Source organism: Pseudooceanicola onchidii (assembly GCF_004959925.1).
Classification (GTDB): Bacteria; Pseudomonadota; Alphaproteobacteria; order Rhodobacterales; family Rhodobacteraceae; genus Pseudooceanicola; species Pseudooceanicola onchidii.
Window position 1 is genome coordinate 112,077 of the sequence record NZ_SPUW01000004.1, and the last position, 45,629, is coordinate 157,705.

At 64.8% G+C, this 45,629-nt stretch carries 37 protein-coding genes and 4 pseudogenes; 20 read left to right on the plus strand and 21 right to left on the minus strand.

The annotated features are described in order from the left end of the window. Positions 1-14 precede the first annotated feature (14 nt). The 11 genes from E4S58_RS17305 (at position 15) to E4S58_RS17355 (ending at position 11,453) form a co-directional block, all read left to right on the plus strand. Positions 15-1,034, plus strand: a complete 1,020-nt coding sequence (locus tag E4S58_RS17305; RefSeq protein WP_169052721.1) for an amidohydrolase family protein — start codon at positions 15-17, stop codon at positions 1,032-1,034. Continuing rightward, entirely contained in the window at positions 1,034-1,774 is a 741-nt protein-coding gene (locus tag E4S58_RS17310; protein ID WP_136637723.1) for a GntR family transcriptional regulator, read from the plus strand. Before E4S58_RS17305 ends, E4S58_RS17310 begins: the two co-directional genes overlap by 1 nt. Before the next feature lie 107 nt (positions 1,775-1,881). Next, on the plus strand, positions 1,882-2,835 hold the full coding sequence (locus E4S58_RS17315) for a tripartite tricarboxylate transporter substrate-binding protein (protein WP_136637724.1): 954 nt from the start codon (positions 1,882-1,884) through the stop codon (positions 2,833-2,835). Beyond that, on the plus strand, positions 2,835-3,371 hold the full coding sequence (locus E4S58_RS17320; protein WP_136637725.1) for a tripartite tricarboxylate transporter TctB family protein: 537 nt from the start codon (positions 2,835-2,837) through the stop codon (positions 3,369-3,371). The genes E4S58_RS17315 and E4S58_RS17320 overlap by 1 nt, the downstream gene beginning before the upstream one ends. Before the next feature lie 3 nt (positions 3,372-3,374). Beyond that, positions 3,375-4,895 carry a tripartite tricarboxylate transporter permease gene (locus E4S58_RS17325; protein WP_136637726.1) on the plus strand — a complete coding sequence of 507 codons (1,521 nt, stop codon included), beginning with the start codon at positions 3,375-3,377 and terminating at the stop codon, positions 4,893-4,895. Then, positions 4,892-6,286 carry an NAD-dependent succinate-semialdehyde dehydrogenase gene (locus tag E4S58_RS17330; RefSeq protein WP_136637727.1) on the plus strand — a complete coding sequence of 465 codons (1,395 nt, stop codon included), beginning with the start codon at positions 4,892-4,894 and terminating at the stop codon, positions 6,284-6,286. Before E4S58_RS17325 ends, E4S58_RS17330 begins: the two co-directional genes overlap by 4 nt. 21 nt (positions 6,287-6,307) lie before the next feature. After that, complete coding sequence (locus E4S58_RS17335; protein ID WP_136637728.1) at positions 6,308-7,378, plus strand: Ldh family oxidoreductase; 1,071 nt, start codon at positions 6,308-6,310, stop codon at positions 7,376-7,378. Beyond that, positions 7,375-7,791: a cupin domain-containing protein gene (locus E4S58_RS17340; RefSeq protein ID WP_136637729.1), complete on the plus strand. Its 417-nt coding sequence runs from the start codon at positions 7,375-7,377 to the stop codon at positions 7,789-7,791. The genes E4S58_RS17335 and E4S58_RS17340 overlap by 4 nt, the downstream gene beginning before the upstream one ends. After that, the gene (locus tag E4S58_RS17345) at positions 7,788-8,249 is read left to right on the plus strand and encodes a (2Fe-2S)-binding protein (protein WP_136637730.1); all 462 of its coding nucleotides are present in this window, start codon (positions 7,788-7,790) and stop codon (positions 8,247-8,249) included. The genes E4S58_RS17340 and E4S58_RS17345 overlap by 4 nt, the downstream gene beginning before the upstream one ends. Positions 8,250-8,254: 5 nt before the next feature. Beyond that, entirely contained in the window at positions 8,255-10,264 is a 2,010-nt protein-coding gene (locus tag E4S58_RS17350) for a molybdopterin cofactor-binding domain-containing protein (RefSeq protein WP_169052722.1), read from the plus strand. 1 nt (position 10,265) lies between these two features. Further along, positions 10,266-11,453 carry an MFS transporter gene (locus E4S58_RS17355; protein WP_136637732.1) on the plus strand — a complete coding sequence of 396 codons (1,188 nt, stop codon included), beginning with the start codon at positions 10,266-10,268 and terminating at the stop codon, positions 11,451-11,453. A gap of 197 nt (positions 11,454-11,650) precedes the next feature. Here the strand turns inward: E4S58_RS17355 and E4S58_RS18165 are convergent. The 4 pseudogenes from E4S58_RS18165 to E4S58_RS17380 all read right to left on the minus strand — a co-directional run. Beyond that, positions 11,651-11,815, minus strand: a pseudogene (locus E4S58_RS18165) (aldehyde dehydrogenase family protein); the annotation flags it as partial. 404 nt (positions 11,816-12,219) lie between these two features. Continuing rightward, positions 12,220-13,571, minus strand: a pseudogene (locus tag E4S58_RS17365) (ISNCY family transposase). Positions 13,572-13,678: 107 nt separating this feature from the next. Continuing rightward, positions 13,679-14,671 (minus strand): annotated as a pseudogene (locus tag E4S58_RS17370) (IS30 family transposase). Positions 14,672-15,467: 796 nt separating this feature from the next. After that, positions 15,468-15,698: pseudogene (locus E4S58_RS17380) on the minus strand (transposase); the annotation flags it as partial. Positions 15,699-16,253: 555 nt separating this feature from the next. On the opposite strand from E4S58_RS17380, the gene nadA reads away from it, so the two are divergent. From nadA to nadC, 3 genes are read left to right on the plus strand one after another with little or no spacing between them, the layout of a single operon-like run. Beyond that, positions 16,254-17,306: a quinolinate synthase NadA gene (gene nadA / locus E4S58_RS17385; protein WP_136637734.1), complete on the plus strand. Its 1,053-nt coding sequence runs from the start codon at positions 16,254-16,256 to the stop codon at positions 17,304-17,306. A 4-nt stretch (positions 17,307-17,310) separates the two neighbouring features. Continuing rightward, positions 17,311-18,882: an L-aspartate oxidase gene (locus E4S58_RS17390; protein WP_136637735.1), complete on the plus strand. Its 1,572-nt coding sequence runs from the start codon at positions 17,311-17,313 to the stop codon at positions 18,880-18,882. Beyond that, positions 18,879-19,739 carry a carboxylating nicotinate-nucleotide diphosphorylase gene (gene nadC / locus E4S58_RS17395; protein ID WP_240789603.1) on the plus strand — a complete coding sequence of 287 codons (861 nt, stop codon included), beginning with the start codon at positions 18,879-18,881 and terminating at the stop codon, positions 19,737-19,739. The genes E4S58_RS17390 and nadC overlap by 4 nt, the downstream gene beginning before the upstream one ends. A gap of 60 nt (positions 19,740-19,799) precedes the next feature. On the opposite strand, the gene E4S58_RS17400 is transcribed toward nadC, so the two are convergent. The 12 genes from E4S58_RS17400 to E4S58_RS17455 form a co-directional block, all read right to left on the minus strand. Further along, entirely contained in the window at positions 19,800-20,843 is a 1,044-nt protein-coding gene (locus E4S58_RS17400; protein WP_136637736.1) for a ketopantoate reductase family protein, read from the minus strand. Continuing rightward, positions 20,840-21,625: an SDR family NAD(P)-dependent oxidoreductase gene (locus tag E4S58_RS17405; RefSeq protein ID WP_136637737.1), complete on the minus strand. Its 786-nt coding sequence runs from the start codon at positions 21,623-21,625 to the stop codon at positions 20,840-20,842. The genes E4S58_RS17400 and E4S58_RS17405 overlap by 4 nt, the downstream gene beginning before the upstream one ends. Next, the gene (locus E4S58_RS17410) at positions 21,615-22,493 is read right to left on the minus strand and encodes an intradiol ring-cleavage dioxygenase (protein ID WP_136637738.1); all 879 of its coding nucleotides are present in this window, start codon (positions 22,491-22,493) and stop codon (positions 21,615-21,617) included. The genes E4S58_RS17405 and E4S58_RS17410 overlap by 11 nt, the downstream gene beginning before the upstream one ends. A gap of 30 nt (positions 22,494-22,523) precedes the next feature. Next, positions 22,524-23,588 (minus strand): maleylacetate reductase, encoded by a 1,065-nt coding sequence (locus tag E4S58_RS17415; RefSeq protein ID WP_136637739.1) that lies wholly within the window; start codon positions 23,586-23,588, stop codon positions 22,524-22,526. Between the two features lie 59 nt (positions 23,589-23,647). Continuing rightward, positions 23,648-26,170 (minus strand): ATP-binding cassette domain-containing protein, encoded by a 2,523-nt coding sequence (locus E4S58_RS17420; protein ID WP_205965417.1) that lies wholly within the window; start codon positions 26,168-26,170, stop codon positions 23,648-23,650. An 80-nt stretch (positions 26,171-26,250) separates the two neighbouring features. Next, complete coding sequence (locus tag E4S58_RS17425; protein WP_136637741.1) at positions 26,251-27,318, minus strand: substrate-binding domain-containing protein; 1,068 nt, start codon at positions 27,316-27,318, stop codon at positions 26,251-26,253. Continuing rightward, complete coding sequence (locus E4S58_RS17430; protein WP_205965418.1) at positions 27,299-28,333, minus strand: ABC transporter permease; 1,035 nt, start codon at positions 28,331-28,333, stop codon at positions 27,299-27,301. The genes E4S58_RS17425 and E4S58_RS17430 overlap by 20 nt, the downstream gene beginning before the upstream one ends. Before the next feature lie 28 nt (positions 28,334-28,361). Then, positions 28,362-29,342 (minus strand): zinc-dependent alcohol dehydrogenase, encoded by a 981-nt coding sequence (locus E4S58_RS17435; protein WP_136637742.1) that lies wholly within the window; start codon positions 29,340-29,342, stop codon positions 28,362-28,364. Between the two features lies 1 nt (position 29,343). Beyond that, positions 29,344-30,378, minus strand: a complete 1,035-nt coding sequence (locus E4S58_RS17440) for a Gfo/Idh/MocA family protein (RefSeq protein WP_136637743.1) — start codon at positions 30,376-30,378, stop codon at positions 29,344-29,346. After that, positions 30,378-30,662 carry a YciI family protein gene (locus tag E4S58_RS17445; protein WP_136637744.1) on the minus strand — a complete coding sequence of 95 codons (285 nt, stop codon included), beginning with the start codon at positions 30,660-30,662 and terminating at the stop codon, positions 30,378-30,380. Before E4S58_RS17445 ends, E4S58_RS17440 begins: the two co-directional genes overlap by 1 nt. 13 nt (positions 30,663-30,675) lie before the next feature. After that, positions 30,676-31,746 (minus strand): SDR family oxidoreductase, encoded by a 1,071-nt coding sequence (locus E4S58_RS17450; protein ID WP_136637745.1) that lies wholly within the window; start codon positions 31,744-31,746, stop codon positions 30,676-30,678. Positions 31,747-31,775: 29 nt separating this feature from the next. Continuing rightward, positions 31,776-32,843 (minus strand): 2,3-butanediol dehydrogenase, encoded by a 1,068-nt coding sequence (locus E4S58_RS17455; RefSeq protein WP_136637746.1) that lies wholly within the window; start codon positions 32,841-32,843, stop codon positions 31,776-31,778. Positions 32,844-33,043: 200 nt separating this feature from the next. On the opposite strand from E4S58_RS17455, the gene E4S58_RS17460 reads away from it, so the two are divergent. Together E4S58_RS17460 and E4S58_RS17465 are read left to right on the plus strand one after the other, a co-directional pair. Continuing rightward, positions 33,044-33,961, plus strand: coding sequence for an NAD(P)-dependent oxidoreductase (locus E4S58_RS17460; protein WP_169052723.1), 918 nt, complete (start codon positions 33,044-33,046; stop codon positions 33,959-33,961). Next, positions 33,934-35,694, plus strand: coding sequence for an extracellular solute-binding protein (locus tag E4S58_RS17465; RefSeq protein WP_136637748.1), 1,761 nt, complete (start codon positions 33,934-33,936; stop codon positions 35,692-35,694). Before E4S58_RS17460 ends, E4S58_RS17465 begins: the two co-directional genes overlap by 28 nt. A 75-nt stretch (positions 35,695-35,769) precedes the next feature. Here E4S58_RS17465 and E4S58_RS17470 read toward each other — a convergent pair whose 3' ends face one another. The 4 genes from E4S58_RS17470 to E4S58_RS17485 are packed head-to-tail and all read right to left on the minus strand — an operon-like array spanning position 35,770 to position 40,237. Next, complete coding sequence (locus E4S58_RS17470; RefSeq protein ID WP_136637749.1) at positions 35,770-36,081, minus strand: AtuA-related protein; 312 nt, start codon at positions 36,079-36,081, stop codon at positions 35,770-35,772. Beyond that, complete coding sequence (locus tag E4S58_RS17475; protein ID WP_136637750.1) at positions 36,068-37,408, minus strand: acyclic terpene utilization AtuA family protein; 1,341 nt, start codon at positions 37,406-37,408, stop codon at positions 36,068-36,070. Before E4S58_RS17475 ends, E4S58_RS17470 begins: the two co-directional genes overlap by 14 nt. Further along, on the minus strand, positions 37,405-39,264 hold the full coding sequence (locus E4S58_RS17480) for a TRAP transporter permease (protein ID WP_136637751.1): 1,860 nt from the start codon (positions 39,262-39,264) through the stop codon (positions 37,405-37,407). Before E4S58_RS17480 ends, E4S58_RS17475 begins: the two co-directional genes overlap by 4 nt. Positions 39,265-39,274: 10 nt before the next feature. Continuing rightward, positions 39,275-40,237, minus strand: coding sequence for a TAXI family TRAP transporter solute-binding subunit (locus E4S58_RS17485; protein WP_136637752.1), 963 nt, complete (start codon positions 40,235-40,237; stop codon positions 39,275-39,277). Positions 40,238-40,329: 92 nt separating this feature from the next. On the opposite strand from E4S58_RS17485, the gene E4S58_RS17490 reads away from it, so the two are divergent. Together E4S58_RS17490 and E4S58_RS17495 are read left to right on the plus strand one after the other, a co-directional pair. Beyond that, entirely contained in the window at positions 40,330-41,241 is a 912-nt protein-coding gene (locus E4S58_RS17490; RefSeq protein ID WP_205965419.1) for a LysR family transcriptional regulator, read from the plus strand. Positions 41,242-41,410: 169 nt separating this feature from the next. Further along, on the plus strand, positions 41,411-42,190 hold the full coding sequence (locus E4S58_RS17495) for an MHYT domain-containing protein (RefSeq protein ID WP_136637754.1): 780 nt from the start codon (positions 41,411-41,413) through the stop codon (positions 42,188-42,190). A 29-nt stretch (positions 42,191-42,219) separates the two neighbouring features. On the opposite strand, the gene E4S58_RS17500 is transcribed toward E4S58_RS17495, so the two are convergent. Next, the gene (locus tag E4S58_RS17500; protein ID WP_136637755.1) at positions 42,220-42,684 is read right to left on the minus strand and encodes an Lrp/AsnC family transcriptional regulator; all 465 of its coding nucleotides are present in this window, start codon (positions 42,682-42,684) and stop codon (positions 42,220-42,222) included. A 96-nt stretch (positions 42,685-42,780) separates the two neighbouring features. Here E4S58_RS17500 and E4S58_RS17505 point away from each other — a divergent pair, with 96 nt between their 5' ends. Both E4S58_RS17505 and repA read left to right on the plus strand, forming a co-directional pair. Then, on the plus strand, positions 42,781-44,238 hold the full coding sequence (locus E4S58_RS17505) for an aminotransferase class V-fold PLP-dependent enzyme (protein ID WP_169052725.1): 1,458 nt from the start codon (positions 42,781-42,783) through the stop codon (positions 44,236-44,238). Between the two features lie 391 nt (positions 44,239-44,629). Beyond that, positions 44,630-45,629 (plus strand): plasmid partitioning protein RepA (gene repA / locus E4S58_RS17510; protein ID WP_136637757.1); only part of this gene is annotated, 1,000 nt, incomplete at its 3' end.

A 45,629-nucleotide genomic window follows, 5' to 3' on the forward strand; every position in this document is an offset into this window, starting at 1 on the left:
CCAACGGAGAACCCATGCCGAACACTGTTGTCACCGATGCCCATTCCCATGTCCTGTCGTCTGAAACCGTCGCAATCCTGCAACGCGAAGTGCCTGAGCTTGCGCCGAAACTGACGCCGATCGACGATGAGGGCGCGATCCTGGAAATGGGCGACGTGGTCCAGAATCCCTTCCCGCGGGGCGCTTGGGATCTGGAGCGGCGGCTGGCGGACATGGCGCGCATGAAGATCGACCGCCAGGTGGTCGCCGTCTGTCCGCAAACACTTCTCTACGGGTCCGATCCGGACGGCACGCTGGCCATTTCCCGCATCCAGAACGATCAGATTTCCAAGATGTGCGCTAACGATCCCAACCGTTTCGCCGGGCTGGCCACCGCGCCGATGCAGGCGCCCGACCTTGCCGCCGCCGAGCTGACCCGCGCCATGCGCGAAAAGGGATTGGGTGGGGCGATGATCGGCACCAACATCGGCGGCAAGAACCTGGACGACCCCGCGCTTGATCCCTTCTGGGCCGCGGCGGACAAACTGAGCGCCTTCATCCTGGTGCATCCGATCCACGTGGCGGGCATCGACCGGCAGCGCGACTACTACATGAAGAACATCATCGGCAATCCACTGGACACCACGATTGCGGCCGCCTGTCTTGTCTTCGGCGGGGTTATCGAGAGGTTCCCCAACATCACCTTCTTCATGTCCCATGGCGGTGGCTTCACGCCCTATCAGGCGGGTCGGTTCGTGCACGGCTGGAACGTCCGGGACGAGCCCAGGAAACGATTGAAGGGTCACCCGCAGGCGTCACTGGACAAGCTGACCTATGACACTATCCTCCACGCGCCCGAACCGCTGCGGTTCCTGCTGGACACCGTGGGCGAGGACCGGGTGTTGATGGGCACGGATTATCCGTTCGACATGGGGCAATATGACATGGTGCCAGTTGTGGACAGTCTGGGGCTTGCCCCTGCGGTACGGGCTGCGGTCATGACCGATACGATCGAACGTTTTTTGCCCGGCGCGTTCGGAAAGGTGCCCGCGTAGTGGCCCGCCAGGCCGCCCGCCGGTCGCGTTCTCCGCGCGATGTACCGCTTTACGAGATGGTCGACAGCATCGTCCGCAAACGGCTGGTCGAAAACGTCTATCCCCCGGGTGCCATGCTGCCGAGCGAAATGCAGCTGGCCAAGGAACTGGGCGTAAGCCAGGGCACCGTGCGCCGGGCGCTTGACGGGCTTGTCGCCGAGGGGCTGGTCGTCCGGCGCCAGGGCCTTGGGACCTTCGTTTCCGAGATGGAAGACCGGCGGTCCCTGTTCCTGTTCTTCAACATGGTGGCCCATGACGGTCGGCAGGAAATGCCCGCCGCGCGCCTGATCGAGGCCGTCGACGGGCAGGCGACAGACATCGAAGCGCGCAAACTGGCGATTACCGTGGGCTCTCCGGTCCGGCGTCTGACGCGCCTGCGCCTGTTCCGGGAACGTCCGACGATTGTCGAACGACTTGTCGTTTCCGAGGCCGTGCTTCCCGGACTGGCCCGGCACGCGCCGCCTCCTGACCACCTGTTTCGGTACTATGAGACAGAGTATCGCGTCACCGTCGTCGAAGCGGACGAAAGCTTGCGGGCCGCGTCCGTGACAGAAGAGGAAGCGGACCTTCTCGACATGCCTGTAGGTGCTCCATTGCTTGAGATTGACCGGGTTGCGTACGCGATGAACCGGCGGCCCGTCGAATGGCGAGTCAGTCTCTGCGACACATCGGGCCACGATTACCGCATTGATCGCGGATGATATTATAAGCCACTGATTTCAAGTAAACATTTTTCGTTGTTCTATAGGTCATATATCTCTTATATAAGAGTTATAAGAGAGGCCGGTGACCGGCCGTGGGAGGAAAGATGAAACTACATATTACAATGGCGGCAACCGCCGTCGCGGCGTTGGCCACATCCGCAGCAGTCGCGGCGGATTGCGGCAGTTTCCCCGAACGTCCGATCGAAGTCGTCGTGCCCTATGGTGCGGGTGGAGCGGTCGATGTCAGTTCGCGCACCCTGGCCGAAGCGGTCAAGGCCGTCGCGGGCTGGGACCTGCGGGTGGCGAACCGCACCGGCGCGGGCACTGTGACAGGTCAGGACTACCTGGCGTCCCAGGCGCCCACTGACGGCTATACGATCGGGGTCATGCCGCTGATGGCAGCCGTGCTGAACGATCAGGACGAACGCAATTCGCTCGAGCCCGGTTCGCTCGAAGTGGTCGAGACAATCGCCTTCGATCCGTGGCTGTTCGTGGCCAAAAAGGGTGAAACCCTGGAAAGCCTGACCGAAAAGGGCAAGGCGGGAAAACTGCGCTACGCGTTCAGTCCGGGTTCAGAGCAGGGCCTGATGGGCGACAAGCTGCAGGCAAAGGACGGCTATGAAATGGCGCGCGTGCCTCTGTCGGGTGGCGTCAACCGGCTCGGCGGCCTGCTCAACGGGTCCGTTGATATCGCGCCCAGCTTCTATGGCGAGGCCAAGCAGTATTTCGACGGTGACGTGATGGTGCCGATCGGATTTGCAAACAACGTTCCCTACTGGGCAGACGGGTCCATTCCCGCGCTTGGTGCGGAAGGCTACGATTTCCCGACCAACGTTTGGGGGTCCTATCGTGTGGTGCTGGTCCCCTCGGCCGTGCCGGACGACATCAAGAGCTGTATCGCCGACACCATGACCGAGGTCATGGAAAGCGAGAAGGGCAAGGAGATCTTCCTTGAAAAGACGATCCGCGTCGATCCCGTCGGTCACGAGGCCGCCAAGGCCAAGTACGGTGAGTTCGAGGCGATTGTGAAAGACCTGCTCGCGGCGGCGAAGGGCTGATGGCCGACCGGACGGACATACCGGACGGTGCGTCCGTCCCGTCCGCAGCCGCCCGGATCGTGAGGATTGCGGCCCATGTCGCAATCCTCGCCCTTGCCGGGGTGCTGCTGAAAGACATTCTTGCCACGGAAGGGGTGCGAAGATGGCCCGATCAGGGCTTCCCGCTTCTGGTCGTCGCGTTCGCCGCGTTGACTGCGGGGCCTGCCCTGATCCGGTCAGTCAAAATGCCGTCACCGGACTGGGGCGAAAACCTCGCCGGATCGCTCAGCCGGTCGAACAAGATGCGGCTGGGGCTGTTCGCGGCGACTTGGCTGGTCTTCGGGCTTGTCCTTCCGCTGGTCGGGTTCCTGGTCTCCGCCACGCTGGCGATGACAGTTTCGGCGGTCGCGCTTGCACGTGCGCGCCCCTGGCTGACGTTTCCCATTGCCGCGATCATCGCGGTGCTGATCTTCATCTTCTTCCAGAGGGTGCTCTATGTCGGCCTGCCACTTGGTCCGCTGGACCGGCTGGTCATCCAGAGCATTCCGAAAGGCTGACCTATGGGCGGTTTCGAGCATCTCATTGATGGCCTGGCCGTCGCGCTGCGTCCGGATTGCCTTCTGGCGGCAGTGGGCGGCGTGATCGTCGGCATCATCTTCGGCGCCATTCCGGGCCTCAACGCAACACTCGCCATTGCGCTTTTCCTGCCCGTGACATTCCTGATGCCGCCCGACGCGGCGCTGATCCTTCTCAGCGCGCTTTACGTGGCTGGCATTTACGGGGGGTCAATATCGGCCGTGGTTCTGGGCATTCCCGGCACTGCCGCCTCTGTCATGACAGCGGTCGAGGGCTACGGGATGGCCCGGCAGGGCCAGGCGAACCGGGCACTGCAGATTTCTGCCTTTGCGTCGGGACTGGGCGGTCTGCTCTCGGCCATCGCGCTTGTGACGATGACGCCTGCACTGGCGCGCGTGGCGCTCAGTTTTGGCCCTTCCGAATTCTCGCTGCTGATCGTTTTCAGCCTGCTGCTTGTCATCCTGATGTCACCGCAGAACCTCTTCGCCGGATTCGGCGCGACGGCGCTTGGGCTGATGTTCGCGATGGTGGGCTACGACCCCGTCGCCGTGGGAGAGCGCCTGACATTCGGTATCGCCGAATTGCGGGGCGGGTTGCCGCTGGTGCCTGTCCTTCTGGCCTTCTTCGCTGCGCCGCAGGTCATTCGCCTGGCCGTCGATGCGTTGCACGGCACCCGGACGGCAGTTGAGACGACCGATCACCTCAGCTTTTTCGGAACCGCTGCCGCGACGTTCCGGCACAAGTGGTCCGTCCTGCGGGCCTCGACCCTGGGGCTGGGGATCGGCATCCTGCCGGCCGTCGGGGTCGAAACCTCGCCAATCCTGGCGCATACGATGGAAAAACGGTTCAGCAAGGATCCGAAGTTCGGCGGGGGCAGTGAACATGGGCTGATCGCGGCAGAAAGCGCCAACAACGCAACTGTGGGCGGATCGCTGATCCCACTGATCGGCCTGGGCATTCCGGGCAGCGCACCGGCTGCCGTGATGCTGGGCGCGCTGACCATGCACAACGTGGCCCCCGGCCCCCTGATCTTCATCACCAACGGCGAAGTCATCTATGCGCTTTTCGCAGGGTTCATCGTGATCAACGTGTTGATGATGATCGTCGGCGTGCTGCTGGCCCGTCAGTTCGCACTGACACTCAAGCTTCCCAAGGGCCTGATCGCCACATTCGTTACGGCTGCCGCGATCTTCGGAAGCTATGCCAGCGGGACCAGTCTGACCTCTGTATTCGTTCTTCTGGGTGGGACTGGCGTTGTCACCGTGATGCTTCTGGCCGGTATCCCGATCCTGCCCTGCGCACTGGCCTTCGTGCTGGGCCGGACGCTCGAAAACCAGCTCGCCGTCTCCTTCGCTTCGATGTCCGGGATCGGCGACCTGCTGAGCCGCCCTGCCTCGGTCGTGCTGATAATCCTGACGCTTGTCGCCGTGGTCATCCTGATGCGCATGCGACGGGCGGAACAGGCCAATTCCACCTCGGCGAACCTTGAGGAACCCGTATCATGAACACACGCACCACGCCGCCGATCCTGTCGATCAATCCCGCGACCGGAGAGACGCTGGCCGAATTCTCGTCCGACAGCGCCTCGGTCATCGAGGCAAAGCTTGCCGCCACCGCTGCTGCACAGTCTGACTGGGCGCGGCTGACGATCGAAGAGCGCTGCGGATTGCTTGACAGGATGGCCAAGGCGTTGCGCTCCGGTGCGGCGGACTACGCATGTCTGATCACGCTGGAAATGGGCAAACCGATCGCCGAGGCCGAGGCTGAAATCGAGAAATGCGCCTGGTGCTGCGAGCATTACCGTGACCAAGCCGCGGCCTATCTGAAAGGCGAGGTCATTGCCTCGGGGGCAAGCCACTCCGAGGTCGTGTTCGATCCTCTCGGATCGGTTCTTGCGGTCATGCCCTGGAACTATCCGTTCTGGCAGTTCTTCCGCTTTGCCGCACCGGCCCTTGCTGCGGGGAATGCAACCCTGCTGAAACATGCCAGCAACGTGCCGCAATGTGCCCTGGCGATTGCCGATGTCATGGCCGCTGCCGGGGCCCCCGAGGGCTTGACGGCCACGCTCATGATAGGGTCGGGGGCTGTGCGCGGTGTTCTGGCTGATCCTCGCGTCGCAGCGGTGACCCTCACCGGATCTACCGAAGTTGGTGCGCAGGTCGCCGCCCAGGCCGGGGGTCTGCTGAAGAAACAGGTGCTTGAGCTGGGTGGTTCGGATCCGTTCATCGTTCTTGAGGATGCCGATATCGATGCCGCCGTCGCCGTTGCCGTCAAATCCCGGTTTCAGAACACGGGGCAAAGCTGCATCGCGGCCAAGCGCTTTATCGTCGTCGATGCCATCGCCGACCGTTTCGCCGATGCATTCACCGCGGGCGCCGCGGCGCTGAAAGTCGGTGATCCCTTCGACCGCTCGAACACCCAGGGGTCGATGGCCCGCGCCAACCTGCGTGACGAACTTCACGACCAGGTTACCCGCGCCCTGACCGACGGCGCGACGCTGCGCACCGGCGGCGCGCCGCTGGACGGGCCAGGTGCCTTCTATCAGCCGACCGTTCTAGATCATGTCACCCCGGACAACCCGGTTTTTCGCGAAGAAACTTTCGGACCCGTCGCGGCCATTGTCCGCGTGCCCGATGCGGACACCGCCGTGGCGCAGGCGAACGCGACGGAATTCGGTTTGGGGGCCGGGCTGTGGACCGCAGACCTCGACCGGGCCCGGACGCTGGCCCGCCGGATCGAGGCAGGGGCGGTCTTTGTCAACGGCCTGGTCGCCTCGGATCCGCGGCTGCCCTTCGGTGGAATAAAACAGTCGGGCTACGGCCGCGAACTAGGCGCCTGGGGTATCCGCGAATTCACCAACACCAAGACCCTATGGGTCGGCCCTGCAAGTTCCTGAGACGACGAAAAGGACGAACCCATGGACGCCACGACGCCCCTTACGATTGCCCCCGATACGCTGCGCGCCTTCGTTCGCGACGTCTTTGTTGCCCATGGAATGCCCGAGGGGGACGCAGCGATCGTCGGCGAAGCCATGGTCGAGGCGGACCTTCATGGCAGTGACGCGCACGGCCTGTTCCGGCTGGCCCGTTACATCGACCGGCTCAAGGCCGGCGGCTTCAACCTCAATCCCGACATCCGGGTCGACAAGCGAAAGGGCGGGCTGGCCCGGATCGACGGCGACGACGGCATGGGTCACCTGGTCGTCCGCCGCTGCACTGATGAAGCCATCTCGCTGGCCCGCGACCACGGGGTCGCCTGGGTCGGCTGCCACAATTCGAACCACGCCGGCGCGGCGGGCGTCTGGGCCATGCGGGCCGTGGCACAGGACATGATCGGCATCTACATGGCCGTCGGCAGCGCCAATCACATGGCGCCATGGGGCGGGGCGGATCTTCTTCTGTCCACGAACCCGATCGCCATCGGCGTTCCCGGCGGTGAGGGCGGGCCGGTCCTCCTCGACATGGCGACGACCAATGTGGCCTACGGCAAGGTCAAGATGGCCGCCGCCCAAGGCCGCGACATGCCCGAGGACTGGATGATCGACGCGGATGGCAACCCGCTGACCGACCCAAAGCAGTCGTCCGGCGGATCCCTTCTGCCGATCGGCGGGGCCAAAGGCTATGGGCTGGCCCTGATGATCGGGCTTCTGGCAGGCACGCTCAACACCGCCGCCATGGGCAAGGCGGTCGTCGATTTCAACGCCGATGACGAAACACCGACCAACACCGGGCAATCGATCCTTGTCATTGACCTCAAAGCGCTTGGCGATCCCGCGTCGTTCAAGCGGGATATCGACCGTGTGCGGTCCGAAATTCTGGGCTCGCGGTTGCGGCCAGGCTTTGACGAGATCAGGCTGCCGGGCGATCGTGCCATGCGCCTGCGGCGGGACCGGGCCGAGACCGGTGTGCCCTGTTCACCGGTTCTGCTGGAAAGCTTGCGCGGTGTCGCCAAGGATGCCGGGATTGCCGCATTGGAGGACAGAACATGACAAAGACCCCGCTTGTCTTCACCAAGGACCGGATCGGCTCCTATGATCGCGGCAACGGTGTTGTCACACAGCTGTTCTGCTCGGGCGAACGCTGCGGGGCCGAGGTCACGACCGGGACCACGACCCTACCCGTCGGCAGATCCGTCCAGCTTCATTCGCACAACTGCGATGAACAGATCGTCATCCTGCAAGGTCATGCAGAAGCCGAATTCCGGGGTGAGCGTTTCCCGATCGGCCCGATGGAGGTGGCGTTCATCCCCAAAGGCGAGGTGCATTGCTTCCACAATGTCGGTGACGAGACGGTGGTGATGCTGTTTATCTACGCCGCGCCCGAGGTGACGCGCACCTTCGCCGGCTCGGGCGAGACCGTGCGCCACCTGTCCGAACACGATCTCGCGCAGCCACGGTCATGAGCGACGGACGTGTCAGTTTCACGCTGAACGGTGAACCGGTGGAGATCGAGGCGCCCGAGGCTGAACCCCTGCTGTGGACGCTTCGAAATCGGCTTGGATTGACCGGCGCACGGTTCGGATGTGGTGAGGGATCTTGCGGCGCCTGCGCGGTTCTGGTCGACGGCCAGATCGAGACATCGTGTTCCCTCAAGCTCTGGGCGGTCGAAGGGCGGCGCGTCGAAACGGTCGAAGGTCTGGGCGATCACCCCCTGATCGCAGCCTTCGCGGCCGAGCGGGCAGGCCAGTGCGGATATTGCTTGTCGGGTCTTGTGATGCGGGCGAAGGGGCTTCTTGACAACACCCCGGATCCGGACCGGGCCGAGATCATCGCCGCTCTCGATGAGGGCCTGTGCAGATGCGGAGCACATCCGCGAATCCTACGCGCCGTGGCGCGGGCGGCCGAGGACTTGCGCGGATGACTGGGATGAAACTGTCGAAAAGCCTCGAAAACTATCCGCTGATATCGGATTGGCTCAAATTTCCCGAGCCGGGGCGTGTTTCGGTCCGGTCCGGCCGTGTCGAGATCGGTCAGGGCATCTCGCTTGCGCTACGTCGGATCGTAGCAGGGGCGCTGAACCTGCCAATGGCGCAGATCGACCTTGTTGCTGGGGATACCCGCAGCGGCCCGGACGAGAATTATACCGCCGGCAGCATGTCGGTCGAACTGAGTGGCCTGGCCCTGCGGGCCGCGGGGCAGGCGGCGCGGGCCGTCGCGGGGCAGGGGGATTTCTGGGCCATTGCGGCCTCTGGCGGTTTCGATGTCCCGATCCGGGATAACCTGCCCGACACGCCACAGGCGGAACCCGATCTCTTGCTGGATCTGTCGGTTGCCGCATCCGAAAGCATACGTGACCGTATCCTTGGCGGCGGCTACATTCATGACCTGCGGTTGCCCGACATCGTGCACGCAAGAGTCCTGACGCAGCCACACCCGCAGGCCAGGCTGCTTGATCTGCCGCTAGCCGAGATTGAAGCCATGCCAGGTGTGCTTGCCGTCCATCGAGACGGCAGCTTTGCCGCAATCCTCGCTGCGTCCGAGGCCGAAGTCATGAGCGCTGTCGCACGCGCCGACTCCCTTGCAGACTGGGACCAGCCCGACGGGGGCGTTCAGACAGCCGACGACCTGCTTGCAGGCACGGCACAGACCGAAGTCATGACAGATACGGGCGTTGATGCGGTGACCGGAAACCGGCGCATCACCGGTGAATTTGCACGGCCCTTCCTGACCCACGCCTCGATCGGGACATGCTGCGCAATTGCGCAGTGGCATGACGACAGGCTGAATGTCTGGAGCCATGCCCAAGGTCCGTTCCAGCTGAAAGCCGGTCTGGCGCATGCCCTGAAGCTTGCGCAAGACCAGATCGACGTGATCCATATGCCCGGTGCCGGGTGCTATGGCCACAACGGTGCTGACGACGTCGCCTTCGAAGCCGCCCTGCTGGCGCGTGCGCGGCCGGGCGCGCCAATCCGGCTGGCGTGGCGCCGGGCCGATGAACTGACCCGGGGGCCGCTCGCCCCGGCGATGCGCAGCCGTGCGACGATCACGCTTGGTGACGACGGGGGCATTGCCGCCTTTGACCTAGATATCGTCAGTGCCCCGCACCAGCGCCGTCCTGGCCCGGGCAAGCCCAACTTTGCGGCAGGCCCGTTGCTGGACAAGCCCGTTCTGCCCGCTCCGGCGAGCGAGCCCCCGCCGGCCAATGGCGGAGGATCTGATAGGAACGGTGTCCCGATGTACCGGTCGGGCGCGCTGCGGGTTGCCCGACGTGTGGCGTACGATATCCCGTTGCGGACATCGGCGATGCGCGCTCTCGGGGCCTATGCCAATGTCGCGGCCATCGAGCTTGCCATGGATGCGGCTGCCGAAGAGACCAGGCAAGATCCGGTGTCGTTCCGGCAGGCGGCGCTGGATGATCCCCGTGCTCGGGATGTCATCCGGCGGGTGGTGGATCTGTCGGGATTTGCGACGGAGACGGACGGCGACTCGGCCATGGGCCTGGGGTTCGCGCGCTACAAGAACAAGGCCGGATATTGCGCGGTCGTCCTCGAAGTCATGGCAGGCGAGAGCCTTTCCGTGCCGCGCCTCTGGGCCGTCGCGGACGTGGGAGAAGCCATCGATCCGGATGGCGTGGTGGCGCAGATCGAAGGGGGTGCGATCCAGGCACTCAGCTGGAGCCTGAAGGAAGAAGTGCCCATAATCGGGGGTGCGCCCGCGGTTTCAGACTGGGAAAGCTATCCGATCCTGCGGTTTTCCGAGATCCCCGAGATCAAGGTCGCGCTGATCGGCGACCCGGCGTCGCCCCCACTTGGCGCAGGTGAAATTGCGCAGGGCCCGGTGGCAGCAGCACTGGCCACTGCGGTTCGACGCCTGTTCGGCCTGTCGTCGATTTCGGTGCCGTTGACGCCCGACGCCCTTGCCCGGCAAATCATCTGACATGTCCGAGAGCCTTGCCGCACGGTCCGGGGCCGCATCCATCCTGCCCGTCGCCCTCGCGATGGCGACGCAGATCGCAACGATGCTGCCGGTTTTCCTGGCTGGAAGCCTGTTTCCGCTCTATCGCGATACGCTCGGGCTGTCCGCGGCCGATCTTGGGATGACGGTCGCGCTGTTTTTCGGGTGTTCCGCCTTCGGGTCGGCCAGCCTGTCGGGTCTGTCTGACAGGTACGGGCCGTGGAGCGTTGCGCGGGCGTCGCTGGCCGCAGCCTCGGCTTTTGCCGCCCTGGCGTCCCTGGCGGGCACCGCCCTTCTGTTCACGATGTTCATCGCGTTGGCGGGGATCGCCAACGGGACAGTGCAACCCACTACCAATGTTGCCCTGACGCGGGCCGTGCCGTCTGCGCGACAGGGCTTTGCCTTCGGTCTGAAACAGGCTTCGGTTCCCCTGGCGACGATGGCTGCGGGCCTGGCCGTGCCATCGATTGCATTGGTTGCCGGCTGGCGGATCTGTTTCGGGCTGGCAGCACTTTTTTCCGTGACGGTTGTCCTGCTGTTGCCGCGCGGGGCCGAACGTCAGCGGGAAAAAAGCGGGTCGCGGGGCTTGCCCGACTGGTCGATGCCCGTCCTGATCGCTCTCGGTATCATGTCTGGCTTGGCCGCAGGGTCGGCGAATGCGATGGCGGGCTTCTACGTCACGACGCTGGAGGCCCGAGGGATCGACTACGCGACCGCGGGCTACCTTCTGGCAGGTGGCAGTATCGTGTCGGTCGTTCTGCGTATCATCTTTGGCTGGCTGTCGGACTTGATCCGGTTTCCCCTTCTTGCCGCCGTCTCGGTTCTCATGGCGGGCGGTGCCCTGGCCTATGCGATCTTTGCGGCGACGTTCGCATTCCCAATGATCCTGCTTGCGACCGCCCTGGCATTCGGCATGGGCTGGGGCTGGGCCGGTTTGTCCATCCTTGCCATCGTCAGGGCGAACCCGAGGGCGCCGGGCCGGGCATCAGGCGTCGTCCAATCTGCACTTTTCGTTGGCGCCGTGATCGGACCGTTTTCCTTTGGTCGGGTGGCCGACGTCTACGGGATCAGTTCAGGGTGGGTCATGCTTGCAGTGGCGACGGCCTGTGCAGCGCTGATCCCCCCCACCCTCATGCTGTTGCGTCCAGAACTGGCGTCGCCAAGGCCCTGACACCTGCCGCCGGTGATCCGGCGGGGACCCACCCCGCTGAGCACCAGCGTCAGGGTAGCGGCCAGCCAGAACACCAAGCGACATGGGCAGAGAGATTCCGGCACCCGACGAGGGTAAAGGCGACGAAGCAAAGCTCAACCTGATTGCGGCGCAACCCGGCAGAGCTTTGGATCATGCGGCCCACATCGGTCAAACCTCTAAAGCCGGTCGCGCGGATCCTCGATCGCGGTCTGTGCGACCAAGCCCGAGCCGACAAGAACGTCGCGTATCCCAAGCGGAGCCCCGGCCTCGTGCAGGATTTCGGCCAGCGTCAACGTCGTGATGGGCGTGACAAAGGCCGGTTTCTCAACCTCCGGGTTGCCCGTGCCAAGGCTGCGGCCAGTCCATGCGCGACGGTGTTGAGTGGCGTCTTGCGATCATTGGCCTTGGCTGGGTTTCAGCGTCGCGGTGTCGGTTTCTCTGTAACTCGCGGAATACGGTCGAGCGATGTCTACCAAGCCTTCAGGCGGTGTCCGTTGCGCTCACCTTCATCAGCCGCCATCGTTCGATCTGACGTCTGTCTGCGAGGGTGAGGTGGCTAAATCTATGTTTCATTCAGGATATCCTTTCAGCTTTTAACATCCTGTCACGTTCCGAAAGTCGCATTTGAGGTTAGCGCGTACCGCTCACACCTTATGTTGCAACCAAGTAGAAATGTCGCCGGCTCTGCAAAGTAGAAGTGTCGTTCTTGCCGCCGTCGCAAGCGCAGCTGGGCAGGGCGGAGACCTCAGATATCGGAGGCCTGCGCGGCTGCGCGGGTCTTGGCGCGGCGGGCCAGTTTGGAGTTCCAGCCCTCGGTGTTGCGTCGTCCGTTCGGGACATAGGCGTTTGCCTGCTTGCCCGCCCGGCGCCGTTTCGGCGGGGCCTTCTCCTGCTCGACCCTGATGTAGTCCAGCATGGCCCCGAGCCGCTTGTTCTCCGTCACCGCCGCGTGGGTGACCCGCTGATCCTTGTCGAACGCCGTGTAGGGCAGGGACACACCTTTCCAACGCGACCGTCCGGGAACTCGTAGCTGTCCACGTATTGGCCGGGCAGGGCACGGGTCACCTCCGTCTCGGCCAGGATGATCCGGCGCCGGTCGTAGGAGAAGGTTAGCTGGTTGCCGACATAGCGTTCGTCCCGTAGGCAGAGGATGTCGCGCAGCCGGTCAGGCTCGACATTCAGCGGCCGATGCAGGTTGTCAGAGCGCAGCGGGGCCTTGGCGAAGCGGGCGTTGGACACGTCCATGAATGTCGGCAGGAAGGCATTGGCCGTCTCCATGTCCGAGATACCCGCCAGCCGCAGCTCCTTCACCAAACGGTCCTGCAACATCCGGATCGCCCGCTCGACCCGACCCTTGGCCTGGGAGGAGTTGGCGCAGAGGATCTCCGCGTTCAGCTCGTTCAGCGCCCGACCGAACTGGGTCATCCCATGGCCGGACTTCGCACCTTGCTTCGCCACCCGGAAGACGGAGTGCTTGTCGGAGTAGAAAGCGACCGGGCGGCCATGGTCGGCCAGGTAATGATCCAGCGCTTCGAAACAGCTGAACGTGCTCTCGGACGGCACGAAGCGCAGGTGCATCAACCGACTGGTCGCATCGTCGATGAAGACGAGCAGCGTGCAAGGTGGTCCGCGATCTTCGAACCAACGATGGTCCGAGCCGTCGATTTGCACCAGTTCGCCGAGGCATTCCCGGCGCAGGCGCGGCTGATGTAACGCCTTGCGCTACTTGCGCGGCAGCCAGAGACCCGCGTCCTGCATCCATTTGCGCAGCGTCTCGCGTGAGACCTTCAAGCCGTGATCCTCCTCAAGCTTCTCGGCGGCAAAGGTCGGGCCGAAGTCGGTGTACTGTTCCCGGACGATCTCCACTGCGAACGTCCGGATAGCCGGGTCGATCCGGTTGTTGGACACGCGACCGCGCGCTTTATGACGGATCGCCGCCGGGCCGTCATCCCGGAACACGCCCAGCAAACGTTGTACCTGTCTACGGCTCAGTCCAAGCACAGTCGCAGCCGCAACTGTCGTCATCCGACCCTGCGTCACCTGGCTCAAAACTTCGATCCGGTTCAACTCGCGCTCGCTCATTGCAATCCATCCCACGGCCACGCTCCATTCCTGCACTGACAGGGAAGTGTGACACTTCTACTTTGCTCATGTGGGACATTCTAACTTTGCATGTAGGCTCAAGGTCGGTTGCGACAGCTCCGCTATCTCAGCTTCATCGTTTCGTCCCTGAAGGCTTCCATCGGGGTTCTCCATCCCAAGCACTTCCTCGGGGTTCCGTTGAGGCGGTCGCAAATCGCCTTCATATTGCGATTTGAGAGCGCCGCCACGGGCGTGTCCCGTGGCAGGTAGCGCCGGGCCCGCTTGTTCAGGTTTTCGACTGACCCTTTCTGCCAGGGCGCCTGGGGATCACAGAACCAGACCTCGGTGCCGATCCCGGGCTTGAGCTTGCGCCAGCTGCGGAACTCGATCCCCCGGTCGAAGGTGATCGACTGGCGCGCCGGTTGGGGCAGGGGATCCATCACCGCCATGAGCCGGTTCATCAGATGCGTGGTGCTCCGGTCGTTGTTGCGGAACAGGACGGCGAAGCGGGTCTTGCGCTCGACCAGCGAGGCGATGTTCGCGTTGCCCTGGGCGCGCTCGAAGATCATCAGATCACCTTCCCAATCCCCGAACGTCTCGCGGGTCTTCACATAGTCCGGGCGTTCGTGGATTGACCTTTCTGGCGGGAAAACAAGACCTCGCGGCCTGCGGGCGTGACGCGGCTGGCGCTTTTTCCGCCGCGTGGGACGGTGCCGCGCGAGGTCTTCGGACCGGCCGTCCGGACCGTAAACGAAAGCGTAGATCGTCTCGTGACTGACGCGTATGGTCCGACCTTCGAATGCCAGGCGTCCTGAAATCTGCTCTGGAGACCAGCCAACCTTCAACTGCGTGATAACTGACTGTCGCAAATCCGGATGCCGAGCGAGCTTGCGCCGTCTGGCGCGTCGATCGATGGCCGATTTCTGGGCCACCATTCCGTAGTAACCGCTGAGATACGGCAGCTCCTCGTCAACAAAGCCGTTCCGCTAGATCTCGCGGTAGATGCTTGACCGGTGCCGACCGAGCTCTTGTGCGATTTCCCGGATCGGCATCTTCGCATTCAGCATGTCCTCGATCCCGCGCCGTTCGACCAGATCCAATTCTGTGTGGGCCATCTTCCGTCTCCTTGCATTCCAAGAAGATAGGGGATTTGTCGCAACCCAGTTTAGAATGTGCCCCGCCCACAACGCACCTTCGGGTAATCAACATTATGTTGATTCTTGTTCCTATTTCGGGTGCTCATTCTTGGACTCCCCACGAGGCTAGCTCTCGCTCCAGCGCTTCTGCTGAAGTGAACTTTTCTCACTTCGCATCGCCGTATTACCGAGCCCGCTCTCGCAGGTCTTCGAAGTTACCCTCGTTGACCGGCTCTACGCCCCCGGTTTCTACCCTCCTCGAGCTACTGCGGTAATAGCTGCTTGGCATCTTCGGTTACGCGAACCCTCCGGCGGCGATGCGTTCAACATAGTCGTTCAATGCATCCATGCATCCCTCTCGAACGAGGTCCGCCGCGGTCCGCACGCTGAACGATGGAAGAGGCCGATCAGAGAACCACTCGAATGCCGCGTCTGTGTCGCCGGTCCACTACTCCCGAAGCGCACACACGAGCGTCAATGACTCGGTGTATGCCGCGCCGGTAATACTACGCTCAGAGATCCGTATGGCAATGTCTTTCGGAAGGCGGTGTGCATCGCCGGTTTCCGTCATAAGAACATGTTGCCAGACCTTCTCAGGGCGGACGAACTCAAAAACTCGCCAGCCGCATCCTGTCTCGAATCTAGAACTTTTGGTACGAGAATCCTCCGAAAATCGCGTGGCGAGAAGAAGAGCGGAAACCGCCCTTCTCCAAGAGCATACCATAAGGCTGTTGCTACCGCGCAAAGGCGGGCTGCGGCCCGGAATGGTTTTTTAGATATCCCGCTCCTCCGCAACCCTTAGGAGCTCGCGCTTGAACCGACGGATCTCGGCCTCTTTCTCAGCGTCACCGGATGACGCCTTCGCGAACGTCTTCTTCCAGGCGTAGAGGGAATACGCGCTGACCCCCAGACGCTCCTAAACTTCCCTGACCGGGTAGCCTCTTTCCGTGATCTGCGCGACTGCATCTCGCTTGAAATCATCGCTGAACTTGGTGCTGCTCATCATCGCCTGCTTACCTCAAAATTAGCAAAGAAGGCGTCCACGATACACGGGGCTATTCAAGAAGACGCAATGGTCGCTATCGGCCCCCTCCGGATAAGATGGAAAAATAAGCCCCGGGACGTAGGTGATGACTTCCCTCTCCACCCGTCCGTGGAGGCGCGCCTGCAAGCTGATCAAGTCGCGCAAAGTGGTGAGGTCAAACCCTACCGGCCCGCACAACTCCGGTCCCGGGCAAGCTTGAAACCGCACTTCGAACGCTGAGTGACCACGCGCCCCTAACGTTTGATCCAATGACCAAGACAATGATCCTAACGGTCGGGTCCGTCGTTTGCTCGGAACCCGATAATTGTCGACCGCAGGGCTCGCCCACACGCCGACACGTGCCCGAGCATCGCGTCACGGCGGCTATCCGCACATGTTAGCGTATGTCATTGAAATATTGGGCCTGCATCCACTTGCCCTTGCGTCATCCACTTCGTAGATACCTCTCAGTCGCCGCCCTCTGCGTGCGGCCGCGCCCGTTGCGGCGGCCCGAATTGACCTGAGGAATTCCCGCACTTGCTCGACCAGATCGCGCTGCGCGCCGAACTCGCCGATCACTACGATCTTGCCCCTTCCACCGACATCGCTGCCGCCACCGCCGATATACACGCGCGGATGGACCGTGTCGTGTCGCCCCCCGACTGGGCGATCTATGCGCCCTACGTGGCGGCGATCAACAAGCTCAAGAAGGAACGCAACGCCGTCATTCTGGCGCACAACTACATGACGCCCGAGATCTATCACGGGATTGCGGACGTCGTGGGCGACAGCCTTCAGCTGGCGATCGAGGCGACGAAGGTCGAAGCCGACGTCATCGTCCAGTGCGGCGTGCATTTCATGGCCGAGACGTCGAAGATCCTGAACCCGTCCAAGACGGTGCTGATCCCCGACATGGACGCGGGCTGTTCGCTGGCCGAAAGCATCACCGCCGAGGGTATTGCCCAGATGCGCGCCCAATATCCCGGCGCGCCGGTGGTGACTTACGTGAACACCACGGCCGAGGTGAAGGCGGCGTCCGACATCTGCTGCACGTCCTCGAACGCGGTGCAGATCGTGCGCGGGCTGGACGCGGAAACCGTCATCATGACGCCAGACAAATACCTGGCGCAGAACATCGCCAATCTGGTGCCCGAGAAAAATATCGTCTGGTGGGACGGTGCCTGCATCGTGCACGAACAATACACCGCGCAGGACCTGCGGGATTTCCGCGACTGGAACCCCGGCACGCGGATCATCGCGCATCCCGAGTGCCCGCCGGACGTGGTGGCCGAGGCCGATTTCTCCGGCTCGACCAGCGGGATCATCGACTATGTGACACGGCAGCGGCCGGAAAAGGCGATGCTGGTGACCGAATGTTCGATGGCCTCGAACATCTCGGACGCGCTGCCGGACGTGGACTTCGTCGGCCCCTGCAACATGTGCCCCTACATGAAGAAGGTCACGCTGGAAAAGGTACTGTGGTCGCTGCACACGATGGAAGGCGCTGTCGAGGTCGACCCGGAGATCGCCGACAAGGCCCGCGTCGCCGTTCAGCGCATGATCGACCTGTCTGCCAAGATGGCCGGCTAGGGCCATGACGCCCATCCACACGTCCCGCGTCATTATCGTGGGGGCCGGGCTGGCGGCTCAATATGCCGCGCTCAAGCTCGCGCCACGCCCGGTGCTGATGATTTCGCCCGAACCTCTGGGAACCGGCGCGTCCTCGGCCTGGGCGCAGGGCGGCGTGGCCGCCGCGATGGACCCCGCCGACAGCGCCGAGGCGCATGCCCGCGACACGGTGACCGCCGGGGCCGGCACCGTCGACGCCACCGTCGCCCGCTCCGTCACCGAAGAGGCGCGGCGCCACATCCTCGACCTGACAGGACTGGGCACGCCGTTCGACCGGACTGAAACGGGGGAGTATGTCCTGTCGCGTGAGGCCGCGCACAGTTTCGCCCGCGTGGTGCGGGTGAAAGGCGATCAGGCGGGCGCAGAGATCATGCGCGCCCTGTCCGCCCAGGTGCGGGCGGCGGACCATATCCAGATGCTCGAAGGCGTGATGGCCACGGCACTGCACATGGACGGAGGCCGGGTCGCGGGCGTGGCCGTTGCCCGCTGCGACGAGGGCCTCAGCGAAAGCGTCATCCTCATCAGTCCTGCGGTGCTTCTGGCCGGGGGCGGATCGGGCGGGCTTTACGCGCTCACCACAAATCCGCCACGCATCCGGGGGCAGGTGATCGGCATGGCCGCCCGCGCGGGGGCCGATATTGCCGATGCGGAATTCGTCCAGTTTCATCCCACGGCCATCGCCTGCGGCACGGACCCCGCGCCTCTGGCGACAGAGGCGCTGCGCGGGGACGGCGCGATCCTTGTCAACCGTCACGGCGAACGCTTCATGCTGGACGCGCACCCGGACGCCGAACTGGCCCCGCGCGATATCGTCGCCCGCGCCGTCTATGCCCAGACCCAAGGGGGGCTGGCCCCGGCGCTGGACACCCGCGCGGCCTTGGGCACGAAGATCCTGACAGATTTCCCCGCCGTCGCCGCCGCCTGCCAGCAGGCCGGGCTGGACCCGGTGACCCAAGTGATCCCCGTGGCCGCCGCCGCGCATTACCACATGGGGGGCGTGGCGACGGATGCAGACGGGGCCAGCACCCTGCCCGGCCTTTGGGCCTGTGGAGAGGTCGCCTCGACCGGGTTGCATGGCGCGAACCGTCTGGCGTCGAACGGGCTGCTCGAGGCGCTGGTCTATGGCCGTCGCTGTGCGCTGGCGATCGACGCGGCCCTGCCCGCGCCCACGGTTGCCGCACCCGTCACCCTGCCCGACCTTCCCGCCGCCGAAACGCCCGACCCCGCGCTGGTCGCCCGGCTGCGGCAGGCGATGACCGATGGCGCGGGCGTGATCCGTACCGCAGATGGCCTGAACCGGACGCTGACCGAGATCGCCGCGATCGAAGCCGCGCAACCCGCTTGCGACGCGCTTCTCAACATGACGGCCACCGCCACGCTGATCGCCGCCGCCGCGCTGGAGCGCCGCGAAAGCCGGGGCGCGCATTTCCGGTCGGACTTTCCCCACCCCGACGGCGCAACCGGTATACGGTCGCTGATGACCCTGACCGACGCGTTGGCGATCCGCGCGACCATGACCCGAAAGGAACCGGCATGAACCAGAGCGCAACAATGGCCCCCCTGCCCGACCTGATCCTTGAACCGCTGGTCCGCGCCGCGCTGATGGAGGATCTGGGCACCTACGGCGACATCACCACCCGCACCGTCATCCCCGTCGGCACCACCTATGCCGCGCGGCTGAATGCCCGCGAACCGGGCGTGGTTTCGGGTCTGCAAATTGCCGCGCTGGCGTTCCGGCTGGTCGATCCCGCGCTGCAGATCACCACGCACAAGGCCGACGGCGACGTGATCGCGCCGGGCGACCTGCTGATGGAGATCTCGGGCGACGCGGCCTCGATCCTGTCGGGCGAACGGGTCGCGCTGAACTTTGCCGGGCGCTTGTCCGGCATCGCCACGCTGACCGCCGCCTTCGTGGCCGAGACGCGCGGCACCGACACCCGCGTGACCTGCACCCGAAAGACGACCCCCGGCCTGCGTATCGTGGAAAAACAGGCCGTTCTGCATGGCGGCGGGTTCAACCATCGCTTCGGCCTGTCCGACGCGATCCTGATCAAGGACAACCACATCGCCGCCGCCGGTGGCATCCGCCCCGTGCTGCAATCGGTCAAGGCGCGGGCATCCCACATGATCCGCTGCGAGATCGAGGTCGACCGCCTGGACCAGCTGGCCGAGGTTTTGGCCGAGGGTGGCGCAGACGTTGTTCTGCTGGACAACATGGACACGTCAATGCTGGCGAAGGCGGTGGACATGACCGCTCGTCAGGTGGTGCTGGAGGCCTCGGGCAACATGAAGCTGGACCGCATCGCCGAGGTCGCGGCGACGGGCGTGGACTATATTTCCTCTGGCTCACTGACCCATTCGGCGCAGGTCCTGGACCTTGGGCTGGACTTCTGAACGAAAAAGCCATCCCGCAACGCGACCGCCCCGCGCCAGATGTCCCCGCGCATTACCTGGTCACATGCCCCGGAGCGCGGCGATCATCTCGGTCGCGATGCCGGGCTCGGGGCGCCGGGCGCCGCGTTCGATCTGCTTCGCGATGTCGACCACCATCCGGTTGACCGGGGCGTCCCTGCCATGGGCGGCGAGGATATCGACGACCAGCCCGTTGACCTCATCGACCTCGGCCCGTCGTCCCTTGCGCCAGTCCTGAAGTGACGTCGTCAGGGTGTCGTCGCGCGAAAACGTGCTCAGCACCTTTTCGAAGATCTGGTCGACGTAGCGCTCGGGGTGGTTGCTCATCACCGGGGGCATGTTGATGATCGGCATGATCGTGGCCCCGTCGGCCAGCGCGGCCTCCATCGCCTCGTACCCGGCCTTGCGCATCACCTCGAGGAAGGCCGGATCGCGCGCCGCATCGTTCAGGGCCGTGTCGATAATGGCCGAGGGGATCAGTTCGGCGGCGTTCACGACCAGCTTCATCCACTTGGCCGACCGGATGTCGTCCACCACCTCGACCGTGCCGGAATGGCGCAGAAGATCCGCCACCGCATGAACGCGCGGCTGCTGTTCGGGATCCAGCGCGCCCATGGCGAACCAGCTTTCGTCGGTGTCGTTCTGGCGCGTCGTGATCCCCGGTTCCCACATGTTCGAGGCGATCTCGATGACCGCGCCGATCGTCCGGTGCGGGCCGACGACGTCCGCGATCTCCTCGTGCGTCATGCCGTTCTGAAGCCCGACGACAAAGCCGTCCTCGGCCAGGACCGGCTTGATCATCTCGGCGGCCCATCTGGTATCATAGGCCTTCACCACCATGAAAACGATGTCGAAAGGCTGCCTGATCTCGGCGATCTCACACAGGTGGAGAGCCTTCACGGGCGTGTGCAGGGACCGGGTCGGCAGGTTCACCGTCAGGCCCTTGGCGCGCATCGCTTCGACATGGGCGGGCCACTGGTCGATGAAGGTCACGTCAAGCCCCGCAAGGGCGAAGTCGGCCGCGATCGAGGCCCCCTGCGCGCCGGTGCCGAGAAAGGCGATACGGGGCGATCCGGAACCGGTCATTGCATGATCATCCCGCCGTCGATCTGCAGGCACTGGCCGGTCATGTAGTCCGAGGCCGGAGACAGCAGGAACCCGACCGTGCCCGCGATATCGCCGGGGGTCGAGGTACGGCCAAGCGGGATCCCGGCGGCAAAGGTCTTCAGCGCCTCACCGGGTTCGGAGGAGGCCCCCATATCCATCAGGTCCCGGTCGAGCGTGGTCCAGAGATCCGTTTCGACGACGCCCGGCGCGAAGGCATTGGCGGTGATCCCGTGCGGGGCAAGGGTGCGGGCCGCAGCCTGCGTCAGGCTGATGACGGCGGCCTTGCTGGCGCAGTAGGGCGCGAAATCGCCAAATCCCGCGCGCCCGGCCATAGAGGCAGTGCTGATGATCTTGCCCCCGGTGCCAGTCGCGATCATGGCCTTCGCGGCCTCCTGAATCCCGATCAACACGCCAAGCCCGTTGACCGTCATGATCTGCGACCAGTTCTCCTCGGTCGTCTCGAGGAAGGGTTGCGGGCGGTTGAAGCCAGCGTTGTTGACGATGCCGTGCAGGTGCCCATGGGCCGCCACGCACGCGTCGATGGCGGCGCGGACCTGCGCCCGGTCGGTGACATCGACCCGGAAGAAGCGCGCCTGTCCGCCCTCGGCCCCGATCGCCTCTGCGGCCTTCTGTCCGGCAGCGTCGTCGATGTCGGCGATCACCACGCCATGGCCTGTCGCTGCCGCATGTCGGGCGATCGCAAAGCCGATGCCCCGGGCCGCGCCGGTGACGACGACCCCTCCCATATCCTCAGTCTGCATCCCCTGCTCCTCCCTCTTTCCGCGTCAGGACAAAATCGTATCTCGACCGCCACAGCGTCTCGCCGTTGGTCACCGGCTCGAAGTCGGCGATCAGTGTCTTCTTGACCCCGAAGACCGCATCCGACGTCAGGTAGTCGTCGCCTGCCACGAAGGTGTGTGTCGTGACGGTCTCGTGGCCGTCTGCGCTGACGATGAAATGCATGTGGGCGGGCCGGTATGGATGACGACCCAGATGCCCCAGCATCTGTCCGACCGGCCCGTCGTCCGGGATCGGGTAGGACACCGGCTTGATCCCGTCGAACCAGTAACGGCCGTCCGGCCCAGTGGTGAATACGCCCCTATTGTTGTGGCGCGGCTGGATGTCGGGCTGCTGGACATCATAGAATCCGTCTTCGCTGTCGCTCCAGACATCGATGCGCGCGCCCTTGATCGGGGTGCCGTCAAGGTCGGTCACCTGCCCTTCGAAGCGGCAGGTTTCGCGCCCGCCCTGCTGGGTGATGTTCGCGCCCATCTCGTATTCCGGCACGCCATCGACGTGGAACGGGCCGAGAACCGTGTTTTCGGTCGCACCCGAGGGCCGCCGGTTGTTGATCGCATCGACCAGCATCGATACGCCCAGCACATCAGAGAGCAGGATGAACTCCTGCCGGTTCCCGTCGCAGATCTGCCCGGTGCGGGTCAGGAAATCGACGGCGACACCCCATTCGTCCTGCGTCAGCTCCACGTCCTTGACGAAGGCATGCAGGTGCCGGACGAGACTGTTCATCACGATCTTCAGCCGCGCGTCGGCCATGTCTGAAACGCGGTCATTGACGGTCTCGACCGAGGCGGCCTCGGTGAAATAGGCGATGTCGGAAGGCTGGGTCATCAGGTCGTCCCCTCTCGGTTCGTGGCGGGCTCAGGTCGTGGCGGGACGCTGGCCGGAATGGGCGCGGCTCAGCAGGGCGAGGATCCCATCACGGGTCACCTCGCGCGGGTTCTCGTAGGGATTCTCGACGGCCATGTCGGCGGCGCGCGTCAGGTCGCCCTGGCGCAGCCCGAGGTCCGACAGCGACAGCGGTCCGCCGATCGATCTGGCAAAGTCGTAAAGACCACCGCCAAGGTCACCGCCAAACAGCGCGGCCGCCGGGGCCAGCCGATCCCCGGCGGCTGCGGCATTGTAGGCGGCGGTGTGCGGGATCAGGATGGCGTGCGTTTCCGCATGGGGCATGTCGAAGCCGCCGCCAAGCGTGTGGCACAGCTTGTGGTGCAGTGACATCGCGACCGCTCCAAGCACGATACCGCACAGCCACGACCCGTAAAGCGCCTCGCCCCTGGCCGCGGGGTCGTCTGGCGCGTCAACGATCTTGGGCAGGGCCGATTTCAGCGCCCGCAGACCCTCGACCGCCATCAACGACGTCACCGGGTTCGCGTCAGGCGCATACAGCGCCTCGACCGCATGCGCCATGGCGTTCAGCCCGCTCGACACGCTCATGGCGACGGGCAGGCCAAGGGTCAGATCGGGGTCGTAGATCACCGTCTCGGGCCGGATCCTGGGGTCGCGGACGGTCGTCTTCCGACCGTTCTCGGTCTGGCCAAGGATGTCCGTCACCTCGGACCCCGCATAGGTCGTCGCGACCACCAGTTGCGGCGCGTCGTTGCGCCAGGCGATGGCCTTGCCCAGTCCGATGGTCGACCCGCCGCCGATGGCGACCACGCAGTCCGCGCCGGTGTCTTCAAACTGCGCCATCGCCGTTTCTGTGACGCTGACGGGTGTATGCATGGCGGCTTCGGTGAAGGTGCCTGCCGCCATGTCGCCAAGCATGTCCGCCAGCCTCTCGGCCTCGGGGGCCTGGAAGTCTGTCGACAGGACCAACGCGCGGCGGCAGCCAAGCCTTGCGATCTCGTCTCCGACGGTGGCCAGCGTACCGGGGCCGAAGACCACGCGGCCGGGGGTCGAGGCATGGATGAATGGTGCAGGCATGGTTCCTCCGGTCGCCTCTGCGGACAGAGGCGGTCATGCTGATAAGATCTGGTTGGCCGTCACTCTTCGCGGCGGCGGCGGGCGGTGGTGTATATCAGCGCCGCGAGAAGGATCAGCAGGCCCTGGAACCCGTACTGATAGCTTTGCGACAGCCCGAGGAAGGAAACGGCGTTCAGCACCTCGGTCAGCAGGATCGCCCCCAGGACCGACCCGATGAAGGTACCACGCCCGCCCAGCAGACTGGTGCCGCCCAACACCACCGCCGTGATGCTGCCAAGCGTATAGTTCACACCCTGCGCCGGGTCGCCCACGCCGATCTGCGCCATCAGCATGACTGCGCCAAGGGCGGTCAGGACGGACACGGCGATGTAGCCCAGGATAAAGGCACGGTCGGTGCGCACGCCGATGCGGCGGGCCGATCCCTCGTTCGACCCGATGGCGCGCAGCTGCCAGCCGGGACGCAGGCGGCGCAGGCCCAGCTCCATCGCGACGGCGAGGCCGATCATGACAAGGAACGCCACCGGCACCGGGCCCATCCGGTAGGTCAGCGTGTCGATTACGTCGAACGAGATGTATCCGCCCGGTCCGTCGCGCAGCACGAAACTCATCCCCTGCAGGCCTATGAACATGGCCAGCGTGGCGGCAATCGGGGTGAAGTTGGCAAACCGGATCAGGAGGCCGTTGATCGCCCCCACAACAACCGCTGCCCCCAGCATCAGCGCGAAGCCAAGTGCCATGGTCGTCGCCGGATTGCCGTCGTTGATGAAGAACGACCCGATGACAACAAGGAATCCGGCAAGGGGGCCGACCGACAGGTCGATCCCGCCCATCAGAAGCGCGATCGTCTGTCCTAGCGCGATGAAGCCAAGCGCGGTTGCAAGGATCAGGATGTTCGAGAGGTTGAAGGCCGACAGGTAGTTTTCGTTCTGCCCGCTGACGAATAGCGCCAGTGCCACGGCGACGATGACGAGCGGCACGATCGTCGCGTTGTCGGTCTGGGCAAAGTGGCGGAACCTGGCTCCGAACCCGGCGGACTGGCGGCAGGTTTCGGCGACCTGATGCGCATGGGTGTCCGCCTCGACGGCGGCGCCGACGATGCGTGCCTCGGTGATATCGTCACCGCGCAGGGTCTGCACGACACGGCCGCGCGACATGACGATGACGATGTCACAAAGCCCCTCAAGCTCGGCAGCATCAGAGGAATTGACGATCACCGGAGTGCCCGCATCCGACACCTCGCGCAGGATGCGATAGATCTCGAACCTTGCACCGACGTCGACGCCCTGCGTCGGTTCGTCGGCGATGATGTAGCCCGGATCGGCCAGCAGCGCACGGGACATGACGATCTTCTGCTGGTTCCCCCCCGAGAGGGACGAGACTTTGGCCTCCAGTCCCGCCGCCTTCACGGCCAGCGCAGAGAAGACCTCGCGCACCTTCTCGTGCTCCTGACGACGGCTCAGGATTCCGCCGGTCGCGTATTTGTCGAGCGAGGCGAAGGTCGCGTTCTCGCGGATGGTCAGTTCGGCGGCAAGGCCCTCCTCGTGACGGTCCGACGGCATGTAGGCGGCCATGTCCTTCAGGTCGCCCGGCGCCAGCCTGCGTCCCGCCAGCGTGATGTCCCCGGTGCAGGGTTGCAGGCCGACGAGGGCGCGCATCAGGTCGGCCTGGCCGTTCCCCTCGACGCCGGCGACACCGATGATCTGGCCGCGCCCGACCTCGAACGAGACGTCCGAGAATTTGCGCCCGCTCAGGCCTGCCACCGCGAAGTTCACCTCTGGATCGGTGGCGTCGCATTTCGGCGGAAAAGCCGAGGCGAGCGTTCGGCCGACAATCATGTCGAGCAGTTCGCTGTTGCTTATCTCGCTCGCCAGCGCGCTGCCACGATGGCGACCGTCACGCAGGACGGTGACGCGGTCGGCGATCTGGCGCAGTTCGGCCAGCCGGTGCGTGATGTAGATGACGGCCGTACCCTGGGCCTTCAGCGTCCTGATACGGTCGAACAGCATGTCGGTCGCATCCTGATCCAGTGCCGCGGTCGGTTCATCCAGGATCAGAACCCGCGGATTGACCGCCAGCGCCTTGGCGAGCTCAAGCAGGTGCTTCTGCGCGATGGTCAGCGTGTCGACGCGCGCGGCCAGGGGCGCGTGCAGGCCGACGTCATCCAGCAGGCGGCGCCCGATCCGGTCGTCGCGGTCCCCCGCGAAGATCGACGCGGGCAGGGCGACCTGAAGGTTTTCAAGCACGGTCATGTCCGGCAGGATCGCCGGATGCTGATAGGAGATCGCGATGCCAAGCGCAGCCGAGGTTTCGGGCGTCAGCGGCATGACGTTGCGACCGTCAAACTCGATCCGGCCGGTGCTGGGCTGCAGCACCCCGGTCAGGATGTTCATCAGGGTGGACTTGCCCGCCCCGTTCTCTCCCAGGATCGCGTGTACTTCGCCTGCGTGGATGTCGACGCTGACGTCGACCAGGGCACGGACGGCGCCGAAGGACTTGGACACGTTGGACAGGCGGACCAAAGGACGTGCAGGTGCCGGTGTGCGAACATCCCGGGCGGTCTGGTCGGGTGCGATATCAGCCAAGGGTATCATCCGTTCGTTTTCCGCAGATCATGGGGGCAGGTCGGTCGCCCGGGCGGCTTTCACCGCCCGGAACCGGGATCTTACTGGCCGACGGCCTTCGCCTGGTCGTCGCCGGACAGTTGCGAGGACAGGTAGATCGCGCCTGGCAGGTCATCGCGGCACTGAACCTCGCTCGGGTCGCCATCGGTCGAGTCTTCGAAGTTGGGCGCCTCGAAGATCTCGGCTTCGGGCGGGGTACCGCCCGTCGCCTCGGCGATGGCCCACTGCACGGCGAGGCGCACGTTGTCGTTGCCGGTCGCCACGGTGAACAGCTTGAAGTCCGGGTTGTCGGCCTGGTTCTCATGCCAGAAGCAGCCCAGAGAATTGCCGTCCGACGTCGCCAGCGCCGGGATCGACCGGTCGAAGTTCTTGAACACCGGCAGCGCACCGACCAGCGAGGGGCCGAAGTCCGACACGATCACGTCGATGTCCTCGTGCTGCGCGATCGCCGCCGAAAGGACCTGCTGCGTCAGGGACGGATCCCAGTTGGTGACCGCAAAGGGGTCGGGGTTCAGGAAGGTGTACTTGTCGTCGAGGATGTTCTTCATCCCCTTCAGCTCGTCCAGGCCCTGGCTGTTGCCGGCGGGGCCGGACAGGAACAGGATGTTGGCGCCGTCGGGGAAGTTCTCCTTGATCCAGGTGCCCCAGCTTTCGCCGTCATAGACAAAGTCCGCACCGATGAAACGGGTGTAGTTCCGGCCCGCTTCGCCGCCGACGTTCACGCGGTAGGGCACGACCACCGATCCCGCACGGTAGGCATTGGTCAGGGCGGGCAGCACGGCCGGGCCCGCGTCGCCGAAGACCACCATCGCGTCCACGCCACGCGCGGCCATGGAGTTGATATCGGAAATCGCCTTCTGGGTGTCCCCCTGGCCATCAGCATAGAAGTACTCGGTGATCGAGGGGCACTTTTCGGCCTCCTGCTTGCCCGAGGCTGTTGTGACCAGCCGCCAGCTGTTGCCGCCGAAACCGTCCAGCAGCGCCAGCGTCGCCTCGTTCGGGCCACACCACGACGGTGTGTCCTGCGCCGTGGCGGCACCGGCCGTCAGGGCCATTCCCAGGCCGAGCGCCGCGACGGCCCCGCCCCCCTTAAGCATCGAAAGTCTCATGGGTTTCCTCCTCCTTAGGACTTTTCGTCTTCATCTTGAAACGGCCCGTCCAGTCGATCGAGTAGACCCCGATCCCGAAGACGAGCGCGAGCGCCTGAACGATGGTCTGAGCCGAGTACGGCACGCCGATCGACAGGGCGAACTGGCTGAGCTGGTTGAGAAAGAAGGCCGCGATCACGACCGAGATCGGAAAGCCACGTCCCCCCAGCAGGGACGTGCCCGCCAGCACCACCACCGCAACCGAAGGCAACAGAAGCGCGTTGCCCTGAAAGGCGGTCGGTTCACGGGTGATGCCCGCGATCAGCACGCCGGCGGTGCAGTACAGCAGCTGCGCCATCATATAGGCCATCGCCTCGTACCGCTTGACCCGCAGGCCCGCGGCACGGGCGGCAACCCGGTTGGCGCCTATCGCCTCGAACCGGCGACCCGCGACGGTTTTCTTCAGCGCAAAGGACACCATGGCCAGGATGACGACCGCGAAAATGACTGAATGCGGGATGCCGAAGGTCTGTCCTCCGGCGATGGCCGCCAGCACCTTGGTCGTGATCCGCGGCACCCCGCCCGAGATCGCGAAGACCGCCGAGTAAAGAAGCGCGTTCATCCCGATCGTCGCCACGATGGCATTCAGACGGAAGTAGGCGATCATGACCCCGTTGAGAAATCCTGCCGCCAGCGCAAAGCCGACTGCGACGACAACGGCCTGAAACAGCATCGCATCGTTGCCGTTCGGCATATGCGTCGCGATCACCACCGCCAGTGAGACCGACCCCGGCACCGACAGGTCGAACCCGCCCTGCTGCACCACCAGCATCTGGCCCAGGCCGACGATCCCGAGGACCGCGGCGAAGGGGAGGCTGCCCATCAGCGACCCCGCCGTGACGGCAGAGGGCGCGAAGAGGGCGCACAGCAGGATCAGCCCGAGGGTTGAGACGACGATGGTTGCAAAGCCCTTGGCCACCGGGATCGAGGACAGTCCGGACGGACCTGCGAAGCCTTGTGGTGTGGTGTCAGCCATCGGTCTCTCCTACCCCCTGCGCTTGCGTTCAGCTGATTTCCAGCGTGACCTTGACGGCCTTGTCCGGCGACTTGCCCAGATCCAACGCGGTCAGCGCATCGTCCAGCCGGTAGCTGTGGGTCTGGATCGGCGACAGGTCGAGTCCGGTGCGTTCCAGGAAGCGGATCGCGGCGGGCCAGACACCGGGCGACCCGATACAGCCCTTCACGTTCAGGTTCTTGATCTGGATCTTGCCCAGATCGACACTGATTTTCTGGCCGATGTTGATCCCGACCATGGAAACGTCGCCCTCTTCGCGAGCATATTCGAACACGTTGGCAAGCGACGACGGATGGCCGGCGCATTCCACGACCAGATCGGCCCCGCCCCCGGTCATCTCGGTGATCGCCTCGACCGGGTCGCCGTCGGTCGGGTCGACCGTCGCATCGGCGCCCAGCTTCATCGCGATGTCGCGGCGCAACGGCACCGGATCGACGACGATCACCCGTGCGCCCATGCCGATGGCGGCCGCAGCCGAGACCAGGCCGATGGTGCCACCGCCCGATATCACGACCGTATCGGCCGCGCAGACACCGCCATGGCGAAGTACCGCATAGTAGCCGCAGGTGAACGGTTCGATCAGCGCACCCTTGGCGTCGTCGACGGCATCGGGCAGCTTGTGCAGCCATTCCGGACGGGCAGCAAAGAATTCGCGATCGGCCCCGTCCATCGAGAAACCGAAGTGGTGGATCCGCTCGGGCGTATTGATGACGCATTCGCCGACAACGCGGTCGCCGGGCGTCAGGCCCTTCACGTTCTTGCCGACCTCGACGACCTCGCCGACCCATTCGTGGCCGGGGGTCACCGGATAGGAGATCGGGATGATGTATTGGCCGGCCAGCAGTTCGTAATCCGAATGACAGATGCCGACGCGACGCGACCGGATCAGCACCTCGTTATCCGTGATGCCGGGCGTCTGGACCTGGGTGACGACGGGCTTGTTCGGTTCATCGAAGATCAGGGCTTTCATCTCAGGCTTCCACTTCTGCGGCGACCGGCTGGGCCACCTTTTCGATTTGGCCGCTGCGGGCCGAGGCAAAGATCGCCTCGAGCAGGGCGATGTTGTTGACCAGGTGTTCGCCGGTGATCGGGTAATCCGCCTGCCCCCGCACGGCGCGGGCGAAGGCCACGAGGTTGTCCTTGACCGGTTCGGCCTTGCCGATCTCCTCTGTTTCAATCGGGCCGCCGGCCATGGCGCGGGTTACGACCCAGCCGTCCGGCGCCTCGACATGCGCCTTGTCGCGGATGTCGATCCAGCCCTTCGAGCCGTAGACCGTGAACCGGGACATGAAAGGGTTGGCCAGCGAGGCCGAGACGTAAGACGTGCCGCCGCCCGTGAACTTCACATAAGCGGCGACCGTGTCACCCTGAGGGAGGTCAGAGGACAGTTGTTCACAGATACACAGCACGCTTTCCGCGCGGCCCAGCAGGCGCACCGACAGGTCCAGCAGGTGGATGCCGGTCGCGGTCATGCCGCCGGCCGGGGCTTCGGTCGCCTTCACGCGCCAGTTGTCGCGGTCGATGGTGACAAATTTGTCGTGGCTGAAGTTGGCCTCTATCTGGTGGATGCGGCCCAGATCTCCGGCGTCGGCCAGCGCCAGCATCTCGGCCACCGGCGGTTCGAACCGGCGTTCGTGGCCCATGCCCAGCACCAGCCCGGCATCCGCACAAAGCGCCACGGACCGAGCGGCTTCCTCGGCCGTCAGGGCCAAGGGCTTCTCGCAGAAGATGTGCTTGCCCGCCGTCACCGCTTCGGCGATCTGACGGGTGTGCATCGAATGCGGCGTCGCCAGCACGACCGCCTCGACCTGCGGGTCGTTCAGCGCATCGGCATAGTCGGTCGACAGGGCCACCCCCTTGGCGGCGCAAAGGTCGCGCACGCCGTCGGCATTCGGTTCGACCGCCCGGACGACGCGGATGTCCCCGGGCGCGGCCTCGAGCACCGAGAGCATCTTCTGCCCCCACCATCCCAGCCCGACGAGGGCGATTTTGACCGGCCCCGACATCAGCGGTTGTCCACGCGCTTGGAGAACGGACGGATCGACACGGTTTTCCACAGGCCGACCTTGGCGAAGGGATCGTTCCGGTTGAAGTCCTCGACCTCGGCCAGGCTGTCGGCTTCCAGCACGAAGCAGCTGCCGATCATCGTTTCCTCGTCATCGGCCAGAAGCGGGCCCGATATGACGGTCTTCACCGGGGCCGATGCCAGATAGGCCTTGTGGTCGTCATAGTTCGCCAGCCGGGTATCGACGGCGCCCTCGTGGTCGAGGCAATGGATCACGTAATGCATCTTGGTCCCCTCCTCAGGCCGGAATGATCTTGCGCGCGCGCAACTCGTCGAAGACATCGGTGAAGCTGTCTCGCGTCGACTGGTAGGCCGTGAAGCCAAGCTTCCGGCTGTTGGTCATGTCGGTGAAACACTCAAGCTCGCGCCCCAGATCGGCATCGCTGTGCCACCACGACGCCAGCCGGTTCACCGGGATGTCCTGCAGGCCGTGCTTCGCGACGATCTCTTTCCAGATGCCGTCGGCGTCCTTCATCTGTTCTTCCAGCGGGGTCGGGTGGCCGGGGTAGTCGGCGACCTCGATCCCGAAGTAGTCGGCGATCTGCTGCCACAGCCAGGTCCAGCGGAAGACGTCACCGTTCGCGGTGTTGAACGGCGTGTTCGCCGCCTCGGGCGTGGTCGCGGCCCAGTGAAACTGCTTGGCCAGCAGGCGGGCATCGGTGACGTCGGTCACGGCGTTGTACTGTTCGGGCGAGCCGGGATAGAGGAACTTCTGCCCGGTGTGCCTGCAGATCGACGCATAGACCGCAAGCGTCACGGCCATGTTCATGTAGTTCCCGACGGTAAAGCCGATCATCGTATGCGGGCGATGCACCGACCAGGTGAACCCGTGCTTCTCGGCCATCTCGAACAGCACGTCTTCCTGCGCATAGTAGAAGTTCGGCCCCGGCAGGCGCGGGCTGCTTTCCAGAAACGGCGTGTAGGGCGTGACCTTGGCGTAATCGTCAAAGGACCCGAGGTAATGCTTGAGCCCCGTGACAAGCGCTGCGTGCTTCACGGGCGCACCGGCGATCCCTTCGAACAGGTTGCGCGCCATCAGGCCGTTGACCCGGACGTTCTCGTCTTCGTTGGCCTGGCGCGCCCAGGTGCAATAAAACACGTGGGTCACGTCCTGCGCGGCTTTCAGCGCCTCGGCGCTGGTGCCCGCATCGGTCAGGTCGGCGGCGATGTGGCGGTCGGACCACTCGAGGTCGACGTCACTGCGCGACACGGTCACCACCGTCCATCCATGGGCCTTGAGTTCGCGCGCCGTGTAGCTACCGGACAATCCGGTGGCCCCTACGATCAGCGCAATATTCTTGTCAGTCATAAGCTTTCGCTTTCGTTGGTTGGGTCAGCTCAGGTCGTGACCATGATTTTCAGATGCTCTCCGGCGGGGTCGAGAAGCGCCTCGAACCCTTTTTCCACGACATCCTCGGCCGCGATCCGCGCGGTGATGACCTTTTCGATCGGAAAGTTGCCTGCGGCGACCATGCGGGCGATGCGCGGCCAGATCTGGGTCGGGTAGCACCAGGTCGCCTCGACCGTGATGTCCTTGAGAGCCCACAGCATGGCATCGATACTGGCGGGCTTCATGTGCAGGCCGACCTGCACCACCCTGCCCTGTCGACGCACCGCGTTGACGCAGGCGTTCAGTGACGCTTCGAGCCCGACGCATTCCAGCGCGACATCGACGCCCACGCCTTCCTCGGTCAGGTCGCCGATGATCTGGTCCAGATCTCCGCCCCTGGGGTCGACGACATGGGCGTAGGGCGCGATGTCCTTGATGATGCGGCGGCGGTTGGGGTTCGGCTCGGAAACGATGATCGTGCTCGCCCCCGCGGCATGCGCCGACAGGACCGTCAGCGCGCCGATCGGCCCGGCCCCCGAGACAAGCACGGTGGACCCCGCGGTCACCCCGCCCCGGTCCACGCCATAAAGCGCGACGGCGGCCGGTTCGATCATCGCGGCCTGTTCGTCCGTGATCCCGTCCGGCACGGGCTGGGCGTTGTAATCCTTGATCACCGCCTTTTCGCCCATGCCGCCCCATGCCCAGCTGAGCCCCACGCAGCCGAGATCGGGCGACAGGTGGTAAAGGCCGCGCTTGCCGTAATAATCGTTGCGGGGCGCCACCAGCGGCTGGATCGAGATGCGGTCCCCCGCCGAGACATCCGACACCGCATCGCCGACCTTCAGCACCCGGGCCGAGAATTCGTGGCCAAGGATCTGCGGGTTGGTGGCGCCGGTGTAGACGTGCGGTTCGGCCGGGGTCACGATCGGTCCGGCGATATACTCATGCAGATCGGTGCCGCAGATGCCCGTGATGATCGGCGCGATCAGCACGTCGTCATGCGCCAGGGTGTCCGTCGGCTCGGCAACCTGTTCGACGCGGATGTCCTTCGCTCCGTGGAAACGTACGGCTTTCAAGTCTGTATCCTCCCTTCCAAACACGTGATCCACCGAACCTGGCCCCTTGGCCGACAGCGGGATCACCACTCTGGTCAGGACGATTCGTAACAAACCGATCCGGATATCGCTGACTAAAAATCTCCGTTTCGGAAAAATTACGCCCGCCCCCTCCGGTTCGGTGACGTAATCTGCCCATGCACGCAGGCGGAGATTTTTCGATGAGCCAGACACGACACGCAACGCAGGACGCCCCCACTGTCGGCTGGATCGGAACCGGCAAGATGGGTGGCCCGATGGCCCGGAACCTCTTGCAGGCCGATATCCCGCTGATGATTTCCGAACCCGTTGCCGCCAGTCGCGACCAGCTGACCGACTTGGGCGCACGGGCGGCCGGGTCGCTTTATGATTTCGCGTCGACGACGATAGTCTTCTCGACACTGCCAAACGATCAGGCCCTGCTTGAGGTCGTGTTGCGGCAGTCCGATCCGCAGACGCCCGGCCTGGCCGATACCCTGCCCGCAGGGGCCGTGCTGGTCGAGATGAGCACGGTGTCCCCGGAGTGTTCGGAATTGGTGGCGTCCCGGCTGAAAACGGCCGGCGTCCGGTATGTCCGCGCGCCCCTGTCGGGCAGTACCGACCTTGCAGCAAAGGCTTCGCTGACCGTCCTGGCCTCGGGTGACCGTTCGGGATGGGACGAGGTGCTGCCCTATCTCGAAAAGCTCTCGGCGCGTCAGTTCTACCTCGGCGAGGGGGAAGAGGCGCGCTATATGAAGTTGGTTTTGAACACGCTGGTCGGGGCGTCTTCGGCGATCCTGTCCGAGGCGCTGTCGATCGGCGCCAGCGGCGGTCTGACCCGGTCGGACATGATGGAGGTGATCTGTGAAAGTGCTGTCGCCTCGCCGCTGCTCAAATACAAACAGGAAACCGTCGTCTCGGGCGATTACGCACCGGCCTTCACGGTATCGCAGATGATCAAGGACTTTACCCTGATCAGCGAAGCCGCGCGTCGCAACAACGTGCCGCTGATGACCACGGGGCTGATCCTCGAGCTTTACAGAAGCGCGTCGAACGCGGGTATGCAGGACGAAGATTTCTTCGCATTGGTGAAATGGCAGGAAAAATTGTCGACAAGGTGAGCGCTGCCGGGCAGCATCCGGATGCGATGCAGCCCCAAGACGCGGAACTGACCAGCCACGAACTTTCCCGGATCGTCGATTTCTTGCGACGGTTGCGGGCGCCGTTCGACCTGCAGATGCCGGGGGCCAAACCTGACGTCTACCTCAACATCACGCTCGAACTGGTTGACGCGCACCTGCGTGTCAGCCCGATCGACAAGTCCGGTCTGATCAGCCTGGCCGACGTGCCCTATTCCACCGGCAACCGCATGATCCAGAAGATGATCGAAGACGGGCTGATCCGGCAGGTGCCGCGCGGCAACGGGCTCAAGACGCACTTCCTCGAACCTTCGGATACGCTTCTGAATTCATTCATGGCCTATGCCAGTCACGTGAAGGGCCACATGGCCAAGACCTTCGGCCTGCGAAAGGGCACGGAGACCTCGGAATACTACTTCGGCGGCAGCTACTTCGCGTCGCAGATCATCTCTCCGGTCCGCGGCGAGGACATCTCGGGCCTGAACCTCAGCGACATCAAGTTCCTGCTGAACGATGACAATTACTTCATCGCGATGCGGAACATGTGGTCGGATTTCCGCAACGACTTCGGCAAACGCAGCAGCTTCGACCTGCAGCGCCTGCCCGACCTTTATGCCAATGCCCGGCGCACCTTCTCGGAACTTGCGCCGCGCTATGACGTGGTCGCGATGAACATGCCGTGGCTGGGTGAATTCGCCGAACGCGGAGAGCTGGCGCCGCTGGATCACCTGCTGTCGGACGCGGCGATCAATCCGCTGGATTTCCATCCTTCGGTCTGGGGCACGGGCAACTGGAAGGGCAGGCAATACGGCATCCCACTTTATTGCACGATCGAGATCCTCGCGGCCCGGAAGGACCTGTTCGAGACCCGCGGCATGGCCTTCCCCCGCACCTTCGACGAGACGATCGCGGCCGCACGGGACTTCCACGACCCCGCGAACGATTTCTACGGCATCGCCTGGAACGGCCAACGCGGGATGCCGATCGCGAATTCCTTCATGTTCTTCCTTGCGGCCTGCCGGACCACGGTCATCGACATGCCCCTGCGCAACCAAGAAAGCTGGAGCTTCGACACCTTCGACGAGCTGAAGCTGCAGATCGACACCGAGGACGCGCTCGAGGTGATCGAATACATGAAGCAACTGGCCGAGGTGTCGCCGCCGGACATCGCGACGATGGATTGGGAACGGCGGATCCATTACTTCATGTCCGGTCAGACCGCCCTTGCCTATTGCTGGACGATGCGTGCCGCAAGGTTCGAACACGAGCTCAGTTCGCGGGTGGCCCGCCGGGTCGCCTACCTGCCGCCGCCATCCCGCCGGATGCGCCGCGTCTCGGCTCCGGTCGGGGGATTCCTGCTGACCATCCCGTCCTACGTGGATCCGGTCCGCCAGAAGCAGATCATCAACGCCATCGCCTGGATGGTTTCACCCGAAGCGATGAAAGAGCACGTCAAGAACGGCTTCCCCGTCGCCCCGCGCTTCTCGGTCTGTGCCGACCCCGAGGCGCTGGCGTCCTCGCCGATCGTCAGCATGGTGGACCGGATGGCCCGCAAGAACGAGCTGGTCACCTGGGCGCGCCCGCCGGTCCCGCAGTTCAACCTGATCGAACGGACCCTTGGCGAAGAAATCCATGACATCGTGTTCAATGGCAAATCAGCGCGGCGCGGGTTGAAGGATGCCGAGAACAGGATCCTTTCGGCGACGCGCGTCTGACCGTCGGGGGTGCGCTCTGCACCCGGGCAGCGAAGACGCGGTTGGCAGACCACCGCTCCAGATGCCTGACGTGCGTTACGCGACCCCCGGCAGTTCCATGTCCAGCAGCACCGACGCGAGGCATTTGCCGTGTGCGTCCAGCGCCAGGGACCGGGTGACGCCGCCCGTCAGCGCGCCCTGGATGACGAAGTTCAGCGCATGCAGCTGCGGCAGCTCGTAGCGGGTGACATTGGCCGCCGGGAAGGTGCCGAAATGGGCGGCGACCCGGTCGGAGGTCAGCAGGTCGCGCAGGGTGTCCCAGTTCGCGGGATCATAGGCGATGACCGAGATGTTCGAGATGTCGCCCTTGTCGCCCGTCCGGCCGTGGGCGATGTCATGCAATCTCATCCTGCACCTCCTCCATCTGGAATGTCGTGGGCACGTCGCGGGCCGGCACGAGGGTCGAGGCGATCGCCAGCACCTCGCGCAGGTGCTTGGTCGCGCCCCCGCCGCCGGCCGGCCCGGTCAGGTAGAGGCCCTCGACCTCCTCTCCGATCCGGCGCGCGGTGTCGATATCGTGGCAGCGCGCGGCATAGCGCATCCGCACCTCGGGGCTCTGCGCCCCCCCTGCCCCGCCGGTCCAGACCGAATTCACGCCGATCAGCTCGGCCCGGCTGTCATCGATCCGGTCTGCCAGTGGTGCCAGTCGCGCCCGCACCAGATCGATCGCCATCTGTCCCCGCGCCACGCAGTTCGCCCCGGCATAGGAGATCTGCCCCTCGCCCAGCCAGCCGTCGCGATACCCGACCGACACCTTGAGCAGCCCCGTCGCCGCTGCCCCCCCGGCGCCCGAGACCGCCACCCGGTCGGGGCCGATCTGGTCGAACTGCACGCCCGAGAAATCGGCGACCACGTCGGGTTGCAGGTATCGGGCGGGGTCGTGGATTTCATAAAGAAGCTGTTCGATGCAGGTCGCCCGCGTGACCTGCCCCCCGGTGCCGGGCAGCTTGGTGATGACGGCGCTGCCGTCTTCGGACACCTCGGCCAGCGGATAGCCGACCTGCGCCAGATCGGGCACGTCCTTGACCCCGGGGTCGGCGAAATAGCCGCCCGTCACCTGCGCCGCGCATTCCAGCAGGTGCCCAATCAGCGTGCCGCGCCCAAGGCGGGTCCAGTCGTCGTGGGCCCAGCCGAATTCGTGCACCAAGGGCGCCAGGAACAGCGTCGGATCCGAGGCACGGCCGCAGATCACCACGTCCGCCCCGGCATCCAGCGCCGCGACCACGCCGCCGATCCCGGTGTAGGCATTGGCCGACACCAGCCGCGATCCAAGCGCCGCCGCCGTCGCGCCGGTTTCATCCAGCACGTAGGTGCCGATCCGGTCCAGCACGTCGTCGCCGGTGACGGCGGCAACCCGCAGGCCGGTGATCCCAAGCTCCTGCGCGATGGCGCGGGTCTTGCGGGCGGCGGCCACCGGGTTGGCGGCGCCCATGTTGGTGATGATCCGCGTGCCGTTGCGCCGACAGGCGGGCAGGACCGCCCGCATCCGCCGATCCAGCAGCGGGTCATATCCGCCCGCCGGGTCTTCGATCCGGGCCTGCTGGGCCAGCGCGATGGTCCGTTCGCCCAGGCATTCGAACACCAGGTAATCCAGCGCCCCGCGTTCGGCCAGATCGATGGCCGGGTCGATCCGGTCGCCCTGAAACCCGGCCCCTGCCCCGATACGCACCATCATGCGACCGCCCTCCGGCCACTGCGGCCCGACAGGTAGAGCCCGATCAGGATCGCCAGCGCGAGGAAGGGGGTGACGGGTTGCGGATAGATCGCCAGCGCGATCACCAGCAGATAGATCGCCACGTCCAGCCCGCGCGACCGGGTCAGCCGCGCCCCGGCCAGCAGCGCCGGCACCGCCAGCACAAGGGCCAGGCCGGCCGCCACGGCCTCGAGGATATCCAGCGGGCCACCGCCCAGCAGCATCCCGGGATACAGCAGCAGCAGGAAGGGCACGATGTAGGTGACCGCGCCCAGGCGCACGGCCTCGCCAGCGGCGGGCAGCCAATTGGTCTTGGCGATGCCCGACCCGACGAAGACCGCCACGCAGACCGGTGGCGTGATCACCGAAATCGTCGCAAAGTAGAAGACGAAGAGATGCGCCGCCAGCGGGTCGATCCCGACCGCCGTCATCGCCGGGGCCAGCACCGCCGCGACCAGCACGTAGGCCGCCGTGGTCGGCAGGCCCATGCCCATGATCAGGCAGACCGCCCCCACGATCAGCGCCACCAGCACCACGGAATCGCCCGCGACCGACACGATCAGCGATGACAGGGTGACCCCGATCCCGGTGAGGTTGATCATCGACACCAGCACCTGCGCGCCGGCCAGCAGCACGCCGATGATGACAAGCCCCTTGCCCGCATCTTCCAGCCCGTCCAGCAGCTTGGCCGCCATCTGGCGCACGTTCAGGCGCCCGGCTTCGGTGGCGACAAAGGCGATCAGCAGCCCGACGATGCCGTAGAAGGCCGAGGTCGCGATGGACCGTCCCAGCCATATGCCCAGCCCCAGCCCACCAAGGGCCGCGAGGATCGGCAGGACCCGGCGCGGGGCAAGGATGGTCGACCAGACCGGCATCTCGGCCTCGGGCACGACGGCCAGCCCGCGCCGCAGCGCGACGAAATGCACCGTCATGAAGGCCGACAGGTAGAACATGACGGCGGGCAGGATCGCGCCCACGATGATGGTGACGTAGGACACGCCCAGGATTTCCGCCATGACGAAGGCCGCGGCCCCCATGATCGGCGGCGCGATCTGGCCGCCGGTCGACGCCACGGCCTCGACCGCTGCCGCGAAGGGGCGCGGATAGCCCAGGCGGATCATCATCGGGATGGTGAAGTTGCCCGTCGTGGCCACGTTCGCCACGGCCGAGCCCGAGATCATCCCGAAGAGCCCCGAGGCGATGGTGGCGATCTTGGCCGCACCGCCCGGCTGACGCCCACCAAGCCGCATGGCCAGGTCCATGAAGGCCTGCCCGCCGCCGGTGTGCAGCAGCAGCGCCCCGAACAGCACGAAGGCGGCGATCACCGTGGCGGCGACGCCGGTCAGCATGCCCCAGATGCCCAGGTCACCCAGAAAGATCGTTTCGGTCACGAAGGCGGTGTCAAAGCCCCGGTGGCGCAGCGGCCCCGGCAGCAGGTTGCCGAACAGCGCATAGCCCAGCCCGGTCATCACGAGGATCGGGAAGATGAGGCCGACGGTCCGCCGCCCCAGTTCCAGCACCGACACCACCAGCCCGGCGGTCAGCGCCATGTCCAGCGTCGTGGCCCAGGGCAGCGTGGTCATGATCTTGTCGTAGTTCACCACGACGTAAAGGCAGGCCGCCACCGACACGGCGCTGAGGCCCAGGTCGATGGCCAGCCCGACCGGGCGCCAGGGTTTCCCGGCGCCCAGGGGATAGAGCGCGAAGCCGAGGCAGGAGACGAGCGCGAGGAAAAGCGCCCTTTGGATCAGCCCCTCGAAGGGGCCAGTCGCTGCCGTGTAGAGGACGAAAAGTCCGACGACGATCGCCAGCCCTCTCTGAACGCGCTCTGCTGTCATCTGCCTGCCCTTACTCGGCCGGTTTCAGTTTCGCGGGCAGGTCGATGCCCTGCTCTTCGAACCAGCGCGCCGCACCGGGATGCAGCGGGATGGTCCCGAACTGCAGGGTGATGTCGGCCAGGCTCGCCCCTTTCAGGCTGGCCATGGCATTGGCCTGCGCCTCGGTATCTTCCATGACCGCCTTGACGATCTGATAGGCCGTTTCCTCGTCCATCGACGAAGGCGCGCCGACACCGACGCCGAAGCTCCAGGTGGTATAGGCCGGAACACCGGTGGCCGCGCCTTCGGGAATGTCCACGACCGAGATGTCGGGCATCTTGGCCCGCAGCGTGTCGGCCTGTTCGGCGCTCAGCCCCAGGATCGCGATGTCGGTCGAGGTCGCGATATCCATGGTCGACCCGTCAAGCTTGTTGCCCGCGCCGGATTTGACATAGCCCGCAAGGCGGTTGTCCTTGATCATGTCGACGACGTCGGTGGTCGATCCGCGCACGTAATCGGCGGTCAGGCCAAGCGTGGTGAAGACCGCTTCGGTGGTGGCCTCGGTGGCCGATCCCTTGATGCCCGGGTTGAACCGCACACCGTCCAGCCCGGCCAGGTCCGTCACGCCGGCATCCGCCCGCATGACCACGTTCTGCGGCGCCCCGGTATAGACCCAAAGCAGCGTCAGATCCTGCGCGTTGCCGTCGAATTCGTTGGTGCCTGCGGCCGCGTGCTGCGCCACGTTGGTGGTCACCAGGCCCAGGTCGACCTGGTTGCGTGACATGCGGCGGATGTTGTCCATCGTCGCGCCGGTTTCCACGACCGAGGCCCGGACGCCTTCGGCATTGTCGTTGATCAGCTGGCCGACCGCGACGAAATAGCCGTAATGGCTGGACGAGGCCGATGTGGACCCGATCAGCAGGTCCTTGTCCTGTGCCGCCAGCGGACCGGCAAGCAGGGTTGCGCCCAACAGGGCGTGAACGAGATGTTTCATGGATGTCCTCCCTTATACCCCGCAATGCGGGCTGCTGCATCATTGTTCAGGATGGCTGTTGCGTTAAGTGCAATGTTGTCGATAATTATTGCATGATTAGCAATAGTCCAACCCTGGCCGACTTCCGGCTGGTCCAGACCCTTCTGACGCTCGGGTCCTTCCGGGCCGCCGCCGACGAACTGGCCATGTCCCCCTCGGCGCTGTCACGGCAGCTTGCCGCGCTCGAGGCGCGTCTGGGTACCCGGTTTTTCGATCGCGACACGCGCAACGTGGCGCCCACGGCCTCGGGCATCGCCTTTGGTCGGCTGGCCGAGCGGATGCTCAACACGGCCGAAGACGTGATGGCCGAGTTTGACGCCCACATGTCGGCCAGCCACGGGCGGTTGACCATCGCGGGTCTGCCCTCGGTCACCGCCGGCCTGCTGCCGGGGCTGCTGGCCAGCTTTGCCGACGAACACCCGGACATCGACCTGCGGATCATCGACGCGCTCTCGGGCAGCGTCATCGAGGCGATCGAGACCGGGCGGGCGGACATCGGGTTCACCGCCGGCACGATCTCGGCCCGGTTGCGCCTGGCGTTCCAGCCGCTGATGGACGACCACTTCGTCGCCGTCGGCGCGCCCGGCGGACCGCTGGCCGAAGACCGACCCTATGGCCTGGCCGAACTGGTGCGGATGCCGGTCATCGCGATGGAGGCCGGCACCAGCGTGCGCGAACTGCTGGACGGGGCCTGCCTGCGCATCGGCTCGCCGCTCAGCCCCCGGTTCGAGGTCGCGCATCTGGCCACGGCCGGCGCGCTGGTGGCCGGCGGGCTGGGCGTGTCGATGCTGCCCACGCTGACCCTGCCGGTGCTGCCGATGGATCGCCTGGTGCAGCGCCCCATCCCCGATTTCGGGGCCAAGCGGCGCATCGGCCTTGTCCGCCAGTCCGGGCGATCCCTGTCGCCCGCCGCCGTGGCCTTCCTGGACCACGTCAGCCGCCATCTGCCCACCCTGCGCGCCTGAAACCGACCCATTCAGTCCCGCGACCCGATCCACAATTGCGCAAAGGCGTGGTTGTGAATTGGCAATCGCGATTGCCACAAAAACGGTCCAATTCGCCGTCAGGTGAAAGGGGAATAAACTTAAAGTTGCAAACCAAAGCAACAATACCACGTATCGAGGCACAATTGGGATGATCGCAGAGATCCTATATAAATTCACCGAAACCGCACCGAACTATGTTCTGGCGGCGGGCGCGATTTGCGGACTGACCGCCGGCACGCTGGTCCTGCTGATGCGGCATTCCGACAAGACGACCAAGGTCCAACGGGCCTATGGCGCCTTCTGGATCGCGGTGATTGCCGGTGTCGGGGTCTGGACGACGCATTTCGTCGCGATGATCGGTTTTCGGCCCGATGCGTCGCTTTATTACGATCTGCGAATGACCCTGTTTTCCATCCTGGTCGGCATTCTCTTCATCGGTCTGCCGCTGGCCGCCAGCGAATTTTTCCGGGGCTGGAAGAACAGCCGCCTTCTGGGCTGCGTCGCCGGCCTGGGCGTCACCGCCATGCACCTGACGGGAATGAGCGCGCTGGAAAACTGCCTGCCGACCTTCAGCCCGACCATGATGGGCGTTGCGGTCACCATTTCGATGGTCTTCTTCGCCTGGGCACTGAAACAGTCGCGTCGCACGGTCAGCGGCCTGATCAAGAAGGCGATCGGGATTTCGGGCGGTGTCTGCGGGCTTCATTTCACCGCCATGGCCAGCGTCACCCTGACCGAGATCGAACACCAGGCCGGAGGCCTTGGCGCAAACAGCCTGTCGATCCTCGTGGTGGTGATCGCCCTGTCGGTCTTCGCGATCACCTTCATTGGCACGCTGAACCACCGCCGCCGGCTGGTGCACCAGCTGATGACGCACGACGAAAGCTTCCCGCCCGCGCAGCGCATCGTGCGCACCCTGCGGTCCTGACCCCAGACTGATCCCCGACCGGCGCCCGGTTACCCCAGGGGGACCGGGCGCTGTTCCTCGATCGCCTCCATCGCGAAATACGATGTGACGGTTTCCAGATCGACCTTCGAGATCAGGCGCTTGTAGACACCGTCATAACTGGCCATGTCGCGCACCACGATCTTGAGCAGATAGTCGTATTCGCCGCCGATCCGGAAGAAATCGATCACCTCGGGGATGGCCGAGACGTGACGGCGGAAGGTATCCAGCCAATCGGCCGAATGGTGGCGCGTCTTGACCATGGCAAAGACGACCAGACCCGCGCCCAGCTTTTCGCGATCCAGCACGACGGTCCGGCCACGAATGACCCCGCCGGCCTCAAGCGCCTTCAGCCGCCGCCAGGCCGCGTTCTGCGACAGCCCCACCCGGTCGGCAAGGTCGCGCTGCGACTGGCCCGAATCCCGTTGAAGTTCGGACAGGATGCGGTAGTCGATTTGATCCAATTTCTGATCCATGATCGTTCATATGAACGAAAATGCAGGATCCAACAACAACATTGAGTGATTATCCTCGCACCTGATGTGTCATTTTTGGCGAAACCTCAGCAAAGGATGCCGCCAGTGTCGCCTCTTGACCGTTTCGCCGCCAGCCTCACCGACGCCCCGACCCGCAACATCGCCCGCGGCCTGATCGGAGAGGACGCGGTGGTCGACAGCCCCTTCGGACCCAAGCCCCTGATCTATGCTGATTACGTCGCCTCGGGCCGCGCGCTGATGCAGGTCGAGGAGTTCATGCTGCGCGAGGTCCTGCCCTACTATGCCAACACCCACACGCAGGCCTCTTTCTGCGGCGAATACATGACCCGCCTGCGCGAAGCCGCCCGAGCGCAGGTCGCGCGGCTGACCGGGGCCGACGCCACCTGCAGCGTGATCTTCGCCGGGGCCGGATCGACCGCCGGGATCAACCGGATCGTCGGACTTCTGGATATCGCCGGGGCGGTTGCGCGGGGCGATCGGGTCGTCGTGCTGACGGGGCCCTACGAACATCATTCCAACATCCTGCCCTGGCGCGAAACCGGCGCCGCCGTGGTCGAGATCCCCGAGGCCCCCGGGGGCGGTGTCGACCTGCGGGCGCTGGCGCAGGCCCTTGCGGCCGAACAGGGGGCGGACATGATCGTCGGCACGTTCTCGGCCGCCTCGAACGTCACCGGCATCCTGGCCAATGTCGACGCGATCACGCGGATGCTGAAGGCGCATGGCGCGCTGGCGATCTGGGACTACGGCTGCGCCGGCCCCTATTGCGCGATGGACATGAAGCCCGGCACCGATGTGGCCAAGGACGCCATCGTCTTTTCCGCGCACAAGTTCCCCGGCGGCCCCGGCGCGTCGGGCGTGGCCGTGCTGCGCACCGACATCGCGCGGCGCCGCACCCCCACCCTGCCCGGCGGCGGCACCGTGTCCTTCGTGTCGCCCTGGGATCATGCCTATGCGACCAGCCTGTCGGCCCGAGAAGAAGGCGGCACCCCAAATGTCACCGGCGACATCCGCGTGGCGCTGGCGATGCTGGTGAAAGAGGCGCTAGGCCAGACCTGGCTTGCCGATCGGCAGACGGCGCTGCGGGCGCGGGCCCTGTCGGTCTGGCGCCGGAACCCCCACCTTCAACTGCTTGGCGAACTGGAGGCCCCTGCCCTGCCGATCTTCTCGTTCCGGGTGCGGGACGGCCATGGCGGCATGATCCACCACCAGCTCTTCACCCGGATGCTCAGCGATCATCACGGCATCCAGGCGCGCGGCGGCTGCGCCTGCGCCGGACCGTATGCGCACCGGCTTCTCGGGCTCGACCGGGCCGGGTCGCAGGCCACCTATGCGGCTCTGATGCAGGGCAAAGAGACGGAAAAACCGGGCTGGGTGCGGCTCAACCTCTCGGCCCTGATGAGCGACGAGAAGGTCGATACGATCATCGCCGCCGTCGATGACCTGGCCCGCAGGGCCGACGGTCTGATGCGCCCCTATTCCGTCGATCCGGCGACCGCCCGGTTCCGGGCAGAACCCATGACGACCCCGGCCTGAACCCCGCGCGAAGGTCCGGTCCGGCCGATTCCCTCCGGGCATTCGCGAATCCCCGAGAGGGGCGAAAGGTTTCGCTTTCCTTAATTTTTCCGCGAAGGATGACCTGGGGCACTGTTGCGCGGGCGATCCCGTGCACGGCGGCCCCGAGGCGGTATTCCACAGAATTATCCACAGGAAAACAGAGGCCTACGGTCCTTCAGCGCAGACCACCCTGCCCCACCACAAGATATAGACCCGACCGCCAGATGACGCTGCGGCCAGATTCCGTTTGCGCGAAGGTCCAGAAGATCGCTATAGAAACGATAAAAATGAGCATGGCGCAAAACAGCGTTACCAAGCGGGACAGTGCAGGGGGATGGCCTTCCGACCCCTGAGCCGTAACAGGTGAACTATGGGCGAGAATTCGATCCTTATCAACGAACGCGTCCGCATCAATGCGGAGAACCTCGCCGCGGCGCTTGAAAACCACATGACCACGGCCTTCGCCCCGGATGCCCGCAAGGAACTACGGCTGTTTTCGGCTGGCGAAGCGGCCGAGCTTCTCGGGATCTCGGCCTCGTTCCTGCGCAAGCTGCATTTCGAGAACAAGATCGCCGATGTGCACACCACCACGGGCGGGCGCCGCTATTACAGCGCGACCGACCTGTCGAACATCCGCCACCACCTGGACGGGGCGGCCAAAGTTCAGGGCACCTATCTGCGGGGTCGCAGGCCCGGCGACAAGGTACAGGTCCTGTCCTTCCTGAACTTCAAGGGCGGCTCGGGCAAGACGACCAGCACGATCCACACCGCGCAGCGACTTGCCCTCAAGGGCTATCGCATCCTGTGTGTCGATATCGACCCGCAAGCGTCTCTAACCACCTTGTTCGGCTACCGTCCCGAGGTCGATTTCCTTGATACCGGGACGATCTATGACGCCATCGCCTATGACGATCCGGTCGCGATGTCGCAGATCATCACGCCGACCTTCTTCCACGGCATCGACCTGGCCCCCGCCGGGCTGATGCTGCAGGAATTCGAACATGAAACGCCCCGCGCGCTGATGGACAACATCCAGCCCGCCTTCTTCGCCCGCATCTCGGCCGCGCTGGCCGAGGTCGAGGAAAACTATGACCTGATCCTCTTCGATTGCCCGCCGCAACTGGGCTATCTGACCATGGCGGCGCTTTGTGCCTCGACGGGGTTGTTCATCACGGTCGTGCCCAACATGCTCGACGTGGCGTCGATGTCGCAGTTCCTGCAGATGAGCGCGGATCTTCTGGATGTCGTCCACAACGCCGGGGCGACGATGGATTACGATTTCCTGCGGTTCCTCATCAACCGGATGGAGCCGAACGACGGCCCGCAGCAACAGGTGGTCGCCTTCCTGCGCAACCTCTTCGGCAGGGAGG

Excerpts from the sequence above, each read along its gene's own strand:
- E4S58_RS17430 (WP_205965418.1), bottom strand. The coding sequence starts at position 28,333 with ATGGCTGACACCACACCACAAGGCTTCGCAGGTCCGTCCGGACTGTCC.
- E4S58_RS17330 (WP_136637727.1), top strand. The coding sequence starts at position 4,892 with ATGAACACACGCACCACGCCGCCGATCCTGTCGATCAATCCCGCGACC.
- E4S58_RS17305 (WP_169052721.1), top strand. The coding sequence starts at position 15 with ATGCCGAACACTGTTGTCACCGATGCCCATTCCCATGTCCTGTCGTCT.
- E4S58_RS17500 (WP_136637755.1), bottom strand. The coding sequence starts at position 42,684 with ATGGATCAGAAATTGGATCAAATCGACTACCGCATCCTGTCCGAACTT.
- E4S58_RS17480 (WP_136637751.1), bottom strand. The coding sequence starts at position 39,264 with ATGACAGCAGAGCGCGTTCAGAGAGGGCTGGCGATCGTCGTCGGACTT.
- E4S58_RS17505 (WP_169052725.1), top strand. The coding sequence starts at position 42,781 with ATGCCGCCAGTGTCGCCTCTTGACCGTTTCGCCGCCAGCCTCACCGAC.
- E4S58_RS17335 (WP_136637728.1), top strand. The coding sequence starts at position 6,308 with ATGGACGCCACGACGCCCCTTACGATTGCCCCCGATACGCTGCGCGCC.
- nadC (WP_240789603.1), top strand. The coding sequence starts at position 18,879 with ATGAACCAGAGCGCAACAATGGCCCCCCTGCCCGACCTGATCCTTGAA.
- E4S58_RS17485 (WP_136637752.1), bottom strand. The coding sequence starts at position 40,237 with ATGAAACATCTCGTTCACGCCCTGTTGGGCGCAACCCTGCTTGCCGGT.
- E4S58_RS17450 (WP_136637745.1), bottom strand. The coding sequence starts at position 31,746 with ATGACTGACAAGAATATTGCGCTGATCGTAGGGGCCACCGGATTGTCC.
- E4S58_RS17460 (WP_169052723.1), top strand. The coding sequence starts at position 33,044 with ATGAGCCAGACACGACACGCAACGCAGGACGCCCCCACTGTCGGCTGG.
- E4S58_RS17415 (WP_136637739.1), bottom strand. The coding sequence starts at position 23,588 with ATGCCTGCACCATTCATCCATGCCTCGACCCCCGGCCGCGTGGTCTTC.
- E4S58_RS17390 (WP_136637735.1), top strand. The coding sequence starts at position 17,311 with ATGACGCCCATCCACACGTCCCGCGTCATTATCGTGGGGGCCGGGCTG.
- E4S58_RS17410 (WP_136637738.1), bottom strand. The coding sequence starts at position 22,493 with ATGACCCAGCCTTCCGACATCGCCTATTTCACCGAGGCCGCCTCGGTC.
- E4S58_RS17425 (WP_136637741.1), bottom strand. The coding sequence starts at position 27,318 with ATGAGACTTTCGATGCTTAAGGGGGGCGGGGCCGTCGCGGCGCTCGGC.
- E4S58_RS17490 (WP_205965419.1), top strand. The coding sequence starts at position 40,330 with ATGATTAGCAATAGTCCAACCCTGGCCGACTTCCGGCTGGTCCAGACC.
- E4S58_RS17495 (WP_136637754.1), top strand. The coding sequence starts at position 41,411 with ATGATCGCAGAGATCCTATATAAATTCACCGAAACCGCACCGAACTAT.
- E4S58_RS17400 (WP_136637736.1), bottom strand. The coding sequence starts at position 20,843 with ATGACCGGTTCCGGATCGCCCCGTATCGCCTTTCTCGGCACCGGCGCG.
- E4S58_RS17465 (WP_136637748.1), top strand. The coding sequence starts at position 33,934 with ATGGCAGGAAAAATTGTCGACAAGGTGAGCGCTGCCGGGCAGCATCCG.
- E4S58_RS17445 (WP_136637744.1), bottom strand. The coding sequence starts at position 30,662 with ATGCATTACGTGATCCATTGCCTCGACCACGAGGGCGCCGTCGATACC.
- E4S58_RS17325 (WP_136637726.1), top strand. The coding sequence starts at position 3,375 with ATGGGCGGTTTCGAGCATCTCATTGATGGCCTGGCCGTCGCGCTGCGT.
- E4S58_RS17440 (WP_136637743.1), bottom strand. The coding sequence starts at position 30,378 with ATGTCGGGGCCGGTCAAAATCGCCCTCGTCGGGCTGGGATGGTGGGGG.
- E4S58_RS17340 (WP_136637729.1), top strand. The coding sequence starts at position 7,375 with ATGACAAAGACCCCGCTTGTCTTCACCAAGGACCGGATCGGCTCCTAT.
- E4S58_RS17435 (WP_136637742.1), bottom strand. The coding sequence starts at position 29,342 with ATGAAAGCCCTGATCTTCGATGAACCGAACAAGCCCGTCGTCACCCAG.
- E4S58_RS17355 (WP_136637732.1), top strand. The coding sequence starts at position 10,266 with ATGTCCGAGAGCCTTGCCGCACGGTCCGGGGCCGCATCCATCCTGCCC.
- E4S58_RS17320 (WP_136637725.1), top strand. The coding sequence starts at position 2,835 with ATGGCCGACCGGACGGACATACCGGACGGTGCGTCCGTCCCGTCCGCA.
- E4S58_RS17345 (WP_136637730.1), top strand. The coding sequence starts at position 7,788 with ATGAGCGACGGACGTGTCAGTTTCACGCTGAACGGTGAACCGGTGGAG.
- E4S58_RS17405 (WP_136637737.1), bottom strand. The coding sequence starts at position 21,625 with ATGCAGACTGAGGATATGGGAGGGGTCGTCGTCACCGGCGCGGCCCGG.
- E4S58_RS17475 (WP_136637750.1), bottom strand. The coding sequence starts at position 37,408 with ATGATGGTGCGTATCGGGGCAGGGGCCGGGTTTCAGGGCGACCGGATC.
- E4S58_RS17470 (WP_136637749.1), bottom strand. The coding sequence starts at position 36,081 with ATGAGATTGCATGACATCGCCCACGGCCGGACGGGCGACAAGGGCGAC.
- E4S58_RS17315 (WP_136637724.1), top strand. The coding sequence starts at position 1,882 with ATGAAACTACATATTACAATGGCGGCAACCGCCGTCGCGGCGTTGGCC.
- E4S58_RS17350 (WP_169052722.1), top strand. The coding sequence starts at position 8,255 with ATGAAACTGTCGAAAAGCCTCGAAAACTATCCGCTGATATCGGATTGG.